This window comes from Nocardioides marinus, assembly GCF_013408145.1.
Taxonomy (GTDB): domain Bacteria; phylum Actinomycetota; class Actinomycetes; order Propionibacteriales; family Nocardioidaceae; genus Nocardioides; species Nocardioides marinus.
In genome coordinates this window covers 3,027,754-3,083,696 of sequence record NZ_JACBZI010000001.1, presented here as the reverse complement: position 1 = coordinate 3,083,696, position 55,943 = coordinate 3,027,754, and the positions used below count along the sequence as shown (strand labels likewise).

55 protein-coding genes and 1 riboswitch (1 of these 56 running past the window's edge) are annotated in these 55,943 nt (G+C 73.4%); of the genes, 31 read left to right on the top strand and 24 right to left on the bottom strand.

The window, feature by feature from the left end:
• Positions 1–134: 134 nt before the first annotated feature.
• Positions 135–986 carry a pyridoxal kinase PdxY gene (gene pdxY, locus BKA05_RS14640; RefSeq protein WP_179532080.1) on the bottom strand — a complete coding sequence of 284 codons (852 nt, stop codon included), beginning with the start codon at positions 984–986 and terminating at the stop codon, positions 135–137.
• A 210-nt stretch (positions 987–1,196) separates the two neighbouring features.
• On the opposite strand from pdxY, the gene BKA05_RS14635 reads away from it, so the two are divergent.
• Together BKA05_RS14635 and BKA05_RS14630 are read left to right on the top strand one after the other, a co-directional pair.
• Entirely contained in the window at positions 1,197–2,825 is a 1,629-nt protein-coding gene (locus BKA05_RS14635; protein WP_179532079.1) for a GMC family oxidoreductase, read from the top strand.
• Positions 2,826–2,850: 25 nt separating this feature from the next.
• A complete protein-coding gene (locus BKA05_RS14630; protein WP_179532078.1) occupies positions 2,851–4,434 on the top strand; it encodes a succinic semialdehyde dehydrogenase in 1,584 nt (527 codons plus the stop codon).
• Between the two features lie 69 nt (positions 4,435–4,503).
• Here BKA05_RS14630 and BKA05_RS14625 read toward each other — a convergent pair whose 3' ends face one another.
• From BKA05_RS14625 to BKA05_RS14610, 4 genes are all read right to left on the bottom strand, one after another.
• The gene (locus BKA05_RS14625) at positions 4,504–5,283 is read right to left on the bottom strand and encodes a dioxygenase family protein (protein WP_179532077.1); all 780 of its coding nucleotides are present in this window, start codon (positions 5,281–5,283) and stop codon (positions 4,504–4,506) included.
• Positions 5,284–5,312: 29 nt separating this feature from the next.
• Positions 5,313–6,020 carry a uracil-DNA glycosylase gene (locus BKA05_RS14620; protein ID WP_179532076.1) on the bottom strand — a complete coding sequence of 236 codons (708 nt, stop codon included), beginning with the start codon at positions 6,018–6,020 and terminating at the stop codon, positions 5,313–5,315.
• Positions 6,021–6,159: 139 nt separating this feature from the next.
• Positions 6,160–7,209 carry an NHL repeat-containing protein gene (locus BKA05_RS14615; RefSeq protein WP_179532075.1) on the bottom strand — a complete coding sequence of 350 codons (1,050 nt, stop codon included), beginning with the start codon at positions 7,207–7,209 and terminating at the stop codon, positions 6,160–6,162.
• A complete protein-coding gene (locus tag BKA05_RS14610) occupies positions 7,206–8,768 on the bottom strand; it encodes a flavin monoamine oxidase family protein (protein ID WP_179532074.1) in 1,563 nt (520 codons plus the stop codon). The genes BKA05_RS14615 and BKA05_RS14610 overlap by 4 nt, the downstream gene beginning before the upstream one ends.
• A 65-nt stretch (positions 8,769–8,833) precedes the next feature.
• Here BKA05_RS14610 and BKA05_RS14605 point away from each other — a divergent pair, with 65 nt between their 5' ends.
• The 3 genes from BKA05_RS14605 to BKA05_RS14595 are packed head-to-tail and all read left to right on the top strand — an operon-like array spanning position 8,834 to position 11,122.
• The gene (locus tag BKA05_RS14605) at positions 8,834–9,550 is read left to right on the top strand and encodes a TetR/AcrR family transcriptional regulator (protein ID WP_179532073.1); all 717 of its coding nucleotides are present in this window, start codon (positions 8,834–8,836) and stop codon (positions 9,548–9,550) included.
• A complete protein-coding gene (locus BKA05_RS14600; RefSeq protein WP_179532072.1) occupies positions 9,547–10,182 on the top strand; it encodes a class II aldolase/adducin family protein in 636 nt (211 codons plus the stop codon). Before BKA05_RS14605 ends, BKA05_RS14600 begins: the two co-directional genes overlap by 4 nt.
• 10 nt (positions 10,183–10,192) lie before the next feature.
• Complete coding sequence (locus BKA05_RS14595) at positions 10,193–11,122, top strand: carbohydrate kinase family protein (protein ID WP_179532071.1); 930 nt, start codon at positions 10,193–10,195, stop codon at positions 11,120–11,122.
• A gap of 93 nt (positions 11,123–11,215) precedes the next feature.
• Here BKA05_RS14595 and BKA05_RS14590 read toward each other — a convergent pair whose 3' ends face one another.
• From BKA05_RS14590 to BKA05_RS14575, 4 genes are all read right to left on the bottom strand, one after another.
• The gene (locus BKA05_RS14590; RefSeq protein ID WP_179532070.1) at positions 11,216–12,637 is read right to left on the bottom strand and encodes a pyridoxal phosphate-dependent decarboxylase family protein; all 1,422 of its coding nucleotides are present in this window, start codon (positions 12,635–12,637) and stop codon (positions 11,216–11,218) included.
• A gap of 159 nt (positions 12,638–12,796) precedes the next feature.
• Positions 12,797–14,089, bottom strand: a complete 1,293-nt coding sequence (locus tag BKA05_RS14585) for an alpha/beta fold hydrolase (protein ID WP_343045694.1) — start codon at positions 14,087–14,089, stop codon at positions 12,797–12,799.
• 102 nt (positions 14,090–14,191) lie between these two features.
• Complete coding sequence (locus tag BKA05_RS14580; protein ID WP_415836658.1) at positions 14,192–15,619, bottom strand: alpha,alpha-trehalose-phosphate synthase (UDP-forming); 1,428 nt, start codon at positions 15,617–15,619, stop codon at positions 14,192–14,194.
• Between the two features lie 515 nt (positions 15,620–16,134).
• Positions 16,135–17,199, bottom strand: a complete 1,065-nt coding sequence (locus BKA05_RS14575; protein ID WP_179532068.1) for a Gfo/Idh/MocA family oxidoreductase — start codon at positions 17,197–17,199, stop codon at positions 16,135–16,137.
• 145 nt (positions 17,200–17,344) lie between these two features.
• On the opposite strand from BKA05_RS14575, the gene napA reads away from it, so the two are divergent.
• From napA to BKA05_RS14550, 5 genes are all read left to right on the top strand, one after another.
• Positions 17,345–17,641, top strand: coding sequence for a nucleoid-associated protein NapA (napA, locus tag BKA05_RS14570; RefSeq protein WP_179532067.1), 297 nt, complete (start codon positions 17,345–17,347; stop codon positions 17,639–17,641).
• Between the two features lie 7 nt (positions 17,642–17,648).
• Entirely contained in the window at positions 17,649–18,137 is a 489-nt protein-coding gene (locus tag BKA05_RS14565) for a LytR C-terminal domain-containing protein (protein WP_343045693.1), read from the top strand.
• A gap of 99 nt (positions 18,138–18,236) precedes the next feature.
• Positions 18,237–19,082: a trehalose-phosphatase gene (otsB, locus tag BKA05_RS14560; RefSeq protein WP_179532065.1), complete on the top strand. Its 846-nt coding sequence runs from the start codon at positions 18,237–18,239 to the stop codon at positions 19,080–19,082.
• Between the two features lie 211 nt (positions 19,083–19,293).
• Positions 19,294–19,438, top strand: a riboswitch (SAM riboswitch).
• A gap of 94 nt (positions 19,439–19,532) precedes the next feature.
• A complete protein-coding gene (thrC, locus tag BKA05_RS14555; RefSeq protein ID WP_179533236.1) occupies positions 19,533–20,768 on the top strand; it encodes a threonine synthase in 1,236 nt (411 codons plus the stop codon).
• A gap of 27 nt (positions 20,769–20,795) precedes the next feature.
• The gene (locus BKA05_RS14550) at positions 20,796–21,071 is read left to right on the top strand and encodes a MoaD/ThiS family protein (protein WP_179532064.1); all 276 of its coding nucleotides are present in this window, start codon (positions 20,796–20,798) and stop codon (positions 21,069–21,071) included.
• A gap of 161 nt (positions 21,072–21,232) precedes the next feature.
• Here the strand turns inward: BKA05_RS14550 and BKA05_RS14545 are convergent, their stop codons facing one another.
• The 4 genes from BKA05_RS14545 to BKA05_RS14530 form a co-directional block, all read right to left on the bottom strand.
• Positions 21,233–21,706 (bottom strand): GDYXXLXY domain-containing protein, encoded by a 474-nt coding sequence (locus tag BKA05_RS14545; RefSeq protein WP_179532063.1) that lies wholly within the window; start codon positions 21,704–21,706, stop codon positions 21,233–21,235.
• A 26-nt stretch (positions 21,707–21,732) separates the two neighbouring features.
• Positions 21,733–22,884 carry a DUF2157 domain-containing protein gene (locus BKA05_RS14540; RefSeq protein WP_179532062.1) on the bottom strand — a complete coding sequence of 384 codons (1,152 nt, stop codon included), beginning with the start codon at positions 22,882–22,884 and terminating at the stop codon, positions 21,733–21,735.
• Between the two features lie 77 nt (positions 22,885–22,961).
• Entirely contained in the window at positions 22,962–24,041 is a 1,080-nt protein-coding gene (locus BKA05_RS14535; RefSeq protein WP_343045692.1) for an RNA polymerase sigma factor, read from the bottom strand.
• Positions 24,042–24,199: 158 nt separating this feature from the next.
• On the bottom strand, positions 24,200–24,574 hold the full coding sequence (locus tag BKA05_RS14530; RefSeq protein WP_179532061.1) for a YciI family protein: 375 nt from the start codon (positions 24,572–24,574) through the stop codon (positions 24,200–24,202).
• A 125-nt stretch (positions 24,575–24,699) separates the two neighbouring features.
• Here BKA05_RS14530 and BKA05_RS14525 point away from each other — a divergent pair, with 125 nt between their 5' ends.
• From BKA05_RS14525 to groL, 3 genes are all read left to right on the top strand, one after another.
• Positions 24,700–25,539 (top strand): SGNH/GDSL hydrolase family protein, encoded by an 840-nt coding sequence (locus BKA05_RS14525; protein ID WP_179532060.1) that lies wholly within the window; start codon positions 24,700–24,702, stop codon positions 25,537–25,539.
• A gap of 9 nt (positions 25,540–25,548) precedes the next feature.
• The gene (locus tag BKA05_RS14520; RefSeq protein ID WP_179532059.1) at positions 25,549–26,406 is read left to right on the top strand and encodes an ATP-grasp domain-containing protein; all 858 of its coding nucleotides are present in this window, start codon (positions 25,549–25,551) and stop codon (positions 26,404–26,406) included.
• Between the two features lie 195 nt (positions 26,407–26,601).
• Positions 26,602–28,230, top strand: a complete 1,629-nt coding sequence (gene groL / locus BKA05_RS14515; RefSeq protein WP_179532058.1) for a chaperonin GroEL — start codon at positions 26,602–26,604, stop codon at positions 28,228–28,230.
• 130 nt (positions 28,231–28,360) lie between these two features.
• On the opposite strand, the gene BKA05_RS14510 is transcribed toward groL, so the two are convergent.
• From BKA05_RS14510 to BKA05_RS14495, 4 genes are read right to left on the bottom strand one after another with little or no spacing between them, the layout of a single operon-like run.
• Entirely contained in the window at positions 28,361–29,329 is a 969-nt protein-coding gene (locus tag BKA05_RS14510; protein ID WP_179532057.1) for an NAD-dependent epimerase/dehydratase family protein, read from the bottom strand.
• Positions 29,326–30,276, bottom strand: a complete 951-nt coding sequence (locus BKA05_RS14505; protein ID WP_179532056.1) for a bile acid:sodium symporter family protein — start codon at positions 30,274–30,276, stop codon at positions 29,326–29,328. The genes BKA05_RS14510 and BKA05_RS14505 overlap by 4 nt, the downstream gene beginning before the upstream one ends.
• A complete protein-coding gene (locus tag BKA05_RS14500) occupies positions 30,273–31,655 on the bottom strand; it encodes an NAD(P)-binding domain-containing protein (RefSeq protein ID WP_218842421.1) in 1,383 nt (460 codons plus the stop codon). Before BKA05_RS14500 ends, BKA05_RS14505 begins: the two co-directional genes overlap by 4 nt.
• Complete coding sequence (locus BKA05_RS14495; RefSeq protein WP_179532055.1) at positions 31,648–32,418, bottom strand: SDR family NAD(P)-dependent oxidoreductase; 771 nt, start codon at positions 32,416–32,418, stop codon at positions 31,648–31,650. Before BKA05_RS14495 ends, BKA05_RS14500 begins: the two co-directional genes overlap by 8 nt.
• Positions 32,419–32,504: 86 nt before the next feature.
• Between BKA05_RS14495 and BKA05_RS14490 the strand changes: the two genes are divergently transcribed.
• Both BKA05_RS14490 and BKA05_RS14485 read left to right on the top strand, forming a co-directional pair.
• Positions 32,505–33,089 (top strand): nucleotidyltransferase family protein, encoded by a 585-nt coding sequence (locus tag BKA05_RS14490; protein WP_343045691.1) that lies wholly within the window; start codon positions 32,505–32,507, stop codon positions 33,087–33,089.
• A gap of 45 nt (positions 33,090–33,134) precedes the next feature.
• Positions 33,135–34,007 (top strand): mechanosensitive ion channel domain-containing protein, encoded by an 873-nt coding sequence (locus BKA05_RS14485; RefSeq protein ID WP_218842420.1) that lies wholly within the window; start codon positions 33,135–33,137, stop codon positions 34,005–34,007.
• Here BKA05_RS14485 and BKA05_RS14480 read toward each other — a convergent pair.
• A complete protein-coding gene (locus BKA05_RS14480; protein ID WP_179532054.1) occupies positions 34,004–34,375 on the bottom strand; it encodes a DUF3253 domain-containing protein in 372 nt (123 codons plus the stop codon). The genes BKA05_RS14485 and BKA05_RS14480 overlap by 4 nt on opposite strands.
• 60 nt (positions 34,376–34,435) lie before the next feature.
• Here BKA05_RS14480 and BKA05_RS14475 point away from each other — a divergent pair, with 60 nt between their 5' ends.
• The 11 genes from BKA05_RS14475 (at position 34,436) to BKA05_RS14425 (ending at position 47,169) form a co-directional block, all read left to right on the top strand.
• Positions 34,436–35,308 carry an AAA family ATPase gene (locus BKA05_RS14475; RefSeq protein ID WP_179532053.1) on the top strand — a complete coding sequence of 291 codons (873 nt, stop codon included), beginning with the start codon at positions 34,436–34,438 and terminating at the stop codon, positions 35,306–35,308.
• Entirely contained in the window at positions 35,305–36,420 is a 1,116-nt protein-coding gene (locus BKA05_RS14470) for a vWA domain-containing protein (RefSeq protein ID WP_179532052.1), read from the top strand. Before BKA05_RS14475 ends, BKA05_RS14470 begins: the two co-directional genes overlap by 4 nt.
• On the top strand, positions 36,413–37,534 hold the full coding sequence (locus tag BKA05_RS14465; protein WP_179532051.1) for an XdhC family protein: 1,122 nt from the start codon (positions 36,413–36,415) through the stop codon (positions 37,532–37,534). The genes BKA05_RS14470 and BKA05_RS14465 overlap by 8 nt, the downstream gene beginning before the upstream one ends.
• 189 nt (positions 37,535–37,723) lie before the next feature.
• A complete protein-coding gene (locus tag BKA05_RS14460; RefSeq protein ID WP_179532050.1) occupies positions 37,724–38,845 on the top strand; it encodes an alpha/beta fold hydrolase in 1,122 nt (373 codons plus the stop codon).
• A 33-nt stretch (positions 38,846–38,878) separates the two neighbouring features.
• Positions 38,879–40,111 carry a sigma-54-dependent transcriptional regulator family protein gene (locus BKA05_RS14455; protein ID WP_179532049.1) on the top strand — a complete coding sequence of 411 codons (1,233 nt, stop codon included), beginning with the start codon at positions 38,879–38,881 and terminating at the stop codon, positions 40,109–40,111.
• Between the two features lie 98 nt (positions 40,112–40,209).
• Positions 40,210–40,716: a (2Fe-2S)-binding protein gene (locus BKA05_RS14450; protein ID WP_179532048.1), complete on the top strand. Its 507-nt coding sequence runs from the start codon at positions 40,210–40,212 to the stop codon at positions 40,714–40,716.
• A complete protein-coding gene (locus BKA05_RS14445) occupies positions 40,713–43,202 on the top strand; it encodes a xanthine dehydrogenase family protein molybdopterin-binding subunit (RefSeq protein ID WP_179532047.1) in 2,490 nt (829 codons plus the stop codon). The genes BKA05_RS14450 and BKA05_RS14445 overlap by 4 nt, the downstream gene beginning before the upstream one ends.
• A complete protein-coding gene (locus BKA05_RS14440; protein WP_179532046.1) occupies positions 43,199–44,053 on the top strand; it encodes an FAD binding domain-containing protein in 855 nt (284 codons plus the stop codon). The genes BKA05_RS14445 and BKA05_RS14440 overlap by 4 nt, the downstream gene beginning before the upstream one ends.
• Before the next feature lie 7 nt (positions 44,054–44,060).
• Positions 44,061–44,783, top strand: coding sequence for an SRPBCC domain-containing protein (locus BKA05_RS14435; RefSeq protein WP_179532045.1), 723 nt, complete (start codon positions 44,061–44,063; stop codon positions 44,781–44,783).
• Between the two features lie 57 nt (positions 44,784–44,840).
• Entirely contained in the window at positions 44,841–46,577 is a 1,737-nt protein-coding gene (locus tag BKA05_RS14430; RefSeq protein ID WP_179532044.1) for a DUF2207 domain-containing protein, read from the top strand.
• 31 nt (positions 46,578–46,608) lie between these two features.
• Positions 46,609–47,169: a LemA family protein gene (locus BKA05_RS14425; RefSeq protein WP_179532043.1), complete on the top strand. Its 561-nt coding sequence runs from the start codon at positions 46,609–46,611 to the stop codon at positions 47,167–47,169.
• A gap of 60 nt (positions 47,170–47,229) precedes the next feature.
• Here the strand turns inward: BKA05_RS14425 and BKA05_RS14420 are convergent, their stop codons facing one another.
• Both BKA05_RS14420 and BKA05_RS14415 read right to left on the bottom strand, forming a co-directional pair.
• Positions 47,230–47,373 carry a hypothetical protein gene (locus BKA05_RS14420; protein WP_179532042.1) on the bottom strand — a complete coding sequence of 48 codons (144 nt, stop codon included), beginning with the start codon at positions 47,371–47,373 and terminating at the stop codon, positions 47,230–47,232.
• A gap of 143 nt (positions 47,374–47,516) precedes the next feature.
• Entirely contained in the window at positions 47,517–48,143 is a 627-nt protein-coding gene (locus BKA05_RS14415; RefSeq protein WP_179532041.1) for an alpha-ketoglutarate-dependent dioxygenase AlkB, read from the bottom strand.
• A 185-nt stretch (positions 48,144–48,328) separates the two neighbouring features.
• Between BKA05_RS14415 and BKA05_RS14410 the strand changes: the two genes are divergently transcribed.
• The 3 genes from BKA05_RS14410 to BKA05_RS14400 all read left to right on the top strand — a co-directional run bounded on the left by BKA05_RS14410 (position 48,329) and on the right by BKA05_RS14400 (position 52,541).
• The gene (locus BKA05_RS14410; protein WP_179532040.1) at positions 48,329–49,093 is read left to right on the top strand and encodes an ABC transporter ATP-binding protein; all 765 of its coding nucleotides are present in this window, start codon (positions 48,329–48,331) and stop codon (positions 49,091–49,093) included.
• Positions 49,094–49,096: 3 nt separating this feature from the next.
• The gene (locus BKA05_RS14405) at positions 49,097–51,634 is read left to right on the top strand and encodes an FtsX-like permease family protein (protein WP_179532039.1); all 2,538 of its coding nucleotides are present in this window, start codon (positions 49,097–49,099) and stop codon (positions 51,632–51,634) included.
• A gap of 187 nt (positions 51,635–51,821) precedes the next feature.
• Positions 51,822–52,541 (top strand): GntR family transcriptional regulator, encoded by a 720-nt coding sequence (locus tag BKA05_RS14400; protein WP_179532038.1) that lies wholly within the window; start codon positions 51,822–51,824, stop codon positions 52,539–52,541.
• A gap of 78 nt (positions 52,542–52,619) precedes the next feature.
• On the opposite strand, the gene BKA05_RS14395 is transcribed toward BKA05_RS14400, so the two are convergent.
• Positions 52,620–52,976 carry a hypothetical protein gene (locus BKA05_RS14395; RefSeq protein ID WP_298755216.1) on the bottom strand — a complete coding sequence of 119 codons (357 nt, stop codon included), beginning with the start codon at positions 52,974–52,976 and terminating at the stop codon, positions 52,620–52,622.
• Positions 52,977–53,013: 37 nt separating this feature from the next.
• Here BKA05_RS14395 and BKA05_RS14390 point away from each other — a divergent pair, with 37 nt between their 5' ends.
• A complete protein-coding gene (locus BKA05_RS14390; RefSeq protein ID WP_179532036.1) occupies positions 53,014–53,295 on the top strand; it encodes a DUF4031 domain-containing protein in 282 nt (93 codons plus the stop codon).
• Here the strand turns inward: BKA05_RS14390 and BKA05_RS14385 are convergent.
• Positions 53,292–53,918: an HD domain-containing protein gene (locus BKA05_RS14385; protein ID WP_246289806.1), complete on the bottom strand. Its 627-nt coding sequence runs from the start codon at positions 53,916–53,918 to the stop codon at positions 53,292–53,294. The genes BKA05_RS14390 and BKA05_RS14385 overlap by 4 nt on opposite strands.
• Before the next feature lie 113 nt (positions 53,919–54,031).
• Here BKA05_RS14385 and BKA05_RS14380 point away from each other — a divergent pair, with 113 nt between their 5' ends.
• Entirely contained in the window at positions 54,032–54,409 is a 378-nt protein-coding gene (locus BKA05_RS14380) for a nuclear transport factor 2 family protein (RefSeq protein WP_179532035.1), read from the top strand.
• Positions 54,410–54,417: 8 nt separating this feature from the next.
• Here BKA05_RS14380 and BKA05_RS14375 read toward each other — a convergent pair whose 3' ends face one another.
• Entirely contained in the window at positions 54,418–55,347 is a 930-nt protein-coding gene (locus BKA05_RS14375) for a carboxypeptidase-like regulatory domain-containing protein (RefSeq protein WP_179532034.1), read from the bottom strand.
• Positions 55,348–55,516: 169 nt separating this feature from the next.
• Positions 55,517–55,943, bottom strand: the final stretch of a protein-coding gene (locus BKA05_RS14370; protein WP_179532033.1) for an MSCRAMM family protein. Its footprint extends 857 nt past the window's final position; only the last 427 of its 1,284 coding nucleotides appear in the window; its start codon lies off the right edge, out of view; it ends in the stop codon at positions 55,517–55,519.

Sequence of the window (55,943 nt, the reverse complement as noted above, 5' to 3'; positions counted from 1 at the left end):
CTGTCCCTTCTTTCAGGCGACTGGAGGGTGTGGCGTGAGAGGGGTTCACGGCAGACCCTCCGGTCGACTCCTGCGCCCGCCGGTCTGCCGCACGCGACCGACCGTCCGGCCGTGCGCGAGCGACGGGTCGGCGGTCAGCGCAGGCGGCGGGCGGCGAAGGTCGTCGGGGGAGCGGCGATGGCGTCCTGGGCGTCGACGAGACGGATCTCCCGGTGGCCTGAGGCCAGGGTCGCCTCGAGGACGGCGAAGACCGTGCCGGTGGTGCGTGAGAGCGCCTCGGCCGGGGAGCCGGTCTCGTGCAGGTGCGCGAGGTAGAGCGCGGCGGTGACGTCGCCGCAGCCGTTGGGCGTGATCGGCAGCAGCGGCGTGGTGACCGCCCAGGCGCCCTCGTCGGAGACCGCGACCACCTCCAGGTGTCCCTCGGGGACCTCGTCGTGCAGCACCGAGGTGACCAGCACGTGCCGCGGGCCCTTCGCGCGGACGACGTCGACCGCGGCGAGCACCTCGTCGAGGGTGCGGGTGGTGGTGCCGGCGAGGAAGTCCAGCTCGAAGTGGTTGGGGGTCACCACGTCGGCGGCGGGTACGACGGTGTCCCGCATGAACTCGGGGATGCCCGGCCGCACGAACATGCCCCGCCCCACGTCGCCCATCACCGGGTCGCAGCAGTAGAGCGCCCCGGGGTTGAGCTCCTTGACCTTCGCCACCGCGTCCAGCACGACCCCGCCCACGGCCGGGTCGCCCTGGTAGCCCGAGAGCACCGCGTCGGCGGTGCCGAGCACCCCGCGGTCCTCGATGCCCGCGATCACCTCGGCCACGTCGGCCGGGTCCAGGAGCGGCCCGCGCCAGGCGCCGTACCCGGTGTGGTTGGAGAAGTGCACCGTGAGCACGGGCCACACCTCGTGGCCGAGCCGCTGCAGCGGGAAGGCCGCCGCGGAGTTGCCGACGTGGCCGTAGGCCACCGAGGACTGGATGGAGAGCACGCGCATACGGCCAGTATCGGGGGTCTCGACGCCCGCCTCGTCGCTGGCGCTCCTCGGCTGCTCGACCACCGGGGTGGCCGGCCCTCGTCGCTGGCGCTCCGGCTGCCCGACCATCCTGTGGGCCAGACCGACTAGAACAGGTTCCAGTTCTGGCGTAGGGTGAGCGCCGACACATTCCGTCGGTATGTCGGCCCAGCAAGCGCGAGGTGCACACCCATGGCCAAGAAGGCTCCCCACTCGAACGAGGCCGACTACGTCGTCGTCGGCTCCGGCTCCTCCGGCGCCACGATCGCCGGCCGCCTGGCCCAGTCCGGGGCGAAGGTCATCGTGCTCGAGGCGGGCAAGACCGACCAGAAGTTCCTGACCAAGAAGCCGGGCATGATCGGCCCGATGCACGCGGTGCCGGAGATCAAGCGCACCGTCGACTGGGGCTACTACTCGGTGCCGCAGAAGCACATCCTCGACCGCAAGATGCCGGTCCCGCGCGGCAAGGTCCTGGGTGGGTCGAGCTCGATCAACGGGATGGTCTACGTGCGCGGCAACCGCGCCAACTACGACTCCTGGGCCGCCGAGGGCTGCACCGGCTGGGACGCCGACAGCGTGAACGCGGCGTACAAGCGCATGGAGGACTACGAGGGCGGGGCCGACCAGTTCCGCGGCGAGGGCGGCCCGATCCGCGTCACCGTCAACAAGACGCCCCAGGAGGGGTCGCTGCAGTTCCTGCAGGCCACCGCCGACGCCACCGGCTGCGAGATCCTCGACGACTACAACGGCGCCTCGCAGGAGGGTGTCGGCCGGATGCAGCAGAACGCCGCCGACGGCCTGCGCTACTCCGCCTCCCGCGGCTACATCCACCACCTCGCGCCGCCGACCCTCGAGGTCCAGACCCAGGTGCTGGTCACCAAGGTGATCATCGAGAACGGCCGCGCCACCGGCGTCCGCGTCCGTGACAAGGACGGCTCCGAACGCACCATCCGCGCCGGCAAGGAGGTCATCCTGGCGGCCGGCTTCGTCGGCTCGGCGCAGATCCTCATGCTCTCCGGCGTCGGGCACGCCCAGCACCTCAAGGACCACGGCATCGAGGTCGTCTCCGACCTCCCCGTCGGCGACAACCTGCACGACCACATGTTCCACGCCATGACCTTCCACGCGACCACCTCGAAGATGCGCGGCAACGCACGCTTCTTCGCCAAGGGCGTGGCCAAGGAGGTCCTGCGACCCGGGTCGACGTTCCTGGCCAACTCCGTCTTCGAGGTGCTCGCCTTCCTCAAGACCAGCCAGGCCACCACCATCCCCGACCTGCAGCTGCACCTGCTGCCGTGGTCCTACGTCTCGCCCAACCAGGACGAGCCGATCCGCCACGACGTCGACCCGCGCCCGGCGCTGACGGTCCTCACGACGCTGATCTACCCCAAGTCCCGCGGCACCCTGCGCCTGGCGTCGGCCGACCCGACGGCCACGCCGCTCATCGACCCGGCCTACCTCGCCGAGTCCGCCGACCTCGACCTGCTCACCGAGGGCTCCGAGCTGGTGCGCGAGATCTTCAGCGGCAAGGCCTTCGGCGGTGCGATCAAGGACGAGATCCACCCCGGCCGGGCACTGCAGGGCTCCGACCTGCGGCAGGCGATCCTCAACCGGGCGACGTCGGTCTACCACGGCGTCGGCACCTGCAAGATGGGCGTCGACGAGACCGCCGTGGTCAACCCCGACCTCACCGTGCGCGGCGTCGAGGGGCTGCGCGTGTGCGACGCCTCGATCATGCCGAGCATCACCGGCGGCAACACCAACGCCCCGGCCATCATGATCGGCGAGCGCGGGGCCGACCTGGTCCTCGGTCGCGGCTGAGCACGCACCGGAGGACGACGTACCCATGACCACCACGCCCGCACCCACCCGCCTGGACCGCCCGGCCTCCGTGACCGACGAGCTGCTGGCCCGCCTGGCCGGCCGCGTCTCCTCCGACGGCTCGATGGCGCCCTGGCAGCTCACCGAGGTCTACACCGGCGAGAAGCTCGTCGAGCTCCCGCAGTCCAGCCCGGCCGACATCGAGCGGGCCTTCGCGGCCGCCCGGGTCGCCCAGGCCGCGTGGGCGCGGCGCAGCGTGGAGGACCGGCTGAGGGTCTTCAAGCGGGCGCACACCCTCTTCCTCGACCACGCCCAGCAGACGGCCGACCTGATCCAGGTCGAGTCCGGCAAGAACCGCCGGATGGCCATCGAGGAGACCTGCGACCCGCCCATGGTCATGGGCCACTACCTCAAGCGGGCCAAGAAGCTGTTGGCCCCGACCACCCGCGGCGGCCCGGTGCCGTTCCTCACCACCTCCACCGAGGTGCGCGTCCCCAAGGGGGTCGTCGGCATCATCGGGCCCTGGAACTTCCCGTTCGCCACGGGGATCTCCGACGCGATCTCGGCGCTGATGGCGGGCAACGGCATCGTGCTCAAGCCCGACAACAAGACCGCGCTCTCCCCGCTGTGGGGCATCGAGATGCTCGAGCAGGCCGGCCTGCCGAAGGGGCTGTTCCAGGTCGTGTGCGGCGAGGGTGGCGACGTCGGCCCGACCTTCATCGACAACGCCAACTACGTGATGTTCACCGGCTCCACCGCCACCGGCCGCGTCATCGGTGAGCGCTGCGGCCGCAACCTCATCGGCTGCTGCCTCGAGCTCGGCGGCAAGAACCCGATGATCGTCCTGGAGGACGCCGACCTCGACGAGGTCGTGCAGGGCGCGATCTTCGGGGCCTTCGGCAACACCGGCCAGATCTGCATGCACATCGAGCGGATGTACCTCCCGCGCTCGCGCTACGAGGAGTTCAAGGCGAAGTTCGTCCGCGTCACCGAGGCGCTCGACGTCCGCGCGGCCTACGACTTCGGCCCCGACCTCGGCTCGCTGGTCTCGGTCGACCACATGGAGCGGGTGAAGAGCCACGTCGACGACGCGGTCGCCAAGGGCGCCACGGTGCTGACCGGTGGTCGACCGCGACCCGACCTCGGCCCGGCGTTCTTCGAGCCGACCATCCTCGAGAACACCCCGCCGGACGCGATCCACGCGACGATCGAGACCTTCGGCCCGGTCGTGAGCCTGTACGCCTACGACACCGTCGACGAGGCCGTGGCCCTGGCCAACGACACCGACTACGGCCTCAACGCCTCGGTCTGGGGCACCGATCTGGACCGCGCGACCGAGGTCGCCCGGCGCATCGAGTCCGGCAACGTCAACATCAACGACATCCTCGCCACCGCCTTCGCCTCCAAGGGCACGCCCTCCGGCGGCGTGAAGGCCTCCGGTGTCGGCGCCCGGCACGGTGACCAGGGCCTGTTGAAGTACACCGACGTGCAGCAGCTGGCGGTGCTGAAGAAGCAGGTCATGGGCGCGCGCCCCGGCCAGGACTACGACGAGTACGTCAAGGGGATGCTCAGCGGCCTGAAGATGATGCGCAAGCTGCGCGTCAGGTAGGCGAGAGCGTCACCGGGTCTCGACGCCCGCTCGTCGCTGGCGCTCCTCGCTGCTCGACCAGCGAGTGGGCTAGGCGACGGCGAAGGATCGCTTCGACAGCCCCATCCAGAACTCGCCGTCGGCCCCGATCACCTGCTCCGGCGGGAGACCGGGGTCGCTGGCCGCGCCGAGGGTGACGAACAGCGGCGCGTAGTGCTCGACGGTCGGGTGGGCGTACGGCATGCCGGGCGCCCGGGAGGAGTACGCCGCGAGCTCGTCGACGTCGCCGCGGGTGAGTGCCTCCCCGGCCCACGCGTCGAAGTCGCGGGACCAGCCCGGGGCCTCGGCGTCGATGCGGAACTCGCGCAGGAACGGCAGGCCGTGGGTGAGGAAGCCCGATCCGACCACCAGCACGCCCTCGTCGCGCAGGTCGCGCAGCCGTGCGCCGAGCGCGAGCAGCCGCGCCGGGTCGTGGGTGGGCAGCGACATCTGCAGCACCGGGACGTCGGCCTCGGGATACATGATCCGCAGCGGCACCCAGGCGCCGTGGTCGAGGCCGCGCGAGGAGTGCTGGTGCACGGGCTCCGTGCTCGGCATCATCGCCGCGACCCGGGCGGCCAGCGCCGAGGCGTCGGGCGTCGCGTAGGTCATCTGGTGGTACTTCGGGTCGAAGCCGCCGAAGTCGTAGACCAGGGGGACGCCGCTCGCCGACAGCGACAGCGGGGCCGACTCCCAGTGCGCGCTCACGATGAGGATCGCGCTGGGTCGGGGCAGGTCGGCGGCCAGCGCGCGCAGCTGGCCGGACCAGATGGGGTCGTCGAGGAGCGGGGGTGCTCCGTGGCCGATGAAGAGCGCGGGCATGCGGGTCATGGTCACCTCAAGGTAGTTGAGGCTTCAATCTATTCCGCGGTGGTGTCCAGGGTCCAGCCGACCGGGGTGCCGCCCTGCTCGCGCAGCAGCGCGTCGGCCCGCGAGAAGGGACGTGACCCGAAGAAGCCACGTCGCGCCGAGAGCGGGGAAGGATGCGCCGACTCGATGCACGGGACGTCGCCGAGCGCCGGCCGCAACGACTGCGCGTCGCGCCCCCAGAGCACGGCCACGAGCGGGTGGCCCGCCTCGTGGCGGCGTACGAGCGCGGCGATGGCGGCCGAGGTGATCGGCTCCCACCCCTTGCCGCGGTGCGACGCCGGTGCGCCCGGCGCGACGGTCAGGGCGCGGTTGAGGAGCATGACGCCGCTGTCGGCCCAGCCGCTGAGGTCGCCGTGCCGCGGCGGCACGACACCGAGGTCGTCGCGCAGCTCGACGTAGATGTTGACCAGGCTGCGCGGGAGCGGCCACACGTCGCGCTCGACCGCGAAGGACAGGCCGATCGGGTGGCCGGGAGTGGGGTAGGGGTCCTGCCCCACGACGAGGACCTTGACCTCGGCCAGCGGGCGCCGGAAGGCGCGGAAGACGTGCTCCCCGGCCGGGAGGTAGCTGCGACCGGCGGCGATCTCCGCGCGCAGGAACGCCCCCATCGCCGCCACCTGCTCATCCACCGGCGCCAGGGCCTCGGCCCAGTCCGGTGCCATCAGGCCCTTGTCCACCAGTCCGGCCAGCGCGCTCATGGCGGGGAGGCTATCGATCTGGTGGTCTCGACGCCCGCTCGCTGGCGCTCGCTGCTCGACCACCCGATGGCCGCCGGCCCGGTGGTCGAGCAGCCGAGGAGCGCCAGCGACGAGGCGGGCGTCGAGACCAGCGGGCCCCTCAGCGGAAGGTCGCCCTCCTCGGCAGGTACGGCGCCAGGCCCCGCTCGCCCACGTGGACCCGCAGCACGGCGTGGTGGGAGGCGTCGCCCTGGACGGCCGACTGGTTGGCGACCAGCACGTCCTTGCCGAGGAACGTCGCGTTGCACGGGGAGTCGAAGGGGATCTCCGAGCCGTTCTCGCCGACGAGCGGGAGGGCGGGGAAGGAGTCGACCTCCTCGCCGGTGGTCGGGTCGATCTCGGCGATCCGGTTGGTGGGGCCGACCATCGCGACGTACACGTGACCGGTGCGCCGGCCGATGCCGAAGCCGTCGGGCAGGTCGGTCGGCTGGCTGGTCCACAGGACCTCGACCTCGCCGGGGGCGCGGCCCTGGAGGGGGACCCGCAGCAGGGCGCCGTTGGTCGGGAGGCTGGCGCCGGTGGACAGGGTCTGCTGGGTGAGCAGGAAGGCGCGCTCGTCGGGCAGGTAGCGGATGCCGGTGGTGCCGAAGCCCAGGACGCCGTCGAGCGCGGGGTCGCGCAGCCACTCGGTGACCTTGCCGCGCCGGGTGACGCGGTGGACGACGCCGTCGCCGTAGTCGGTGACGTAGAGGCCGCCGGGGGCCCAGGTCGCGTAGTTGGGCACCGACCCCTCGGGCAGCGTGGCGACGGTGCGCCAGCGGCCGGTCCGCACGTCCAGCGTCAGCACCCGCGAGGTGGTGGTGTCGAGGACGACCAGTCGCCCGGTGCGGGTCTGGGCGGCCACCTGGACGCCGTGCGCGCCGTCGAGGTCCTGGCCGGGGACGCGCCACGACCGCACGAGCGTGCCGCCGCGGGTCCACTCGAAGACCTTGGACGCCTGGCCGTCCGGCGCCGCGTACGTGCCGGCGTAGACCCGCTTGTTGGTGTGCGCGTGCACGTACGCCGGGGCGCCCGGGGAGGGGACCCGCGCGAAGACGCTGGTGGTCCACTTCTCCGGGGCCTCCGCGCCGGTGGCCGCGGCCGGCGGCAGCAGCAGCGCGAGCGCTCCGACCAGCAGCGCGGCCAGTCCGCGCCCTGCCGGCCGCCTCACAGCCGCTCCCCGACCTCGAGGGCCGCGCGCCGGCCGGCGCGGACGGCGCCGTCCATGTAGCCCGACCAGTACGTCGAGGTCTCGGTGCCCGCCCAGTGCACGCGGCCGAACACCTGGCGGATCGCCGGGCCGAAGTCGGTCAGCGTCCCGGGGGCGTGGAAGGCGGTCGGACCGCCGCCGGTCCACCGCTCCTTGGTCCAGTCCTGCTCGGTGTACTCGATGGGCTTGAGCGCCTTCTCGCCGAACATCGCCGCGAAGCCCTCGAGGACGGCGGCGCGCCGCTCCTTCCTCGACAGCGGTCCGAACTTGCGCCAGGTGGAGCCGCCCACGAACGCCAGCAGCACACCGGGGTCGCCGGAGGCGGGGGAGTTGTCGAAGACGGCGCGGGCGGCACCGGCGTCGTTGATGCCGAACCCGTTGAGGCCGTCCTCGCGCCAGAACGGCGTCTCGTACACGGCGTCGCACTTCATCAGCTGGCCCATGTCCATGTGGCGCAGCAGCTGGGTGCGGCGCACCGGCAGCCGGGGGAACCAGTCGATGTCGAGGACCATCGGCGGCGGGCAGGCGACGACGACGCGCTTGGCACGCACCGTGCCCCGCGACGTACGCACGACCACCCGTCCGTCCTTCTGCTCGACGCGCTGCACGGCGGCGTCGAGCGCCACCGCGTCCCCGAGCTTCCTGGCCAGGCGCAGCGGGATGAGCTGCGAGCCACCGATCAGGCGGCTCTCCTGGGCGCCGTTCGCGGTGTCGGAGTTGCGGGAGAAGGTCCCGACGGTGGTCTCGTTGCCGGAGCAGGCGACGTACCAGAGCACGAACAGCAGCGACAGCTCGTCGGGGTCGGCGCCGAAGCCGGGCTGGGTCCAGGACTTGATGAGGTTGCCGACGCCGCTGGAGTTGAGCGCGTTGCGGCGGATGAACTCGCCCAGGCTCATCGCGTCCCACTCCAGGGCGCTGGGGTGCGACCACGGGGCGCTGACGTCGATCTCGGCGGCCATCGAGTCCAGGCGCGTCAGCAGGATCGCGGCGTCGGGGAGGATCGTGGGGTCCGGGGGGACGGTCCCGGAGTACTCCTGGCGGCCGGTCAGCGAGGAGATGTAGACGCTGTTGCCCTCGTTGTACTCCAGGAACGTGCGGACCTTGAGCTCCTTCGCGAGCGCCAGGATGTGGTCCTGGGTGGGGCCGACGAACGCGCCGCCGGCCTCGATCACGCCGCCGGAGCGCAGGTGGTGGTTGAGGACGCGGCCACCGACCCGGTCGCGGGCCTCGACGCACAGGACGTCCAGCCCCTGACGGAGCAGGTCGCGCGTCGCGACGAGCCCGGAGATGCCGGCGCCCACGACGACGACGTCGACCTTCCGGGGGAGCCGGCCCTGCCGCCCGCCGCCGCCACCGGAGCGGGCCTCGGCCGCCCCGGTCGACAGCAGCAGCCCGCCCGACGCGGCGGCGGTCCCGAGGGCGCCGGAGGTGAGCAGGTGCCGACGCGACAGCGCGGCACCCCGCGCGGGGGGCAGGGGTGAGTCGTGCGAGGGTGTGGGGGAGTGCTGGGCCTGGGTCATGGCGCTCCGATCGTGGAAACGTGAACATGTGTCAGTTTCAGGATCGGTACCCTACACTCCGACACATGCCCGTGGAACGTGCTGAGACGCAGGTCGCGGTGCCGTCTGCGCGCTCGGCTGCCCCGTCCAACGAGGCCGCCCCCGACGCGGTCACGGGCGCCGTACGCCGCGTGCCCAGCCAGCAGCGCAGCCGCAAGCGCGTCGAGGCGATCCTCGACGCCGCCGAGCGGCTGGTCCTGGCCGACGGGGTGGAGGCCCTCACCACCCGCGCCATCGCGACCGAGGCCGCGGTGCCGGTGGCCTCGCTGTACCAGTACTTCGGGGACAAGGAGGCGGTCCTCCTCGCGCTCGCCGGGCGCGACATGGAGGAGATGGACGCCCAGGTCGCCGAGGACCTCGCCGCGCTGGAGGTGCTCAGCGTCGCCGGTGTCGTGCGCGCGGCGATGCAGGCGTTCGTGACCGTCTACCGCCGCCGCCCCGCCTTCGTGGAGATCTACCTGCGGGGCCGCACCAACGTCGCCGTGGCGCGCTTCGGCCGCGCCCACAACGTGCGGGTCGCCGAGGCGCTGCGCAGCTTCGGCATCGAGCGAGGCCTGTGCCGCGAGGACCTCACCCTCGACGCGGCGACGCTGGCCGTCGAGGTCGGCGACCGCGTCTTCCAGCTCGCCTACGAGGACCGGCCCGAGGGCGACCCCGCGCTGGTCGAGGAGGGCATCACCATGATGACGGCCTACCTCGAGCGCTACGCCACCGACGCAGGGCTCGAGGGGGTGCCCGCGTGAGCGGCCGCGAGCAGCTCGCCGCCGCCGCGCGCCGTGTCGCCGCCGAGGGGCTCGTCGTCGGCACCGGGGGCAACCTCTCGGTGCGCGAGGGTGCCGACGTGCTCGTGACCGCCTCGGGCGTGGACCTGTCCCGCTGCACCGCCGACGACGTCGTCGCCGTCGCCCCCGACGGCACGCCGCGGGACCCGGAAGCAGCGGCGCCCACGTCCGAGCTCCCGCTCCACCTCGGGGTGTACGCCGACACCGACGCCCTGGCCGTCGTGCACGTGCACGCGCCGTGGTCGACCGCGATCGCCTGCGTCCTCGACGAGCTGCCGGTCGCCCACTACCAGCAGCTGCTGCTCGGCGGCCCGATCCGGGTCGCGCCGTACGCCACGTTCGGCACCCCGGAGCTGGCCGCGGGCGTCCGGTCCGCGCTCGAGGGCCGCAGCGCGGCCCTGATGGCCAACCACGGGGCGGTCGCCCACGGCAGCAGCCTGGAGCAGGCACTCGAGCGGGCGCTGCTCCTGGAGTGGCTGTCCGCCCTGCACCACCGGGCCAGCGCACTGGGCCCGGTCCGCACGCTCACCGAGGAGCAGCAGCACGAGGTCGTCCTCGCTGCGCTCGCCCGCCACTACGGATCACCGGCATGAGGGGTCAGCCATGAGCACCACCATCAGCGTCGTCGGGGTGCACGTCCTCGACACCCACGTCATCGGGGTCGAGTCGATCCCCTCCGGTTCCGACGGGCAGCTCGTCGAGACCATCCGGATGTCGGCCGCGGGCACCGCCGGCGGCACGGGGCTCGTGCTGGCCCGGCTCGGCGCCGACGTGTCCTCCTTCGGCGCCGTGGGGGACGACATGACCGCCGTGACCCTGCTCGCGCTGCTGGCCGAGGAGGGCGTCGACGTCACCGGGCTGGTCCGCAAGGGCGAGCACCAGACGTCGTCGTCGGTCATCCCCGTGCGGCCCTCGGGCGAGCGCCCGGCCTGGCACTGCATCGGCGCCAACGGTGCCTTCACCCTCGAGGACCTCGACCCGGCCGCGCACCTCGCCGACCACGTCCACCTCGGGGGCCCGGAGTTCCTCGGTGGCGCCGCGGCCGGCGAGCTGCTGGCGGCCGCCCGCTCGGCGGGTGCCACGACGTCGGTCGACCTGCTGGCCCCCGGTGACCCCGACATGCTGGCGTGGATCGCCGACGCGCTGCCCCACACCGACTACCTGCTCCCCAACGACGAGCAGGTCCTCGGCTTCACCGGCGCCGCGGACCTCGCCGACGGCGCCCGGGCCCTGGTCGACGCCGGGGCCGGGTGCGTCGCGGTCACCCGGGGCGCCCGCGGTGCCCTGGTCGTCACCCGCGACGAGGTGATCGAGGTCCCCGCCTACGCCGTCGACGTGGTCGACACCACCGGCTGCGGCGACGCCTTCTCGGCCGGCTTCCTGCTCGGCCGGGCGCAAGGCCGCTCGCTGGCCGACTCCGCCGCGCTCGGCTGCGCCACCGCCGCTCAGGTGGCCGGCGGGCTCGGCACCGATGCCGGGGTCTACGACCTCGCGTCGGTCGAGGCGTTCATGGCGGTCACGCCGACGCGCTGAGGCGGCGGGCGGTTTCACCACCCGGGTGGTGAAACCGGCGCTGGTCTGCTGGAACTCCGGTCGACAAGCGGCAGTTTCGTGGGACCAGCTCGCTCAGCCACGGACCGGAGCCGTGCGCAGGTCGGCCAGCCGAGCCACCAGGGCGGCGCGCAGCCGGCTCGGCGCGGCGTCGACCAGCGCGTCGAGCAGGGGCACGGTCGCGCCCAGCGGATCGATCCCCAGGGTCTCCAGCAGCGTGCGCACGTCGTGCACCTCGAGGTGGCCGGGGTCCAGCCGGCGCAGGTGGTCCACCACGCGCCCGGGCAGTCGCACCGCGCCGGTGACCTCGGCCGCGGCGACCGACTCACGCAGCGCGTCGAGCAGCTCGTCGACGTGGGCCCGCGTGCCGGCGCTGACGGTGAGCCGCAGCGTGGCCGGCTCGCCCCGCCAGGACGGCTGGCACTCGGCGTACCACCCCCGCGAGCGGAGCTCGGCGGCCACCGTGAACACGTCGGCGTCGCCGTCGACGCGCAGCAGCAGCAGCGAGGCCTCGGGCTCGTGGGCCAGGGACAGGCCGGGGACGGAGGGTACGCCGGCGACCAGCGCCTCCACGGCGCCCAGCGTCTGCGCGGCGAGGTGGAGGTACCCGTCGGGGCCGATCCCGGAGACCACGCGGGCCGCGGCGGCGACCGGCCCGCCCGGTCGGCTGAACCCCGTCGTGGTGGTGAGGGCCGGTCGTCCCGGGCCGTCCGCGCTCCCGAAGCCGGTGAGCCGCCGCGTGGCGGCGTCGCGGAACAGCAGGACCGACGCGCCGCGCGGTGCGTAGGCGTCGGTGTGCAGGTCGAGGGAGATCGTCGTGACCCCGGCGACCGTGAAGGTCCACGGCGCGATGATCCGCCCCAGCCGCTCGCCGAGGGCCAGCAGCCAGCCCCCGGCGCCGGCGTCCACGTGCAGCGGGACCCGCTTGGCCGTGGCGGCGGTGCCGATCCAGGCCACCGGGTCGATGACGCCGTGGGCCGCCGACGGCGCGGAGACCACCGCGAGCACGGTCCGCTCGTCCAGCGCGTGGGCCATCGGCCCCACCTGGGCGCGGTGCGCGGCATCGGTCGGCACGACGACCGGCTCGACGCCGAGCAGCTGGGCGGCCCGGAGGAACGACGGGTGGGCGGTGTCGGGCAGCACGATCGTGGGGTGTCGCACGTCGGGGCGTGCCTCACGGGCGGCCAGGACCGCGAGCAGGGCGGACTCGCTGCCGCTGCCGGTCACCGTGCCGGCGGCGTCCTCAGGGGCCTCGACCAGGTCGAGCGCGAAGCCCACCAGCTCGGCCTCCCGACGCGCCAGCTCGGGGAACGCCTCAGCGTGCGCGGCGTCGCTGCGGGCGTGCGCGGACAGCGCCTGGGCCGCCAGGGCGTCGACGTCCGGGAGGCCCGGGTCGTGGACGTGGGCCAGCATCCGCCGCGTGGAGCGCGGGAGGTCCGGCCCGGTCTCGTGCTGCGTCGCGGTCAGGGCCCCCGGCCCGATCAACGGCGTGCTCATGCGGGCCCTCCCCGGGTGCTCACGGGGAGCGGCCTGGCGGCCTCCCCGGAGCACCAACCTAGGCGCGCGCAGGCCGACCCGGCGCCGGGTGAGCGGCCTCGCCGGCATGGCCCGATCGGGCCACGGGAGTGCGCCTCGCGGTCGTCTGGACCGCTGGCGTCAGCGCGCCAGGCTGCGTGAGCCCTGGGACGGGTAGCGGCGGCTCGGGTTGGAGCCGATCGCCTCCTTGCTGGCGGCCTTCTTCGCCGCCGGCTTGGCGGCGGGATTCGTGGCGGCCTTCTTCGTGGCCGGCTTCTTGGCGGCGGGCTTCTTGGCGGCGGGCTTCTTGGCGGCGGCCTTCCTCGCCGGCCGCTTCGGGGTGGCCGGTTCCCGGTCGGTCGACCACTGGTCGATCCACTCGTCGAGCACGCGCCAGGTCGAGCCGCGGGCGGCCCGACCGGTCAGCATGCCCAGGTGGCCGCCGGGGACGATCTCGAAGCGCACCTCCGGCGAGCCCTTGAGCAGAGGCACGACCGCCTTCACGGCCTGCACCGGCGCGATGCCGTCGGTGGCCCCGGCGAAGACCAGCACCGGCACCTTGATGGCGCCGATGTCGATGGTGCGGTCCTCCAGCTCGAAGGTGCCGCCCTTGAGCGCGTTGGCCTTCACGAACCGGTGGTAGAGCTGCCCGAACGTCCGGCCCGGGTAGGCGATCATGTTGTCGGTGAACCGGTCGACGGCCTCGATCTGGGCCAGGAAGTCGGCGTCGTCGAGGTGGGTGGCCAGGGCGATCGGCTTGGTGACCAGCTTCTGGAACGAGGAGAGCTGGAAGGCCCAGCGCACGAGCGGCTTCGGTGCGCCGCCCATCAGCTGGTAGGTCCGGGTGATCGCACCCCTGCCGCCGCCGAGGGTCAGGCCCAGGTTCAGCAACGGTCGCAGCGGCGCGACCAGCGGGACGAGGGACACGTCGAACGGCGAGCCGACGATGGTCAGCGAGGCGATCGGCAGGTCGGCGTTGTCGGCGGTCGCCAGCAGGCTGAAGATCCCCCCGAGGCTCCAGCCGACCACGTGCACCGGGCGTCCGCCGGCGTGCGCGGAGACCTCGCGGATCGCGGTCGGGACGACCTCCTCGATCCAGTGCTCCATGCCCAGGTTGCGGTTCTTGAACGACACCTCGCCGTACTCCACGAGGTACGTCGGCCGCCCGCTGGTCACGAGGTGCTCGACGACCGAGCAGCCACGACGCAGGTCGTAGCAGATCGACGGTGCGGCCAGCGGCGTCACCAGCAGCACCGGGTCGCCCTGCACCTGCGTCGATGCGGCAGGTCGGTAGTGGTAGACCTCGCGCAGCTCACCCTCGTCGATCAGCGTGCGGGGCATGGGTCGCAGGTCGGCGAGTCCGCCGTAGAGCATCTTCTGCGCCACGTTGCTCGCCGCCGCGACCACCTGGTCGGGCTTGGGGATCCGATCCACCACTTCCACCTCCACCGGTGAAAACTACCCCCGGCCCCCGGGGTTACGCGTGGTCACCGCCACGCCCGAGCCGCGGGGCCCGCGCCGTCGTACGCCGTCGGCTCACTCGCCGCCGGGGGCCCGGACGTCCTTGACGTGCCCGCCCCCGACGTCGGAGAGCCCGGTCATGAAGGAGGCCGCCCACGCCTTGACGTCGTGCTGGGTCACCTGCTTGCGCATCGCCCGCATCCGGCGCGACACCTCCTTGTCGTCGGCCCGGTAGGCCTCCAGGAGGGCGGACTTCATGCCGTTGATGTCGTAGGGGTTGACCAGCCACGCCTGGCGCAGCTCGTCGGCCGCTCCGGCGAACTCCGAGAGGACCAGGGCGCCGTCGTCGTCGTAGCGACAGGCGACGTACTCCTTGGCGACGAGGTTCATGCCGTCGCGGTACGGGGTCACGACCATCACGTCGGCCGCGCGGTACATCGCGGCCATCTCCTCGCGCGGGTAGGAGGAGTGCAGGTAGTGGACGGCCGGGCGGCCGATGCGGCCGTGGTCGCCGTTGATGCGGCCGACGAGACGCTCGATCTCGTCGCGCAGGATGCGGTACTGCTCGACCTGCTCGCGGCTGGGGACCGCGACCTGGATGAACACCGCGTCCTCGACGTCGATGTGCCCCTCGCCCATCAGCTCGGCGAAGGCGCGCAGCCGGGCGTAGATGCCCTTGGTGTAGTCGAGGCGGTCCACCCCGAGGAACACCTTGCGCGGCCGCCCCAGCGCCTCACGGATCTCCTCGACCCGCTCCACGACGCTCGCCGAGCGGGCCATCTCCTCGAAGCCCGCCGCGTCGATGGAGATCGGGAACGCCGCCGCGCGGACGGTGCGCCCGTCGGGGAGGTAGATCAGGTCGCGGTGGGTCTTGTGCCCGACGCGCTGGCGCACGAGGCGCACGAAGTTCTGCGCGGCACCCGGCAGCTGGAAGCCGACCAGGTCGGCCCCGAGGAGGCCCTCCAGGATCTGGCGACGCCACGGCAGCTGCTGGAACAGCTCGGCCGGGGGGAAGGGGATGTGCAGGTAGAAGCCGATGCGCAGGTCCGGGCGCAGGTCGCGCAGCATCTGGGGGACCAGCTGCAGCTGGTAGTCGTGCACCCAGACCGTGGCGTTCTCGGCGGCCAGCGAGGCGGCCTTCTCGGCGAAGCGCCGGTTGACCCGGACGTAGGCGTCCCACCACTCGCGGTGGAACTCCGGCTTCGCCACCAGGTCGTGGTAGAGCGGCCACAGGGTGCCGTTGGAGAAGCCCTCGTAGAACTCCGTGATGTCCTCGGCCGACATCGACATCGGTGCGAGCTCCAGGCCGTCGCTCTCGAACGGCTCGAGCTCCTCGTCGATGCCTCCCGGCCAGCCGATCCAGATGCCGTGGTTGGCGCGCATCACCGGCTCGATGGCCGTGACGAGCCCGCCGGGGGAGGTCCGCCAGCCCTTGGTGCCGTCGGGGAGCTCGACCCGGTCCACCGGCAGGCGGTTGGCGACGATCACGAGGTCGTAGGACACGCCACCCACCCTAGTGATCGATGCCAGACCCTCGTCGGGGTGAGGCCGCAGCCTGGGCCGGCGTCGGGTGTGGCCCCTTGTGAGGGCCTCCCGTCGGGGCCTCCCGTCGGGGCCTCCCGTCGGGGCCTCCCGATGGGGCCTCCCGCCGCGGCCTCCCGCCGCGGCCTCCCGCCGCGGCCTCCCGCCGGGGCCTCCCGACGTGCCGTGGCCCCCCGGCGGAGGGGAACCAGTCCTCCGCTCCTTCGTCGCTCCGGACGGCCAGGCCCATCCACCCTCCGCCGGGGGGCACGCCCCGTCGTCCGGCCTCGTCGTCCGGCCTCGTCGTCCGGCCTCGTCGTCCGCCTCGTCGTCCGGCCTCGTCGTCCGGCCTCGTCGTCCGGCCTCGTCGTCCGGCCCCGTCGTCCGGCCCCGTCGTCCGGCCCCGTCGTCCGGCCCCGTCGTCCGGCCCCGTCGTCCGGCCCCGTCGTCCGGCCCCGTCGTCCGGCCCCGTCGTCCGGCCCCGTCGTCCGGCCCCGTCAGGCGTCGGCGGGGTAGGAGACGCCGACCTGGCGGCGTACGTCGTCGAGCTGGCGCATGATCGCGAGCGTCTGGTCGTGGGGGACCAGGGGGCTCTCGCGCAGGCCGGCGCGCACGCACCGGTCGACCTCGGCGATCTCGTGGGCGTAGCCGCGGCCGATGACGGGCTCGCGCCCGAGGATCTGCACGGGCTCGGCCTGTCCGCTGACGTCGTTGGTGGAGCCGGGGTCGAAGGGGTGGAAGACGGCCCTGTCGGGGTGGTGGAACTGTCCGTGCAGCTCGATGCGTCCGGTGTCGGTGGCGATCGCGGCGGAGCGGTCCGACCAGCTGGTCATGGAGGCGCTCATGGTGGCCAGCGCGCCGCCCGGGTAGCGGCCGGCGAGTGCGACGTCGAGGTCGATGCCGCCCTCGGACAGGGCGGCCGTGGCGGTGAGCTGCTCGGGCGCACCGAGCAGGAGGTGGGCGAAGGTCAGGGGGTAGATCCCCATGTCGAGCAGGGCGCTGGCCCCCAGGGAGGGGTCCAGCAGGCGGTCGTCGGGGTCGGCGGAGACGACGAAGCCGAGCTCGGCGCGCAGCTGGCGCGGCGTGCCGAAGTGGCCCGCGTGCAGGCGCTCGCGCAGCTCGCGGACCACCGGGTGGCAGGCGGTCCACATCGCCTCCATGAGGAAGACGTCGTGCTCGCGGGCCAGTCCCACCATCTCCTCGGCCTCGCGGGCGTTGAGGGTCAGCGGCTTCTCGCACATCACGTGCTTGCCGGCCTCGATGGCCATCCGGGCGTGCTCGAGGTGCAGGGCGTGGGGGGAGGCGACGTAGACGACCTCGACGTCGGGGTCGGCGACCACGGCGGCGTACGACGCGTGCGCCCGGGCCCCCGGCGCGTGCTCGGTCACGAAGGCATCGGCCGACTCCTGCCGGCGTGCGCCCACGGCGACGAGTCGGGCGGAGGGGACCAGGGCGAGGTCGGCGGCCACCGAGCGGGCGATCTTGCCGGTGGTGAGGAAGCCCCACCGCACGGGCTCGGTGGCGGGGCTGGGATCGTGGGCGGCGGTCTCCGAGGCGGGCACCCGTCCACCCTACGAACGACCCCGGGGGGCCGGTCCACCCCGCGCGGACTTGCCAGCGACGCGGCCGAGGGACTAATGACACTCGTGTAGTTCCGTGCACTACAGTGGGGCCGGACCACCAGACCACACGTGCGGAGAGATCGCCATGGAGCCACAGGCCCACGCCAGCCTCGAGACGCCGACCGGCGCCGACGCGCTGTCGGAGCGGGACCGGGACATCCTGGAGTTCGAGCGTCAGTGGTGGAAGTACGCCGGCGCCAAGGAGACCGCGGTCCGCGAGAAGTTCGACATGAGCTCGACGCGCTACTACCAGGTGCTCAACGCCCTCATCGACCGTCCCGAGGCGCTCGAGGCCGACCCGCTGCTGGTGCGCCGGCTGCGTCGGCTGCGCGCCGCCCGCCAGCGTCAGCGCTCCGCGCGCCGACTCGGCTTCGAGGTCTGAGGTGCGCGTGCGCGACCAGCGCGGGGTGGTCCTGCCCTCGCCGCTGGTGATGCTCTCGGTCATCGCGGTCGCCATGGCCGCGATCGCCTTCGTGGCCACCCGCGGCGGCGAGCCGACCGAGCGCGAGATCACCCCCGCCGCCCGTGAGTCGGCCGAGCCGAGCGCCACCGCCGAGCCGACCAAGAAGCCGAAGCCGACCAAGGCGCCCGCTCCGGCCATCCAGCGCGGCAAGGTCTACGTCGAGGTCTACAACAACTCCGCGGTCACCGGCCTGGCCGGCCGCGTGGCGCAGCGGGCCGGCGACGCCGGCTGGCAGGTGGTGGGTGCCGACAACTGGTACGGCACGATCCCCAGCACCACCGTCTACTACCCGGCCAAGCTCGAGCGGGCGGCCAAGCTGCTGGCCCTCGACCTCGGCGTCGAGCGAACCGCTCCCGCCGTGGCGCCGATGCGGATGGACCGGCTCACGCTGATCCTCACCGGCGAGTTGGACTGATCCCACCCGCGGCCCCGGCCGCCCAGCGGCGTACCGCTGGTGTGGGTCGTGGCTCACATCCACCGCGGGGTGGGTCCTGCCCGTGGTGGACTAGGGGACATGGACTTCACCTCCGGGCAGGGTGAGCAGCGCTACGAGGCGTTCGTGCGGGCTGCGGCGAGCAGCGTCGTCGGGCTCGACTTCGACGGCACGCTCTCCCCGATCGTCGACGACCCGGAGCAGGCGCACATCCACCCCGACGCCCGCGACGTGCTCGTCGCGCTGGCCGCGGAGGTGCGCGCGGTCGCCGTCATCACCGGACGCCCGGCACGCCAGGCCCTCGACCTCGGAGGGCTGGAGGAGGTCGGTGCGGCCGTCGGGGAGGCGGGCAGCGAGCTGTACCTCTTCGGGCAGTACGGCAACGAGCGGTGGTCCTCCTCGCGTCGCCGCATCGTCTCCCCGCGCCCGCCCAAGGGGCTGGCGACCTTCGAGCGCGAGCTGCCCCGGCTGCTGCGCACCCACGGGGCGGGGGAGGCCTTCATCGAGGACAAGGGGCTGGCCGTGGCCGTGCACACGCGCCGACTCCCCGACCCCGAGCGCTCCTTCGAGGCGTTGCTGCCGGCGCTGCGTGGGCTCGCGGCCGCCCACGACCTGGTCGTCGAGCCCGGACGCCACGTGGTGGAGATCCGCTCCCCGGGCATGCACAAGGGGGTCGCGGTGCGGACCCTGGTCGAGGAGCTCGACGCCGGCGGGTTCCTCTTCGCCGGTGACGACCTCGGCGACGTGGAGGCCTTCGAGGCACTCGGCGAGCTGGCGGAGGGTGGCCTCCCGACGCTGCGGGTCTGCTCCGCCTCGCACGAGGAGTCGGCGCTCGTGCCGATGTCCGACATCGTGGTCAAGGGTCCCGAGGGCGTGCTCCAGCTGCTGGCCCAGCTGACCTCGGACGCGCGCGACCTGCGCTCCTGACTCCTCGCGGGGCGGCGTACCGGGTGGGCGAAGGTCTGACTGATGTCAGTCGAACCTGTGCGTGGGCGGTCGAACCTTCGACCGCGACCCGCCAGGTCTGACCGACATCAGTCAGACCTCGCACCTCCAGCCGGTCCACATCCCGAGACTCCCGTCCGCATGTCGGACTCCAGTTCGCGATCGGCTCGGGGCCGCCCGTACAGTTCTGGTCAGCTCATCGAGAGGGACTGAGGGAACGGCCCGTCGAAGTCCCGGCAACCGCCACGAGCCTCCGCGCCGGCACCCGCTGGTCGTGCGTTCGTGGAAACGGTGCTAATTCCGGCCCGGCGCGAGAGACGCGGTGGGGAAGATGAGGAGGAGGACTCAGTGAGCGCTGCGACCATCACCCAGCCCGACACCACCGCGACCGAGGCGGCACCGACCACGACGTCGGGGGACACCGCGCCCGGCCTGCGCGAGGGCGCCTTCGGCAACGCCCGCTGCCTGTCGTGTCGCGAGTGCGGCCACGAGGTCGAGCTCGGCCCCCACTACGCCTGTCCGGAGTGCTTCGGCCCGCTCGAGGTGGCCTACGACTTCCCGGCCGTGACGCGCGAGGAGATCGAGGCCGGCCCGCGCAACATCTGGCGCTACAAGGCGCTGCTGCCGGTGCCCACCGACATCGAGCAGAGCCCCAACACCGAGCCCGGCTTCACCCGCCTGCTCCAGGCCCACAACCTCGGTCGCGAGCTCGGCCTGGACAAGCTGTGGGTCAAGGACGACTCCACCAACCCCACCAACTCCTTCAAGGACCGCGTCGTGGCCTGCGCCCTCAGCGCCGCCACCGAGCTGCACGCCAAGGTCTTCGCCTGCCCCTCGACCGGCAACCTCGCCAACGCCGTGGCCGCGGCCGGCGCCCGCGCCGGGATCAAGACGGTCGTCTTCATCCCGAGCAACCTCGAGAAGCCCAAGCAGGTCAACTCCGCGGTCTACACCGACCGCCTGGTCGCCGTCGACGGCAACTACGACGACGTCAACAAGCTCGCCTCGGAGATCGCCGGCGAGGAGGAGGGCTGGGCGTTCGTCAACGTCAACGTCCGCCCCTTCTACGCCGAGGGCTCCAAGACCCTGGGCTACGAGATCGCCGAGCAGCTCGGCTGGCGGCTGCCCGACCAGGTGGTCATCCCCGTCGCCTCCGGCTCCCAGCTGACCAAGGTCCACAAGGCCTTCCGCGAGCTGGTGGACCTCGGCCTGGTCGAGGACAAGCCGGTGAAGATCTTCGGTGCCCAGGCCACCGGCTGCTCGCCGGTGTCCTCGGCCTACAAGTCCGGCACCGACGCGATCCGCCCGGTCAAGCCGGACACCATCGCCAAGTCCCTGGCCATCGGCAACCCCGCCGACGGCATCTACGTGCTCGACATCTGCCGGGAGACCGGCGGCGCGGTCGAGGACATCACCGACGACGAGGTCCGCCAGGGCATCCTGCTGCTGGCGCGCACCGAGGGGATCTTCACCGAGACCGCCGGCGGCACCACCGTCGGCGTCCTGAAGAAGCTGGTCGAGACCGGCCAGCTCGACACCTCGCTGGAGACCGTCGTCATCAACACCGGCATGGGTCTGAAGACCCTCGACGCCGTGGCCGACGAGGTCGGCCCCGCAGCGACCATCAAGCCGACGTACGCCGCGTTCACCGACGCCGGCATCGTCTGACCCCCCCACCACCAGGAGCCCTGCGAAGTGAGCGTGTCCGTCCGCGTCCCCACCATCCTGCGCACCTACACCGGGGGTGAGTCCGAGGTGACCGCCACCGGCGCCACCCTCGCGGAGGTCATCGACGACCTCGACGCGTCGTACGCCGGCATCAAGGCGCGCATCCTCGACGACAACGGTGCGCTGCGGCGCTTCGTCAACGTCTACGTCGGCGACGAGGACGTGCGCTTCCTCGACGAGCTGGCCACCCCCACCCCGGCCGGCACCAAGGTCTCGGTCATCCCCGCCGTCGCCGGCGGCTGACCCTCCCCGCCTCTCACGCCGAGCCGGCGCGTCCTTCCGGAAGGACGCGCCGGCTCGGCGTGCGTGGTGGGTCGAACCGGCGTATTGATGCGCCGGCTCGGCGTGCGTGGTGGGTCGAACCGGCGTATTGATGCGCCGGCTCGGCGTGGGCTGGGGGTCGGTCAGGGGAGTCGCAGGTCGACCAGGGCCGCGTGGCCGCGGGAGTCGACCCTGACCACGGCCATCCCGCTGCCTGAACGCAGTGCGTCCTCGACGGCGAGCGCCTCCTCGTCGTGGGCGAACCACGAGCCGATCCCGCAGTCCAGGCCCCACCCGTCGCCCTTGCAGGCCAGGTAGGGGCCTTCGGCCGGCCGCTCGGTGAGCACCCGGTCGGCGACCCACACCTCGCCGTCACGGACGAGGGGCAGGTAGGCCGCCCCGTCGGGGACCCTGCGGCCCGACGGCAGCCCGGGGTAGGCCAGCGAGGCGTAGGCGCCGCGGAAGGGGTCGTGGGGGTCGTAGCCGGTGACCTCCAGCAGGTACTCCTCCCCGGTCGCCCAGGCCGAGAGGCGCGGGGCGACGGCGACCCCGACCACCAGCAGCTGGGCGAGCGCGACGACGGCGAGGCGGACGGGGGTGCGGGAGAGCAGTCGCATCGGGGGCTCCTGGAGGTCGGAAGGGGTCAGAGGGCGGTGGCGACCTGGCGGCGCAACCGGTCGAAGCCGAGACCGACGCCCACCAGCAGGGCGCCGAGCAGCAGGAACAGCCAGGCGCCGGTGAGGACCGGGGCGAAGACGGTGAAGGCCTGCAGCGCCGTGGTGGTGACGAGGGCGAGCGTGGCGAGCGCGACCAGAGCCGTCGACTCCCGCCAGGTGCCGACCACGGCCACGGCCACCGCGGCGGTCGCGCACACGGCCAGACCGGCGATCGCGCGCACGACGTCGGTGGCGGTCGGGTCGCTGGCGGCGTACTCCCCGACCTGCCAGACGACCAGGCCCGCGCCCAGGGCGACCGCGAGGGTGCCGCCGGCCAGCTCGGCCCGGGCGAGCCGGTCGCCGACCAGCAGCCCCGCCCCCACGAGCAGGGCCGTCGCGACCAGCCCGACGACCAGGTCGAGCGGCAGCGGGTCGGCGCCGAGGTCGAGGCCGGGGACCGCGGCGACGACCAGCGAAAGCAGCAGCAGGCCGGTGCCGGACAGCCGCCAGACCCGCGCGAAGCCCGGGCTCCCCGTGTCGTGCACCGCCGCCAGCGCAGTGGCCGCGAGACCCACCGCGGCGAGGGTGAGGCCCAGTGCGAGCCCGGACGGTGCACTGCCGAGGACGGCCCACAGCGTGTACCCGGTGCCGGCGACGACACCGACGACCAGCGGCGCGACGGCCCGCACGACGTAGGCGTGCACCAGTGCCGCCGCGGCCCAGCAGCCGATGAGGAAGGGCTCGTACGCCGGCACCTGCAGGCTCTGCGCGGCCTGGAGGACCAGGGCGCCGATGAGCAGCGCCGCGAGCAGCCGTGCGGCCCCGACCACCGGCGTGGGGGCGGACCGGGCGTGCAGGACCTCGCCGCCCACCAGGGCAGCGAGCCACACCGCGCCCACCAGCAGGACCCGGGCGGAGGGCGAGAGCGACTCCAGGTTGGCCGCGACCAGCCACAGCACGCCGATGCCGACGAAGCAGGCGCCCACGGCGAGCAGGAGGCGGACGAGCGAGAGCCGGTGACCCGCGGAGTACCCCGCGAGGATCGTGTCGGCCTGGTCCTCGCCGATCAGGCCGGCGGCCTGCCAGGAGCGGACCTCGCCGGTCAACCAGGAGAGCCGGGCGGGCGTGGTGGTGGTCATGCCCTCAGCATGGGGCCGCGCCGCGGCGTCGGGCGTGAGTCGACGTACTCAGATCTCGGGGACCTCCGTCCCCAGGATCACAGGTCGGCCAGCCGCCCCGCGAGGTGCTCGGCCTCCGCGGCGTTGCCGCACAGTGCCAGGGCCTCCTCGAAGGCGTCGCGCGCGGCGTCGGTGCGCCCCAGCCGGGCCAGCAGCGCGGCGCGGACGCTCGGCAGCCGGTGCCCGGGCAGCACCACCCCGGCCAGGGCGTCGAGGCCGGCCTCGGGTCCCTTCGCCTCGGCCACGGCGACCGCGCGGTGCAGCCGCACGACGGGGGAGTCGGTGAGCCCGAGCAGCGCGTCGTAGTGCCCCACGATGCGTGGCCAGGCGGTCTGGGCCGGCGTGGCCGCGAGGGCGTGCTCGGCGGCGACCAGCGCCTGGAGGAGGTACGGCGCGGGCGGGGCGTGGACCCAGGGCGAGAGCAGGTCCAGCGCCTCGTCGATCGCCGCCCGGTCCCACCGGGAGCGGTCCTGGTCGGGCAGCAGCACCAGCGTCCCGGCCGCGGAGACCCGCGCGTGCCGGCGCGAGTGCTGCAGCAGCACGAGCGCCAGCAGTGCGTCGAGCTCCGACCTGCCGGCGTACGACGTCGGCAGCGCGTCGCGGAGCACGCACACCAGCCGGATCGCCTCGGCGGCCACGTCGGCGCGCAGCACGTCGGCACCGGAGCCGGGCGCGTACCCCGCGGTGAAGGCGAGGTAGGCCACCTCGGCGACCACGGCCACCCGCTCCTCGAGCTCGGCCCCGGTGGGCACGTCGAAGGAGGCGTCGGAGAGGCGCTTGCGCGCCCGGGTCAGCCGGGCGGCCATCGTGGGGGTGGGCACCAGGAAGAGCCGCGCGATCTCCTCGGTCGGCACGCCGAGCACCAGCCGCAGCGTCAGGGCCGCCGCGTGCTCGCGGGCCAGCGAGGGGTGGGCGCACAGCAGCACCAGGCGCAGCCGCTCGTCGGCGACCTCGCCGTGGACCCACTGGGCCGGGTCCATCTGCGTCACCTCCTCGGTCAGGGCGCGGTCGACCGCCAGCTCGGGCAGCCGTCGGGAGAGCACGTCCTCCGAGCGCAGCCGGTCCACGACGCGGCGGCGGGCGGTGGTCAGCAGCCAGGCGGCGGGGACGCTCGGCACCCCGGTCGCCGGCCAGGTGCGCGCCGCCGCCTCGACGGCGTCGCCGAGGCCGTCCTCGGCCAGGTCGAGCCGGCGGAACTGTGCGACCAGCAGCGCCAGCAGCCGCCCCCAGTCCTCGGTGACGGCGGCCGCCAGCGCCGCGTGCGGGTCGGGCTCGGTCAGGACTCGCCGCCGCTGTGGTCCACGCAGGCGCGGATCTCGATGGTGTCGCCCCCGACCGCGAGCACCTTGCAGACCTCGACGAGGTCGTCGAGGTCGCTCGTGCGGACGGTGTAGAAGCCGCCGAGCTGCTCGGCCCCCTCGGCGAAGGGGCCGTCGGTGACGGTGTGCCCGGCACCGGTGTCCCGCAGCACACGGGCGGTCGTGGAGGCGGTGAGCTCCGCCCCGGCGGTCACGGTGTGCCCGCGCTCGGCCAGCAGCCGGGCGAACTCCATGTGCCGCTGCATCACCTCGGCGTGCTCCTCGGGGGTGGCGGTCTGGTAGCTCGCCTCGTCGCCGACGATCAGGACGGCGTACTCGGTGCTCGTGCTCATGGTGGGTCCCTTCGGTGGTGGGGTGAGTCTGTCACCGAGATGACGGGCGTGCGGGGCCCCGATCGACACGTGCGGTGAACTTTCTCCTCGCCTGTCGTTCAGGTGCCCGCGGTAGCCATGTCGGCATGGACAGATCTGCCCGGGGACGACTCCTCGCCGTGGCCGCCGTCGCGGGAGCCGTGGGCGCGGCCGGTGGCGGGCTGGGGTACGCCGCCCGCGAGCTGCTGCACCGCCAGGCCGAGGCGGCGCGGCGGGTCATCGGCAAGCCGTTGGGGGAGGAGGCCCCGCACGCGGACCGGGTCTGGAAGCCGTCGTACGGGAACCCCGTCGACCTGCTGCTGCTCGGCGACTCGATCGCCGCGGGGCTCGGTGCGGACATCCGCAAGGAGACCCTCGGGGGCCGGCTGAGCAAGGCGCTGGCCACGACCCTGCACCGCTCGGTGCGGCTGCGCACGGGGGCCGTGGTCGGCTCGGAGTCCTCGATGCTGGCCGGCCAGATCGACGCACTGCCTGCCGACTACGCCGCCGACGTCGCGGTCGTCGTGGTCGGCGGCAACGACGTCACCCACCGGGTGCCGGTGGCCGACTCGGTCAAGCACCTCGAGGAGGCCATCGCGCGGCTGCGGGAGCGGGGCACCGCCGTCGTCGTCGGCACCTGCCCCGACCTCGGGGCGCTGCGCCCGGTGCCGCAGCCGCTCCGGGCGCTCGGCTCCCGCGCTTCCCGCCAGCTCGCCGCCGCCCAGGCCGCCGCGGCCGTGCGCGCGGGCGCGCACGCGGTGTCGCTGGCCGAGGTGGTCGGCCCGTTCTTCATCACCAACCCCGACGAGATGTTCAGCCTGGACCGCTTCCACCCCAGTGCGCTGGGCTACAAGCGCACCGCCAAGGCGATGCTGCCCTCGGTCCTCGCCGCCCTGGGTGAGCACGACGACCTCCCGTTCGGACACCTGCCGCCGGTGGTCTCCTAGCCTGCTGCCATGCCCACCGTCCTGCTGGCCACGATGTCCCTGCTCCCCGAGGGCGAGTACGGCGGTGAGCACCTGCTCTCCGCCTTCGCCGAGCGCGACGTGACGGCCCGGTGGGTGGCCTGGGACGACCCGGCCGTGGACTGGTCGGCCGCCGACCTGGTGGCCGTCCGCTCGACCTGGGACTACCACCGGCGGCTGCCGGAGTTCCTCGAGTGGGCGCGCGCCACCGAGGCGGTCGTGCCGGTCCTCAACGGCGCCGAGGTCTTCGCCTGGAACGCCGACAAGTCCTACCTGCTCGACCTGGCCGACGTGCCGGTCGTGCCCACCCGGCTGCTCGAGGACCGCGGGCTGGTCCCCACGCTGCAGGCGGCGATCGACGAGCTCGGCACCGTGCTGGTCAAGCCGCGCACCGGGGCCGGCGGGCTCGGCGTCGTGCTGGCCGACTCGGTGCGCGACCCGCGACTCGAGGGCCTCACCGCCGGCCCCTGGGTCGTCCAGCCGGTGGTGGAGTCGGTGCGCACGGAGGGGGAGCGGTCGGTCTTCGTGCTCGGTGGCGAGGTCGTCAGCCAGGTCGACAAGCAGCCGGCCGGCGACGAGGTCCGCGTGCACGAGCACTTCGGCGGGGTCTCGCGGCCGGTGCCGGTCGAGCCGGAGTGCGCCGAGCTGGCGACGGCCGCGGTCGCTGCCGCCGTACGACTGCGGGGGCGGGAGCTGCCCTACGCCCGGGTGGACATGATGCGGCTGGCCGACGGCCGGTTGGCGGTCAGCGAGCTGGAGCTGATCGAGCCCGGTCTCTACCTCGACGTGCACCCCGCGAACGCCGGGCTCTTCGCCGACGTGGTCACTGGGCTGCTGCCGGGGACCTGACGTTTGCACTCGCCCTGTGCGAGTGCTAAACATGACGGTGGCACTCTCCTGGTGAGAGTGCCAAGACACCCCGGTCCGGGGAGTCGAGGTCGCACCCCATCGGCGGGAAGGGTCCGTCGGTGGAGCGGCCGTCCGTCGCGGGCGACGAGCCGGGCCGTCCACAACTCTTTTTCGTGCGAGGAGATCGCAGGAGTTATGCCGAAGCTGATTGCATTCGACGAGGAGGCCCGTCGCGGCCTCGAGCGGGGCATGAACACCCTCGCTGACGCCGTCAAGGTGACCCTCGGTCCCAAGGGCCGCAACGTCGTGCTGGAGAAGAAGTGGGGCGCCCCCACGATCACCAACGACGGTGTGAGCATCGCCAAGGAGATCGAGCTCGAGGACCCCTACGAGAAGATCGGTGCCGAGCTCGTCAAGGAGGTCGCCAAGAAGACCGACGACGTCGCTGGTGACGGCACCACCACCGCCACCGTGCTGGCCCAGGCCATGGTCCGCGAGGGCCTGCGCAACGTGGCCGCCGGCGCCAACCCGATGGGCCTCAAGCGCGGTATCGAGGCCGCCGTGTCCGCCGTCTCCGAGAAGCTCCTCGGGATGGCGACCGACATCGAGACCCGTGAGCAGATCGCGGCCACCGCGACCATCTCCGCCGGTGGCGACACCACCGTCGGCGACGCCATCGCCGAGGCGATGGACAAGGTCGGCAAGGAGGGCGTGATCACGGTCGAGGAGTCGAACACCTTCGGCATCGACCTCGAGCTCACCGAGGGCATGCGGTTCGACAAGGGCTACATCTCGGCGTACTTCGCGACCGACATGGAGCGCATGGAGGCCGTCCTCGAGGACCCCTACATCCTCATCGCCAACCAGAAGGTCTCCAACGTCAAGGACCTGCTGCCGATCCTCGAGAAGGTCATGCAGTCGGGCAAGCCGCTGCTGATCATCGCCGAGGACACCGACGGCGAGGCGCTGTCGACCCTGGTCGTCAACAAGATCCGCGGCACCTTCAAGTCCGTGGCCGTCAAGGCCCCCGGCTTCGGTGACCGCCGCAAGGCCATGCTGCAGGACATCGCGATCCTCACCGGTGGCCAGGTCATCTCCGAGGAGGTCGGCCTCAAGCTCGAGAGCACCGGCATCGAGCTGCTCGGCCAGGCCCGCAAGGTCGTCATCACCAAGGACGAGACCACCATCGTCGAGGGTGCCGGCGACGCCTCGCAGATCGAGGGCCGGGTCAACCAGATCCGTGCCGAGATCGAGAAGTCGGACTCCGACTACGACCGCGAGAAGCTCCAGGAGCGCCTCGCCAAGCTGGCCGGCGGCGTGGCCGTCATCAAGGTCGGCGCGGCCACCGAGGTCGAGCTCAAGGAGCGCAAGCACCGCATCGAGGACGCCGTGCGCAACGCCAAGGCAGCTGTCGAGGAGGGCATCGTCGCCGGCGGTGGCGTGGCCCTCATCCAGGCCGCCGCGGGCGCGTTCGAGAAGCTCGAGCTCGAGGGCGACGAGGCCACCGGCGCCAAGATCGTCCAGGTGGCCACCGAGGCCCCGCTGAAGCAGATCGCGATCAACGCCGGCCTCGAGGGCGGCGTCGTGGCGGAGAAGGTGCGCAACCTGACCCCCGGTCACGGCCTCAACGCGGCCACCGGCGAGTACGTCGACATGCTGGCTGCCGGCATCATCGACCCCGCCAAGGTGACCCGCAGCGCGCTGCAGAACGCCGCCTCCATCGCGGCGCTCTTCCTCACCACCGAGGCGGTCGTCGCGGACAAGCCCGAGAAGGCTGCCCCGATGCCCGGTGGCGACGGCGGCATGGGCGGCATGGACTTCTGAGTCCCACCGCTCCACAGCACCACTGAGGAGGGCCCCGGTCGCGAGAGCGACCGGGGCCCTTCCGCATCGTGTGGGGTCGTGCCCCTGAGCGGGCGCCATGGCGCCCGCTCAGGGGCACGACCCGGAACCGTCAGAGGCCCCGGGCGGTGCGCCAGGCCTCGAACGCCTCGCGCGAGGTCTTCGAGGGGCGGTAGCCGAAGACCTCGACCAACCGGTCGTTGGCCAGCACCGGGCGGTGCTTGAGGAAGATCGTCTGCTCGGGCCCGTACGCCGTCAGGCCGAGCCGCTTCCCGACCGCCAGCGCGACCCGCAGCAGCCCCTCGGGCAGCGCGAGGACCGGCTTCCCGAGCGACTCGGCGATCTCCGGGATGCTCATCGCGCCCGTGCCGGCCACGTTGAAGGCACCGGTGGCCTCGCTGGTGACCGCGCGCTCGATGATCGCGACCACGTCGGTGTCCCAGATGAAGACGAACGGGGAGTCCGAGCCGCGGATCTGCAGCATCCGCGGCCGCTCGAACAACGCGGTGATCTGGTTGTCCACGCTCTTGCCGAGGATCGTGCCGATCCGCAGCACCACCTGCTCCAGCTCCGGGTGGGTCCCGCGCAGGTCGGCGAGCATCTCCTCGACCAGTCGCTTGTGGTGGCTGTAGGCGAACGCCTCGTTGCCGCGCAGCGGGTCGTCCTCGTGCAGCCAGCCGTCGTGGGCCGCCCCGTTGTCGGGGTGGTACCCGTAGGCCGCACCCGACGACGACACGACCACGCGCTGCACCCCGTGGGCCAGGCACGCGTCGAGCACGTGCCGGGTGCCGTCCACGTCGACGGCGTACTCCTTGGCACGGGAGGAGTCCTTGCCCGGCGTGACGATCGAGGCGAGGTGGACGACCACCTCGGTGCCGTGCTCGCCGACGACCCGGTCGACCAGGGCCGCGTCGGTGACGTCCAGGACGACGTGCTCGACGCCGTCGACGGGGGAGTCGGGCAGTCGGAGGTCGCCGCTGACCACGCGGTGGCCGGCGGCGGCGAGGCCGCGCACGACCGAGGAACCGAGGAAGCCGCTGCCGCCGGTCACCAGCACCGTGCGCGGGCCGGGGCCGCTCACGCGACCGGCTCCGGCGTACGCCGTCCGGCCCGCATGCCCCACCACTGGGCCACGGCGAGGCCGGCGATGATGTCCCAGATGCCCCACCAGGCGGCGACCAGCGCCATCCCGCCGAGGCCGTCGAAGAAGGCGAAGACGAGCACGAGGCCGAGGCCGGAGTTGCGGATGCCGACCTCGAAGGTCATCGCCTTGCGGCTGCGCTCGGGCAGCCCGGTGGCGCGCGCGATGCCGTAGCCGAGCAGCAGCGCGAGGGCGTCGTGGAGGAACACGGCCACGAGCACGATGCCGATGTAGTTCACGAAGATCGACCAGTTGCCGGCGACGCCGACGACGATCACGGCACCGAGGGCGAGGAACGCGACGGGGCCGACCACCTTGCCGGCCCGCTCGGCGAAGCGCGGCCACTTCGTCGCGATCGCGATGCCGACGACGAAGGGGATGCCGATGACGGTGCCGATCTCGAGCAGCATGTCGACGGCGTCGAGCGAGATGTCCTCCAGCAGCTCCTTGCCGGTGGGGTGCAGCGAGCCCCAGAACGCGACGTTGAGCGGCATCGCCACGATGGCCAGCACGTTGCCGACCGCGGTCATCGACACCGAGAGCGCCACGTCGCCGCGGGCGCGGTGGGTGAGGATGTTGGAGACGTTGCCGGGCGGGCAGCAGGCCACCAGGATCATGCCGAGGGCCACCGAGCCGCGCACGTCGAGGAGCAGGGTCAGCACGAAGGTCAGGGCCGGGAGCACCAGGAACTGCGCGACGACCCCGATGGCGATCGACCCGGGGCGCTTGGCGGCGGCGAGGAAGTCCGAGGGGCGGGTCTCGAGCGCGACACCGAGCAGGATCGCGCCGATGACGATCTTCAGCGTCGTCAGCGACCCCTCCTCGAAGGCGATCCGGATGCTGTCGACGTCCGCGTCCGCTCCGACCAACAGGGCCAGCGGGATCATCGGACCTCCTCGTGGGTGCGGGGAGCCGACGGCTCGGGGGCGGGGAGCGGGTCGAGCAGCGCGAGGTGCTCGGCCAGCGACGCCTTGTAGGCGTCCTTGTTGACGTAGTAGGACATCCGCTCCAGCGCGAGGTAGCGGTACCCGCCGCTGAGGTCGGGCTTCGGCCCGGCGATGCGACGGTCCATCTCGGCGGCGGCCGCCGGGTCGTCGCGCCGCGCGCGGAGGTACGCCGCCACGAGCTCGGCCTGGGCGTACCTGCCCTGCCAGCCGATCCCGCTGGCCTCGAGCATCCCGAGCACGAAGAGCGTGCTCTGCGCGGGGGTGCGGCGCGGCGGGAAGATGTTGAGGAACAGCTGCGGCGACCAGCCGTCCCAGGCCAGCAGCTCGCGGTCGACGAAGGGGTAGTGCAGGCGGTAGCCGGTGGCCAGCACGACCAGGTCGTACTCGTGGCGCTGGCCGTCGACGAAGCGCACCCCGTCGCCGTCGAGCCGGTCGATGTCGGGCCGGACGGTCACGTCGCCGTGCCCGATGTGGTGCAGGACCAGGGTGTTCACGATCGGGTGCGACTCGTAGATCTTGTAGTCCGGCTTCGGGAACCCGAAGCGCACCGGGTCGCCGGTGAACGCCTTGAGCACCCGCGAGTCCACGGCCTGCTTGATCCGCGCGGGCAGCGGCTTGCCCTGGTTGAGGGTGTCGGCGGGCTTGCCGAAGAGGTACTTCGGGACGAAGTAGTAGCCGCGGCGCACGCTCAGGTCGACAGACGCCGCGCGGTGGGCGGCGTCGACGGCGATGTCGCAGCCGGAGTTGCCGGCGCCGATGATCAGCACCCGCTTGCCCGCGAAGACGTCGGCGTCGCGGTAGTCGCTGGTGTGCATCAGCTCGCCGTCGAAGGAGCCGGCGAACGTCGGCACCGACGGCTCGCTCAGCGTGCCGTTGCACAGCAGCACGGCGGAGTGGCGCTCGGTGCGGGTGCCGTCGGGCCCGGTGCTGGTCACCAGCCACTGCTCCGACCCTGGAGCGGGGTCGGGCTCCACAGCGGTCACCTCGGTGCCGAAGCGGATCTGCTCGCGCAGGCCGAAGGTGTCGGCGAAGTCGCGGAAGTAGCCGTGCAGCTCCCGGTGGCTGGGGTAGTCGGCCACCTCCTCGCGCATCGGGAACTCGGCGTACGCCGTGGTGGTCTTCGACGAGATCAGGTGCGCCGACTCGTACATCGTGCTGCGCGGCCCGTCGATGTGCCACAGCCCGCCGACGTCGTCGGCCAGCTCGTAGCCGACCGCCGGGACGCCGTAGCGCTGCAGGGTGCGCAGGGCGGCCAGCCCAGTGGGGCCGGCGCCGATCACGGCGCAGGTGAGGTCCTCGTCGCGGGGCAGGTCAGCCACGGTCGGCTCCTTCGGTGGCGGTCATCCGTCGGGTCATCAGGCGCTCGTAGAGCCCGGGCGCGAGGCGGCGCACGTGCCAGGCGACATGCGCGGTGCGGCCCACCAGCACCCGCGGGCGACGCTTCTGCACGCCCTCGAGCACGGCCCGCGCGACGTCGTCGGCGGTGACCGCCGAGCCGGTGGTGGTGCGCTCGGTGCCGCCCTCGGCCGTGCCGAGGTGGGTGGTGAGGAAGGTCGGGTGCACCAGCGTCACGCCGACGCCGTCGCGCGCCAGCTCGGGGCGCAGGGACTCGAACATCCCCGTGACGGCGTGCTTGGCGGCGACGTACGCCGGCCGGCCGACGACCGGGGCGAAGCCCGCGACCGAGCTGATCACCACGACGTGGCCGCGGCTCTCGCGCAGCGCCGGCAGCGCGGCCTGGGTGCAGGAGACCGAGCCGAGGTGGTTGACCGCCAGCACCTGCCGGTGGGTCTCGACGTCGTGGTCGTCGAAGGCACCGATCGCCGAGATGCCGGCGTTGTTGACCAGCAGGTCGATCCGCCCGTGGTCGGCGACGATGCGCTCGAACACCGCGCGGACCTCGGCGTCGTCGGTGATGTCGCAGCCGACCATCGTGCCGCTCGCCAGCCGGTCGGGCGGGCAGGCCGACGGCAGGTCGAGCCCGACGACGTCGTAGCCGGCGTCGGTCAGCGTGGCGGTCAGTGCGGTGCCGATCGCGCCGGCGGCGCCGGTGACGACGGCGACCTGTCGCGTGTGATCCACGTCTCTCCCCTCGGTCGGGAGCGACCCTAGGACATCTCCTACGCTCGCGCGCCCGATGGGGCGCGCGTCCCTGGCACGATCGACCCGTGACCACCGTCGATCCACCGGCCCCGGCCCGCTCGACCGCCGCCGGGCTGCTGCTCGCCGCGGGTGCCGGCTCGCGGATGGGGATGCCCAAGGCGCTGGTCCACGACGAGCGGGGCTCGTGGCTGCGCCGTGGTGTCGAGGTGCTGCGCGAGGGCGGCTGCGACCCGGTGGTCGTGGTGCTCGGTGCGGCCCCCGAGGCAGCCGACCTGCTGGACGACTCCGTGACGGTCGTGGTGGCGCAGGAGTGGGCCGAGGGGATGGGGGCCTCGCTGCGGGCCGGGTTGGCCGCCCTGGCCGGTCTCGGGCCGGACGTGACGTCGGTGGTGGTCAGCCTGGTCGACCTGCCCGACCTGGTGCCGGAGGTGGTCTCGCGGGTGGTCGGCGGTGCCGGTGCGGCCGCGCTGGCGCGAGCGGCGTACGACGGCGTGCCGGGGCACCCGGTGCTGCTCGGCCGTGACCACTGGGCCGGCGTGGCCACTGCGGCCACGGGGGACCGGGGGGCGCGCGACTACCTCGCGACCGCGGACGTCGTGCTCGTCGAGTGCGGCGATCTCGCGAGTGGCCGCGACGTCGACACCCGCTGAGTCGTGCCGGGGCGACCGGTCGGGGTCGCGTGGTAAGCCTGCCTCGTGCCCCGACCGCTCGCCGCCGACTCGACCGTCCTGCCCCCAGTGACCTGGGAGGGGGTCGCGCTCGGCCTCGCGGTGCTGGTCGTCGGCTACCTGGTCGGCCGGGCCCTGGGATGGGCCGTCGGGCACGTGCTGCTGTGGCGGGGTCGCTCGCCGAGTGCCAGCGCGATGTTCGCGACGCTGACCCGATGGGTGGTGCTGGTGGTCGCCTTCGCAGCGACCGTGACGGTCATCTTCCCCAGCGTGCAGCCCGTCAACGCGCTCGGTGGCATCGGGGTGCTCTCGATCGCGGCGGGCATCGCGTTCCAGACGGTGCTCGGCAACATGTTCGCCGGCATCGTGATCCTGGCGCGTGACACCTTCCGCGTCGACGACCAGGTCGCGATCCGTGACGTGGCCGGCACCGTCACGGCGGTCTCGCTGACCAGCACCTCGGTGCGGACCTTCGACGGTCGACTGGTGCACGTTCCCAACGCGGTCGTGCACTCGGAGGTGGTGACGGTGCAGACCGGCTACGAGCAGGTGCGTTCCACGGTGGCTGTGGACATCGACGACGCGGCCGACCTCGACCTCGCCGTCCGCGTGGCCGAGCGGTCGATGCTCACCGTGCCGGGCGTGCTCGCCGACCCACCGCCGCAGGCGTTGCTGCAGGAGGTCGGCACCGCCACCGTCCGGATGGACCTGCGGTTCTGGTCCGGGGCCCGACAGATGGAGACCCGGATCGCCCAGCACGAGGTGATCCGTGCGGTGCTGCGCGGGCTGTCCGACGCAGGGGTCAAGACGGGGTCCGACGTCGTCACCGTCACCGCGACGCCCGAGCTCCTCGCCGCCCTGGGGCAGCGCGAGCGGGGCGAGCAGAGCGAGAGGTCCTAGCCGCTCCGCCGCACCCGGATCGGCCCCTTGGCGGTGGAGGGGTCCACGACCTTCCCGCCCTGGGTGACCTCGACCTCGCCGGCCGCGACGAGCCGTCGCGCGGCGCGACGCGCGGGCTCCATCAGGTCGCGCCAGTCCTCGCCGCCGACCTCGCGGGCCGCCTCGCTGGGACAGATCGTGGCGCCGCCCTTCCGGGAGGCGAGCAGCGAGCGGATGCTGGCCTCCAGCGCGCTGTCGGTGTCGGTGACCTTGTGCCGGCGGCAGGCGTCGGAGCAGTACCTCACCTCGTCCCACGAGCGCGCCCACTTCTTCCGCCACTCGATGGTGCGGCCGCAGGAGGCGCAGGTCTTGGGCTCGGGGACGGGCACGTCCTCCAGTGTGGGCACGCTCCAACCGCCGACCAACACCCGGCTGTCTAGCCTGTGGCCATGCAGGTCGAGTCCAGCGCGCAGGTCGCCGAGCAGCTCGCCGCGACGGGCTACCTCTGCGACGAGTCGCTGGCGACCGTGGTCTTCCTGGCCGGGCGGATGCAGCGCCCGCTGCTGCTCGAGGGCGAGCCGGGCACCGGCAAGACCGCACTGGCCGAGGCGCTGGCGCAGGTCGCCGGGGTGCCGCTGCTGCGGCTGCAGTGCTACGAGGGGATCGATGCCTCGCAGGCGCTCTACGACTGGGACTTCCCGCGCCAGGTGCTGCACCTGCGGGCCCTGGAGGCCGCGGGCGGTGCCGACGCGGTCGAGGCCGAGAAGAGCCTGTACGACGAGCGGTTCCTGCTCGCGCGCCCCGTGCTCGCCGCCCTGCAGCAGGCCCCCGCGGTGCTGCTGGTCGACGAGGTCGACCGGGCCGACGACGAGTTCGAGGCGTTCCTGCTCGAGGTGCTGTCGACGTACCAGGTCTCGATCCCCGAGCTCGGCACCGTGCGCGCCGCCGAACCACCGCTGGTGGTGCTCACCTCCAACCGCACCCGCGAGCTGCACGACGCGCTGAAGCGGCGCTGCCTCTACCACTGGGTCGACCACCCGGGGCTGGAGCGGGAGGTCGAGATCGTCCGCACCCGGCTGCCGCAGGTGTCCGCGGCGCTGGCCCGGCAGGTGGTGGGCGTGGTGCAGCAGCTGCGCGGCGACACCGGGCTGCAGAAGCCGCCGGGCGTGGCGGAGACGCTGGACTGGGCGCAGGCGCTGCACCACCTCGGGTGCGCCGAGCTCGACCTGGAGACCGCCGCGCGGACGCTGGGGGCGCTGGTGAAGTACCGCGAGGACGCCGACCGCGTGAAGCACGCGCTCGACCGGCTGCTGACGTCATGAGTGGCGACCTGCACAGGGGTCCCGACGAGGTGCTGCTGGGCTTCACGACCGCCCTGCGCGCCGCCGGGGTGGCGGTGACGCACGACCGGGCGGCGGCGTTCCTCGAGGCCTGCACGCACGTGGGACTGGCCGACGCAGGGGCGGTGCGGACCGCCGGCCGCTCCACGCTGTGCGGCGGGCCGGCGGACCTGCACCGCTTCGACGGCGTCTTCGAGGCCTACTTCGACCACCGGGCAGGGCTGCCGCGCCCGCGCGCTGCGACGCCGGGCGCGCCGACGCTGACCTCGCTGCCGGAGACCGACGCCGACGGCGCTGGTCAGGGCGAGGAGTCCGATCCCGTGCGGGCGCGGGCCAGCGACGCCGAGGTGCTGCGGCACCGCGACGTCGCCACGCTGAGCGCGGGGGAGAAGCAGCGGCTCGCCGCCCAGCTCGCCCGGTTGCGCTTCCGCCCGCCGCGGCGGCGTACCGCCCGGCACGACCGCTGGCACCGCGGGCAGGTCGACGCCCGCGCCACGGTCCGCGCCTCGCTGCGCCGGCTGGGTGAGCCCGCCCCCATCGCCTACCGACGCCGCGGCACCCGCCCGCGCCGCGTGGTGCTGCTCGTCGACGTGTCCGGCTCGATGAGCGGGTACGCCGACGCCCTGCTGCGCGTGGCGCACCGGCTGACCCACGTGCCCGACGCGCGGGTCGAGACCTTCACCGTCGGCACCCGGCTCACCCACCTCACCCGGGCGCTGTCGGTCCGCGACCCCGAGCGGGCGCTGGTCGCGGCCGGCGAGACCGTGCCCGACTGGTCCGGCGGCACCCGGCTGGGGGAGTCGTTGCAGGTCTTCCTCGACCGCTGGGGTCGCCGGGGCCTGGCCCGCGGGGCGGTCGTGGTGGTGCTCAGCGACGGCTGGGAGCGCGGTGACCCGACGCTGCTGGCCGAGCAGGTGCGGCGGCTGCGACGGATCGCGCACCGGGTGGTGTGGGTCAACCCGCACCGCGGCAAGGCCGGCTACGAGCCGGTGCAGGGCGGCGTGGTGGCGGTGCTGCCCCACGTCGACGACTTCCTCGCCGGCCACTCGCTGGCGACCTACTCCGAGCTGTGCGAGGTGCTCTCCCGTGCGTGACGTGCTGCCCGAGCTGATGGCGTGGTGGGAGGCCGGCGAGACCGTCGGCGTCGCCACCGTCGTGGCGACCTTCCGCTCCGCCCCGCGACCGGCCGGTGCCTCGATGCTGGTCGGCCCCGACGCCACCGCGGTCGGGTCGGTGTCGGGCGGGTGCGTCGAGGGCGCGGTCTACGAGCAGGCGTCGACTGTCGTCGGCAGCGGCGAGCCGGTGCTGGAGCGCTACGGCGTCTCCGACGACGACGCCTTCGCGGTCGGACTGACGTGCGGCGGCATCCTCGACGTGTACGTCGAGAAGGTCTCCCGCGAGACCTTCCCCGAGCTCGGCGAGGTGGCCGCCGACGTCGAGGCCGGGCGGCCCGTCGCGCTGGCCACGGTGATCGAGCACCCCGACGCCGGTGTGCGGGGCCGGCGCGTCGTCGTACGGCCCGGGGAGGGGCTGGCGGGCTCGCTCGGCTCGCCGCGGATGGACGACGCCGTCCACGACGATGCCCTGGGGCTGCTGGCCAGCGGCTCGAACGCGACGCTGACCTACGGCCCCGACGGCGAGCGGCGCGGCGAGGGGATGCGGGTGTTCGTGTGGGGCTTCGCGCCGAAGCCCCGGATGCTGGTCTTCGGGGCGATCGACTTCGCGGCGGCGGTGGCGCGGGTCGGGTCGTTCCTCGGCTACCACGTGACCGTCTGCGACGCCCGGCCCGTCTTCGCGACCGCCTCGCGCTTCCCCGACGCCGACGAGGTCGTCGTGGACTGGCCGCACCGCTACCTCGCCGCCGAGGTCGAGGCCGGCCGGATCGACCCGCGCACCGTGCTCGCGGTGCTCACGCACGACCCGAAGTTCGACGTCCCGCTGCTCGAGGTGGCCCTGCGCCTCGACGTCGCCTACGTCGGCGCGATGGGCTCCCGGCGCACCCACGACGACCGGCTGGCGCGACTGCGGGAGGTCGGCCTCACCGCCGCCGAGATCGACCGGCTCTCCTCGCCCATCGGCCTCGACCTCGGCGCCCGCACCCCCGAGGAGACCGCCATCTCCATCGCCGCCGAGATCGTCGCCGGCCGCTGGGGTGGCTCCGGCGAGCGGCTCGCCACCACCTCGGGGCGGATCCACGGGGAGGAGTAGGAAGGTTTGACCGCGAGCCGGAAGGTCTGACCGCGCTGCCGAAGGTCTGACCGCGCTGCCGAAGGTCTGACTGACGTCAGTCCAACCTTCGCCGTCGCGGTCGAACCTTCGACCGCCATCCCGAAGGTCTGACTGACATCAGTCAGACCTTGCACCCCGCCGCTTGACCCCACCCGCCACAGTGGACCCATGAGGCTCCCGCGCGGGTGGATCCGGCCGGTCACGACGTACGCCGCCGGGCTGGCGCTGCTCGCACCGCTCGGCGCCTGCAGCAGCGACTCGGCGGGTCCATCGGCGGACCCGAGGCCGAGCACGACCGTGCCGACGGCGCCCGCCGACACCCCCACCAGCGAGCCCACGGACGAGCCGAGCGACCAGCCCACCGGCGACCCCACCGGCGACCCCACCGGAGAGCCCGAGCCCGAGGAGACCCTCCCGCCCGTGCGCGACCCGCAGAGCCTGCCGGCCCTCATGCGCGAGGACGTGCGCGGCGGCGGCCTGCGCACGACGGCGCAGCTGGCCGAGACCGACCGGTGGACCGGCTACGCGGCGGCGTACCGAGTCAACGGCGCCACCGTCACCGGCGAGCTGCTGGTGCCCAAGGGCGAGGGGCCGTTCCCGGCGCTGGTGCTCAGCCACGGCTACATCGACCCCGCGATCTACACGCTGGGCCGCGGGATGAGCCGCGAGCAGGAGTGGTTCGCGGCGGCCGGCTTCGTGGTGCTGCACACCGACTACCGCGGCCACGCCGGCTCCGACCCGGTCAGCCCGATGGGCAGGGAGACCCGACTGGTCTACACCCGCGACGCCATCGGGGCGGTGAAGGCGCTGAAGCGGATGGACTACGTCGACCCCGACCGCACCGCCTTCGTCGGCCGCTCCATGGGTGGCGGCGTCACCCTCAACGCCATCGTCGCCGAGCCCGACCTGGTCGACGCGGCGGTGGTCTTCGCCTCGGTGAGCAGCCGTTTCGTCGACAACCTGCGCCAGTTCACCGAGCCCAACCGGCCCGACGGGGCGCGGGCGTTCTACGACGAGCACGGCACGCCCGAGGAGTCGCCGCGCTTCTACCGCGACCTGTCCAGCCGCACCTTCTTCGACCGGGTCGAGGTGCCGGTCATGCTCCACCACGGCACCGCCGACGACACCTGCCCGCCCGCCTGGTCGCGGCAGACCGACCGGCTCCTGCGCGCGGCCGGCGCCCGCAGCACGCTGGTGGAGTGGCCGGGGGAGGGGCACGCGTTCGGCCCGCGGTTCGCCGACTCGATGCGGCGTACCGTCGCCTTCCTGCGGCGCCACCTCGAGGTGTGACCCGCGTCACCACCGCGGTGCTAGGTTCGCGCCATGGAAGCGGACCTGCGGGCTCGCCGGGTCGACGCGGTGCGCGCGTGGACCTCCTTCGTCGAGCACGGTGACGGCGCCGAGCACCTCGTGCGGCCCGAGATCTTGTCGAGCTGGGCGCGCTCGGAGCAGACGATCTCCCCGGAGGTCGCCTACGCGCCGCTCGACGACGAGCAGGAGACCGCGGCCTACTTCCGCGAGTCCCCGCTGCAGACCGCCGTCGAGCGGGTCGAGGAGGACCTGCGTCGCACCGCCGAGGACGGCGACCTCGTCGTCGCGGTGACCGACCCCCAGACCCGCATCCTGTGGACGTACGGCGGTCGCACCATGCGCCGCAAGGCCGAGAGCGTGAACTTCGTGGCCGGTGGTCGCTGGGACGACCGCTCGGCCGGCACCAACGCCCTGGACCTGGCCAACCGCCTGGACCGCGCGGCGATGGTCTTCAGTGCCGAGCACTACGCCTCGATGGTGCACAACTGGGTCTGCTGGGCCGCGCCGGTGCACGACCCGGTCACCGGCGTGCAGCTGGGCGTCCTGGACCTCTCCACCACCTGGGACCGCACCCACCCGATCGGTCTGGCCACCGCGCAGGTCATGGCGCGGCTCATCGAGCAGGCGATGCCGGCCAGCGCGACCCCGCTGGGGCGGGCCCCCGCCCCCGGCGAGGGCCAGCCGGGGCTGGTGCTGTCGGTGCTCGGCACCGCTGAGGCCCACCTCGACGGCCAGCGGCTGCTGCTCAACCGGCGCCAGACCGAGATCCTCGCGCTGCTGGCCCTGCACCCCGAGGGCCTGTCCCTGGACCGGCTGCACGCCGCGGTCTACGGCGACCACGCCGTCACGTTCTCCACCCTCAAGGCCGAGGTGTCGCACCTGCGTCATGCCCTGGGCGGTCAGCTCTCCTCGCGCCCCTACCGGCTGACGATGCCGGTGGCCACCGACGTCGACCACGTCCTGTCGATGCTGCGCCGGGGCCGGCTCGCGCGGGCGGTGGAGGCCTACGGCGGCGACCTGCTGCCCGGCACGGACTCACCCGCCCTGCAGGAGCTCGGCGAGTACGTCGCCGTGGCCGTCCGCGAGGCGCTGCTGGCCGACCCCGACCCCGAGGCGGTCGCGACCTACGGCGAGCGCGCCCCCTACGACACCGAGGTCGTCGAGGCGGCCCTGGCCCGGCTGGGCGGTCGGGCCCACCCGCTCGCCCCCCTGCTCAAGGCACGGCTGGCCGCTGCTCGCGCCTGAGTCACCGACGTCGACCGCCAACCCTCGTCCAACCTGGTGCTCCTAGCGTGAGCCGGGTCACACGACCCCGACCTCACTCACGCTCCAAGGGAGAGTCCATGACCCGGATCAGCCTCACCGTCGACGGCGCCAGGGTCGCCGACGACGTCGAGCCGCGGATGCTGCTGGTGCAGTACCTGCGCGAGCGCCTCGGCAAGACCGGCACCGTCATCGGGTGCGACACCAGCAACTGCGGCGCCTGCACCGTGCACCTCGACGGTGAGTCCGTGAAGTCCTGCAACGTCCTGGCCGTCCAGGCCGACGGCTGCGAGGTCACCACCATCGAGGGCCTGGCCCAGGACGGGCAGCTGCACCCGGTCCAGGAGGCCTTCCGCGAGTGCCACGGCCTGCAGTGCGGCTTCTGCACGCCGGGCATGGTCATGCAGAGCGTGGCACTGCTGAAGGAGAACCCCCAGCCCAGCGAGGAGGAGATCCGGCTCGGGCTCGAGGGCAACCTGTGCCGCTGCACCGGCTACCACAACATCGTCAGGGCGGTGCAGCACGCCGCCGGCGCCGGCTCGACCAGCACCAGCGACACGGGCGCGGAGCAGGGGGTGACGGCATGACCGCCGTCCAGGAGCCCGCAGCCGGCTCGGCAGCCACCGGGGGAGAGATCGGCCGCGAGCGCCGCCGCAAGGAGGACCAGCGGCTCATCACCGGTCGCACCCGCTGGACCGACAACCTCGCGCTCCCGGGGATGCTGCACCTGGCGATGGTCCGCAGCCCCTTCGCCCACGCGAAGATCGTCTCGATCGACACCAGCGAGGCCAAGAACGCCACCAACGTCGTCGACGTCCTCACCGGCGCCGACCTCGGCGAGGCGCAGGGCGCCTGCATCAACGCCTGGGCGATCACCGAGGACCAGGTCACCCCGCCGCACCTGCCGATGCCGACCGACCGGGTCGCCTTCGCCGGCGAGGTCGTGGCGGTCGTCGTGGCCCGCAGCGCCGCCGAGGCGCGCGACGCCGCCGAGCTCGTCGACGTGGAGTACGACGAGCTGCCGGCCGCCCTCGACCTCAAGCAGGCCGCCGAGGACACCGTGCTGGCCCACCCGGACCTCGGCACCAACAAGTCGGCGTTCTGGCGCTTCGACTCCGCCGACGCCGGCACCGGCGGCGACGTCGAGGCCGCCATCGACAAGGCGCGCGGCGACGGCATCGTCCTGGAGCGCGAGTACCGCCAGCAGCGGCTGATCCCCGCCTTCATGGAGCCCCGCTCCGTCGTCGTGGACCCCACCGGTGAGCAGATCACCGTCTGGTCGGCCACCCAGGTGCCGCACATCCTGCGCTTCGCCATCGCCGCCACCACGGGGGTGCCGGAGTCGAAGATCCGGGTCATCGCCCCCGACGTGGGTGGCGGCTTCGGCGGCAAGCTGCAGCAGACCCCGGAGGAGATGATCGCCTTCGCCGTCGCCCGCCGGCTCGGCCGCCCGGTGAAGTTCACCGAGACCCGCAGCGAGTCGCTGATGACCGCCCACCACGGCCGTGACCAGTGGCAGAAGCTGACGCTGGCCGCCGAAAAGGACGGCACCGTCACGGGCCTGAAGGTCGAGCTGCTCGCCGACCTCGGCGCCTACGTGGCGATCGTCGGCGGTGGCGTGCCGGTGCTCGGCGCCTTCATGTTCAACTCGATCTACAAGTTCCCGAGCTACCGCTTCGACTGCCAGACGGTGCTGACCAACAAGACCTGGACCGACGCCTACCGCGGCGCCGGCCGTCCCGAGGCCACCTTCGCCATCGAGCGGCTGATGGACGAGCTGGCCGCCGAGCTCGGCGAGGACCCGATCGAGGTCCGCCGGCGCAACTGGATCGACGCCGACGAGTTCCCTTTCACCACCGTCGCGGGGCTGGAGTACGACTCCGGGGACTACGAGAAGGCCACCCAGCGGGCGATGGAGATGCTCGGCTACGACGAGCTGCGCGCCGAGCAGAAGCAGCGCCGCGAGGCCGGTGACCGGGTCCAGCTCGGCATCGGGGTCTCGACCTTCACCGAGATGTGCGGCCTCGCGCCGTCGCGGGTGCTGGGCCAGCTCAACTACGGCGCCGGCGGCTGGGAGCACGCCAGCGTCCGGATGCTCGCCACCGGCACGGTCGAGGTCGTCACCGGCGCCTCCGCGCACGGGCAGGGCCACGAGACGGCGTTCAGCCAGATCGTCGCCGACCGGCTCGGCGTCCCGTTCGAGGACGTCGAGGTCCTGCACGGCGACACCCAGGTCGCGCCCAAGGGCCTGGACACCTACGGCTCGCGCTCCCTCGTCGTCGGCGGCGAGGCGCTGGTCAAGGCCGTCGACAAGGTCATCGAGAAGGCCCGGCCGCTCGCCGCCCACCTGCTCGAGGCATCCGCCGACGACCTCGAGTACGCCGGTGGGCGGTTCGGTGTGCGCGGCACGGACCAGGGCATCACCATCCAGGAGCTGGCCACGGCCGCCTTCGCCGCGCACTCCTACCCCGAGGACATGGAGCCCTCGCTGGACGCCGAGGCCACCTACGACCCGGTGAACTTCAACTTCCCGCACGGGACCCACCTGTGCGCGGTCGAGGTGGACACCGAGACCGGGCAGGTGTCGATGCGCAAGTACGCCTGCTGCGACGACATCGGCAACATCATCAACCCGATGATCGTCGCCGGGCAGGTGCACGGCGGGCTGGTCCAGGGCATCGCGCAGGCGCTGTGGGAGGAGGCGGTCTTCGACGACTCCGGCACCTTGGTCTCCGGGTCGTTCACCGACTACCTGCTGCCCACCGCGGCCGACACGATCTCCTTCGACATCGACCACACGACCTCGCCGTCGCTGACCAACACGCTCGGCACCAAGGGCGTGGGCGAGGCCGGGACGATCGCCTCGACCCCGGCGGTCGTGAACGCGGTCGTCGACGCCGTACGTCACCTCGGCATCGACGACATCGCCATGCCCTGCACGCCCGAGCGCGTGTGGAGGGCCATCCAGGGCGTCGCCAAGGGCGGCGCCACCGAGGGTGCGGCGATGCCGCACTTCGACGCCTCGACGGGCATGGACGGCACCGTCGACCGGACCACCGGAGGTGCGCAGTGATCCCCGCCCAGTTCGACTACCTGGCCCCGACCACGGTCGACGAGGCCCTGGCCGCGCTCGCCGAGCACGGCGACGAGGCCAAGATCCTCGCCGGCGGGCAGTCGCTGCTGCCGGTGCTGCGGATGCGGCTCAACGCCCCGGAGGTCGTCATCGACCTCGGGCGGATCCCCGAGCTGCGGGGGGTCCGCGACGACGGCGACCACCTGGTCATCGGGGCGATGACCCGGCACGCCGACGTGCTCCGGGACCCGATGGTCGCCGAGCACGCCGCGCTGCTGCAGCGGGCGGTCACCCACCTCGCCGACGAGCAGATCCGGCACCGGGGGACCTTCGGCGGCGCGTTGGCGCACGCCGACCCGGCCGGCGACGTCGGGGCGCCGGCGCTGGCGCTGGCCTGCGAGATGGTGATCGCCGGCCGCGACGGCACCCGCACGGTCGCGGCCGACGACTTCTTCGTCGACCTGTTCGAGACCGCCGTCGGCGAGGACGAGATCCTCACCGCCGTCCGGGTCCCGAAGCACACCGGCTGGGGCGCGCACTACGAGAAGTTCGTGCGCGTCGCCCACCAGTGGCCGATCGTCGCCGTCGCTGCGGCTGTCCGGGTCGAGGGCGGCACCATCGCCGAGGCGCGGGTCGGGCTGACCAACATGGGCTCGACGCCGCTGCGCGCCCGGGCCGTGGAGGACGCGCTGCGCGGGCAGCCGGCCACCGAGGACGCCGTGCGTGAGGCGGCATCGCGTGCCGCCGAGGGCACCAACCCGCCCTCGGACCTCAACGGTGACTCCGACTACCGCAGCCACCTCGCGACCGTCCTGACCCGGCGCGCGGTCCTCGCGGCGGCAGGGGGCTGAGGCAGGCGTGGAGCTCAGGCACAGCTTCACCGTCCCCCTCGACATCGAGGCGACGTGGGCGCACTTCGGGGACATCGCGGCCCTGGCCGCGTGCTTCCCGGGCGCCGTCGTCACCGACGTCGAGGGGGACACCTTCCGCGGCACCGTCAAGGTCAAGCTCGGGCCGATCGCCCTGCAGTACGCCGGGTCCGGCACCTTCGTGGAGAAGGACGACGACGCGCACCGCTTCGTGGTCGAGGCCAAGGGCAAGGACAAGCGCGGCAACGGCACCGCCGGCGCGACCGTCACCCTGGCGATGACCGCCGCCGGGGAGTCGACCGACGTGCAGGTCGACACCGACCTGGCCATCACCGGCAAGCCGGCGCAGTTCGGCCGCGGGGTGATGCAGGACGTCTCCGACAAGCTGCTCGGACAGTTCGTCAGCTGCCTCGAGCAGCGGCTCGGTGCGCCCGAGCCCGCTGCCCCCGAGGGCTCGACGGAGCCGGAGGAGCCGGCGTCGTCGGGCTCCTCGGCACCCGACGGGCCACCCCCGGCGCCGGCGGCGGCGCGCCCGGCCCCCCCGCCGTCGTCGCCGGCCCCCCGTCCCGCGCCCGCGGCGACGGGAGCCGACGACTCGCTGGACCTCGGGGCGACCGTGCTGCCGGTCCTGCTGCGGACCTACGGTCCTCGGCTCGCGGCGGTGCTGGGCCTGGTGGCGCTGCTCGTCGTCGTACGCCGGATCCTGCGGTAGCCGGTCGTCGGGTCACGCCCCGTCCTGCCCCGCGCGCGCGGCACTAGGCTCCGGGGCGTGACTCGCCTCCTCGGCCTGCTCCTGGGTCTGGTCCTGCTGTGCGGCCTCGTCCTCGCACCCGCCGCCTTCTACGGTCTGGAGGACTCCGGCGGCGGCAGCGAGCCGACCTCGATCAGCAGGTACGACGTCGACATGGTCGTCCGCGCCGACGGCTCGGCGCGCGTGCGCGAGACGATCGTGCTGGAGGTCTCGACCTACGACCGGCACGGCATCTTCCGCTTCTTCGACCGCGCCGACTCCGCGGTCGACGGTGGCCGGGTGCGGCCCCGCGACGTCGAGGTGCTGCGCGACGGCGCACGGGAGGACTGGGTGACCGAGTCCTCCGGCGCGGGGCGCTACCTCGTGTGGCGCATCGGCGACGCCGAGGTGACGCTGACCCCCGGCTCCCACACCTACCGGCTGACCTACGAGCTGGCCGACGTGCTCACCGAGGGCGAGGACGGGCGCGCCGAGCTGCGCTGGGACGTCGTGCCCGGCGGCTGGGCGCAGCGCATCGACGAGGCCGAGGTGTCGCTCAGGCTGCCGGCGGCGACGCTGGGGGAGGTGCGCTGCGACCAGGGCCAGGGGGTGCGCGGCGGCTGCACCGCCGTCGGCGGGGGCACGGACCGGGTCGTCGTGGTGACCGGCCCGCTGGCCCCACGCACCCCCGTCACGGTGACGGCCACGCTCGACCTGCCCGCCCCGCCTGCGCAGGAGACCCTGCCGTGGGCGCCGCGTCTCGACCCGGTGCTCGGCACCCGGGTCTGGCTGCTGGTCGTCGTCGTCCTGCTCGGACTGCTCGCCCTGGCCTACGGCGCCCTGCTCGCGCACCGGGCCCGCGAGCGACAGCCCGGGCTCCCGCTGACCTACGCGCCGCCGGCGGGGCTGGGCCCCGCCCAGGGCTACTACGTGGCCAGGGAGCGGGTCGGCCGCGAGCGTTACGTGGCCTCGCTGCTGCACGCCGCGGAGCGGGGGGCGCTGACCCTCGTCCCGCACGATGACGGGTGGACCATCCAGCGCCACGGGGACCCACGGGTCGAGGCCGACCTCGACGACGTCACCCGTCAGGTCATCGGCGTGGCCCGGCGCGGCGGCAGCTTCACCTTCACCCGCAAGAGCGTCGAGGCGGGCAAGAGGCTCAAGCGGGAGACCGACGAGTTCGAGGCTGCGGTGCGGCAGTGGGGCCGGGACTCCGGCACCGTGGTGCGGGCGGGGCTGGGCGGTTTCGGTGGCGTGCTGGTCCTGCTCGCTGCAGCGCTCGCGGTCGTCGCGGTCGTGGTCAACCCGTTCGGGATGAGTGCCTGGGCGCTGCTGCCCGGTGGCCTCGCCGTGGGCGCGGCGCCGCTGCTGGTGCCCGGGGCGGGCACCCGGCGTACCTCCCTGGGGCGTCGGCTGTGGTCGGAGGTGGGGGGCTTCGAGCGGGTGCTGTCGACCCCGTCGAGCAAGCAGCGCTTCGACTTCGGCGATCGCCACGACCTCTACACCGCCTACGTGCCGTGGGCCGTCGCCTTCGACTGCGCCAAGGAGTGGGCGGCCAAGTACCGCTTCGAGGTCGGCGAGGACCCGCCGGCCCCGCACTGGGCCGCGTGGTACGCCGGCAGCTCGGGCTCGGCCTGGACCGACCGGATCGCCCACGACCTCGAGCAGAGCGTGGACTCGGCCATCTCGGCGTACAACGCGACGCAGTCCTCCTCCTCGAGCGGGGGCGGTGGCGGTGGCGGCGGTGGCGGCGGAGGTGGCGGCGGGTCCTGGTGACAGCCGTGACGGGGCCCGCCAGGATGGGCCCATGATCCCCCTGCTGATCGTCCTGGCCGTCGTCGTGCTCCTCGTGGGCTTCGTCGTCGTCGGCTTCAACAAGCTGCGCACCGCCGACATCGCCGCGCAGGAGGCGCTGGGCGGCATCGACGTCCAGCTGACCCGCCGCGCCGACCTCGTGCCCAACCTCGTCGAGACGGTCAAGGGGTACGCCGCGCACGAGAGCGGGGTCCTCGAGGAGGTGACCCGGGCGCGGGCCGGGGTCGCGCAGGCCGCCGGGGGGAACGATGTGGCCGCCCGGGCCGCCGCCGACGCCGCGCTGCAGCAGGCCCTGGTGCGACTCAACGCCGTGGCCGAGGCCTACCCCGACCTCAAGGCCGACCAGACCTTCCTCGAGCTCCAGCGCCAGCTGGCGCAAACCGAGGACCAGATCGCCTTCTCCCGGCAGTACTACAACGACGCCACCCGCACCCTCAACACGCTGGTCGCGACCATCCCGTGGATGTTCCTGTCCGGCGTCGCCGGTGTCGGGCGGCGGGAGTTCTACGACGCCCCGCAGGGGCACGACGCTCCGCCGCAGGTGTCCTTCTGAGGCTGCCGGGTCGGGTGCTGCACCGGCTCGGCACCGCTCGGGTCAGCCGATGAGTGCCGGTCAGCCGATGAGCGCCATGAGCGCGACGACGAGCACCGCGAGGGCGATGGCCACGATGCCCACGAGGAAGAGCTGACCCCGACCCTCCGGCGTGGGTGTGCGAGCGGCACCGGGTGGCACCGGCGTCGGCCGGGGCTGGTCCATGCTCGCCTCCTGGTGGTCGACCTGGGGGGCTGGTCGGCCGCCGTCATCCTTTACCTTGACCTTTACCTTGCGCTACCCCCGACGGGGATGCGGACCGGTCCGGTCCCTGAGGGATCCTCGATGGGGCCGCGGCGGGCGCGGCCTCAGAACACGCCGAAGGGTCGGAACTGCACCGAGAGTCGCGGGCCGGCCGAGGCGACCTTCGGGACCGCGTGCTCCCACGTGCGTTGGCAGCTGCCGCCCATGACCAGGAGGTCCCCGTGCCCGAGCTCGAAGGCCAGGCTCTCGCCCCCGCCGCGCGGGCGCAGCATCAGTCGGCGCGGGTCGCCCACCGAGACGATGGCGACCATGGTGTCGTGGCTGGAGCCGCGGCCGATGGTGTCGCCGTGCCAGGCCACGCTGTCGCGGCCGTCGCGGTAGTAGCAGCAGCCCGCCGTGCGGAACGGCTCACCGAGCTCGTCGGCGTAGTGCTCGCTGAGGGCGTCGCGGGCCTCGGTCAGCACGGGGTGGGGCAGCTCCTGGTCGATCATGTAGGTGTAGACCAGTCGCGGCACGTCGACCAGCCGGTCGTACATCTGGCGCCTCTCCGCGCGCCACGGGACGCGTGCGACCAGGGCGTCGAACACCTCGTCGGGGTCCGGCAGCCAGGTCCGGCGCACGTCGACCCACGCGCCGTGGGCCAGCGGGTGGCGCTCGGCGGCGGCCAGCGCCCCGACCAGTGACTCCCGACCCTGCGGCTGGTCGGCGAAGAGCGTGCCCTGGAAGTCCATGGCCCCCAGGATACGTCGCAGGTCGAACAGGTGTTCGACGCAGTCCCGGGCGTGTCGTGACCCGCCGACGTGCCGAGCCGGCGTATTGATACGCCGGCTCGGCGGGAGCGGGGGGGTGACGGGGTCGGGGTCCTCTCAGGGGGAACCCGGTGGCGCGGGTCCCCGGGGTCGGCGAGAGTGGACCCATGACCGTGGCGGCCAGCGTGCGTGACCTGACGAAGACCTACGGCTCGGGCCAGACGGAGGTGCGCGCGCTCGACGGCGTGACCCTCGACATCGGGGCGGGGGAGTTCACCGCCGTCATGGGCCCCAGCGGCTCGGGCAAGTCGACCCTCATGCACTGCTGTGCGGCCCTGGACACCGCCGACTCCGGCTCGGTGCGCATCGGCGAGGTGGAGCTGACCGGCCTGAAGGACAAGGCGCTGACCGCGCTGCGGCGCGACGAGATCGGCTTCGTCTTCCAGTCCTTCAACCTCGTGCCGACCCTGACCGCGAAGGAGAACATCCTGCTCCCGCTGGCGATCGCCGGGCGCCGTCCGGACTCCGCGTGGTTCGACCAGGTGGTCGCGACGGTGGGCCTCGACGACCGGTTGGGCCACCGTCCGAACCAGCTCTCCGGGGGGCAGCAGCAGCGGGTCGCGGTGGCCCGCGCGCTGGCCAGCCGGCCGCGGATCGTCTTCGCCGACGAGCCGACCGGCAACCTCGACAGCCGGTCGGGTGCCGAGGTGCTCAGCCTGCTGCGCCGCAGCGTCGACGAGCACCAGCAGACCATCGTCATGGTCACCCACGACCCGGTCGCGGCGGCGTACACCGACCGCGTGGTCTTCCTCGCCGACGGCCGGGTCGTCGACGAGCTGCGCTCTCCCGACCGCGAGGCCGTGCTCGAGGTCATGGCGCGCATGACCGAGGCCGCCGCCCCGCGCGACGACGCCGCGGCCCAGGAGGCCTGAGCCGTGCTCCGCGTCTCCCTGCGCAGCCTGCTCGGCCGCAAGGTGCGGCTGTTGATGAGCACCTTCGCGATCGTGCTCGGCGTCTCCTTCGTCGTCGGCACGTTGGTCTTCTCCGACACGCTGCAACGCTCCTTCGACTCGATCTTCGCCTCCTCCGCCGGCGACGTGGTCGTGCGGCCGGACGGCCAGGGCGGCGGTCCCCCCGGCTCGCGCACCGTCCCGGGCGACGTCGTGGCCGAGCTCGCGGCCCTCCCCGGCGCGGCGCGTGCCGACGGGCAGGTGGCCTCGATCGGCGTCTACGTCATCGACACCGACGACCGGCCGGTCGGTGGCTTCGGCCCGCCGGCCCTGGGCCAGGGGTGGAGCGACGCCCCCGCCGTCGACGGCCGCGAGGGCCTGGTGATCGTCGAGGGACGCGCACCCCAGGGGCCCCAGGACGTCGTGGTCGACACCCGGACCGCCGAGCGTGCGGGGTACGCCGTCGGCGACACGGTCCCGATCCAGACCCCCGGGGAGCAGGCGCGGGTCGAGCCGACGCTGGTCGGCCTGGCCGACTTCGCCGACGGAGGATCGCTCAACGGCGCCACCCTCGCCGCCTTCGACGCCGCCACCGCACAGGAGCTGTTCCTCGGCGGGCAGGACGCCTGGACCGAGGTGTGGGTGACCGCCGCCGAGGGCGTGAGCCAGGAGGAGCTGGCCGAGCAGGTGCGCGAGGTGCTCGGTGGGGACCTCGAGGCCGTCACCGGCGACGAGGCTGCCGAGTCCAACGCGGCCGACCTGCAGGAGGCGATCGGCTTCCTCGAGACCTTCCTGCTGGTCTTCGCCGGCGTCGCCCTGGTCGTGGGGGCCTTCCTCATCGTCAACACCTTCTCGATCCTGGTGGCCCAGCGCTCCCGCGAGCTGGCGCTGCTGCGCGCCCTGGGGGCCAGCCGCCGCCAGGTCACGGGCTCGGTGCTGGTCGAGGCGCTCGTCCTCGGGCTGCTCGGCGGGACCCTCGGCCTGGGGCTGGGCATCGTGCTGGCCCAGGCCCTCGCCGCGCTCTTCGCGCAGGTCGGCCTCGACCTGTCCGGCCAGCCGCTCGTGATCGCCGCACGCACGCCCGTCGCGGCGTACTCCGTCGCCGTGCTGGTCACCGTCGTCGCCGCGCTCGTGCCGGCGCTGCGCACCGGGCGCATCGCGCCGGTGCAGGCGCTGCGCGACGACGTGGCGCTGCCGGAGTCCTCGCTGCGCCGACGCATGGTGGTCGGGCTGGTGCTCGCGGTGCTCGGCGGGATCGCGCTCGCGGTGGGTCTGTTCGCCGACCCCGACCACGCGGGCTGGGTCGTCGGGGCGGGAGTGCTGGCGATCCTGCTCGGCGTCACGGCCGCCTCGCCGCTGCTGTCGATGCCGCTGCTGGCCGGCGCCGCCGCCCTGTTCCGCCGCGTCTTCGGCACCGTCGGGGTGCTCGCGGGCCAGAACACCCTGCGCAACCCCCGCCGCACCGCGGCCACCGCCTCGGCGCTGATGATCGGCCTGGCGCTGGCCGGCACGATGTCGATCGCCGGGGCCTCGGCCTCGGCGTCGGTGGACCAGCAGATCGAGGAGAGCTTCGTCGGCGACTACGTCGTCACGAACCTCTTCGGCGGCCCGTTCTCACCCTCGGTCGCCGACGCGCTCGCCGAGGTCGACGGTGTGGACCGGGTGGCGGTCGAGCGCTACGACGTGGCCCGGGTCGAGGGCGACTTCGCCTTCATCGGTGCCGTCAGCGCCGACGACCTCGACCTGCTGGGCCTGGAGCTGCTGGACGGGTCGCAGCCGCCCACCGGGGAGCAGGAGCTGCTCCTGGCCGACCAGGTCGCGGACGGCCTGGACGCGGCGGTGGGCGACACGGTGGTGCTCGAGGTCCCGGGAGGTGAGCAGGAGTGGACCGTGGCCGGCACCTACGCCGCCAACCCGGTCGTCCCGGCGACCGCGCTGGTCTCCCCGGAGGCGTTCAGCGGGCGGGCTGGCTTCGCCGACCAGGACCGGATGCTCGTGGTCTTCGGTGACGGCACCCCCGCCGACGTGCTGGGCGAGCGCATCGACGAGGTGCTGGCCGACCAGCCGACGCTGGCCGCCCAGGACCAGCAGGAGTACGCCGAGGTGCAGCGCGAGCCGATCGAGCAGCTGGTCCTCATGGTCTTCGCCCTGCTGGGCCTGGCGCTGGTCATCGCGGTGCTCGGCATCGTCAACACCCTGGCGCTGTCGGTCATCGAGCGCACCCGCGAGGTGGGCCTGCTGCGGGCCGTGGGCCTGGGTCGCCGGCAGCTGCGGCGGATGGTCACCCTCGAGTCGGTGGCCATCTCGGTGCTCGGCGCCGTGTTCGGGGTCGTCCTCGGGGTGCTGTTCGGCGTGGTGATGATGACCGCCCTGCGCGACGAGGGCCTCGAGGTCATCGCGGTGCCGTGGGGTCAGCTGGGCGTCTACCTCGTCCTCGCGGTCGTCGTCGGCGTCCTCGCCGCCGTCCTCCCCGCCCGCCGCGCCGCCCGCCTCGACGTGCTGCGCGCCATCGCCACCGAGTAGCGCGGACGGCGGGTCCGGCGCCGCCGCTGCGCTGCCGCTGCGCCGTCCGGCGAGTGTTGCCAGGTCGCGACGGCCGCTTTGGCAACTCGTGCCCGCGTGCGTGGTGCGGTGCGGCTCGGCTGCGTGGTAGAGGACGGATTTCTCGGTTCCGGCCCCTGTCCGGAGGAGGTTGTCTAGTCTGCTGAGCGTGGAAGAGGTTCTCGTGACGGACGGGCGGGCGCTCAAGCACGTCCAGGTCCGTGAGTACGTCCGCAACCTCGTCACCGGAGCGGCGCCCGGCTCCCCGGCGCCGTCCGAGCGCGAGCTCGTCCAGCACTTCGGGGTGGCGCGGATGACGGTCCGTCAGGCGATGGACGCGCTCGTCGTCGAGGGCCTCCTCGAGCGGATCCCCGGCCGCGGCACCTTCGTGGCGCGCCCGCGACGGACCGCCTCCCGGATCACCGGCTACACCGAGGAGATGACCCGCCGCGGCATGCTCGCCGAGAGCCAGACGCTGCTCGCGCGACGCGAGCAGGCCGGCCCCGGCGTCGCCCGGGCCCTGGCGCTCACCGAGGGCGACGCCGTCATCCACTGGCGCCGGCTGCGCCGCGCCGACGGCGTGCCGATGTGCATCGAGGACGCCTACCTCAACGAGGTGCTGCTGCCCGGCTTCCTGCAGAGCGGCATGCCGACGAGCCTCTACGACTCCTTGGAGTCCCGCGGCCTGCGCCCCACCTGGGCCGAGGACTCCGTCAACGCCGACAAGGCCACCAGCGAGGAGTCCTCGCTGCTGGAGGTCGACCCCATGAGCGCCGTCCTGCGGCACTCCCGCCGGGCCGTCTCCGGGGAGAAGGTCGTCGAGGTCTCGCGGTCGGTCTACCGAGCCGACCGCTACACCCTGTGGGTCCAGCTCGGCCACGACGGCTAGCGGAGACGCGTCAGCGGATCCGCTGATCGGTGGTCGAGCGAGCGGGCGTCACCCCGGTGGTCGAGCAGCGAGCGGGCGTCAGTCGCCCCTGCGCGGCAGCTGACCCAGCGGCGCCACGGGGTTCCCGCTCTCCTCGCACACCCACGTCGGGTCCGGACCGCCGAGGTCGGGCTGGATGTGCACCATGTGCTCGGCGTCCTCGTCGCACCAGTCGCACACCGGCCAGCGACCGGTCGAGTCGAACAGGGCGTCCTGGACGTCCTGGGCGATCAGCCCGGCGACGTACTGCACACCCTCGGGCCACTGCTCGGCCCACCACGAGCGCGCCGAGACGGCCTCCTCCAGCGCCGACACCGCGACGGGGGTCGCCTGCTGACGTGCCTCGAGGTCCGCGAGGACCCGGGACCTGGCCTCGAAGAGCAGTGCGACGTCCACCGTCCCATTAGTAGCACTGCTGCCTAGGGTGGCGGGCGTGGTGATCCTCATCGACCCTCCGAACGCCGCCGGGCACGGCCGGCTGTGGTCGCACCTGGCCAGCGACTCCTCGGTGGCCGAGCTGCACGCGTTCGCCGAGGGCCTGGGGTTCTCGCGGCGCGGCTTCGACCGGGACCACTACGACGTGCCCGCCGAGTGGTACGACGACGTGGTGGCCGCCGGTGCCGTCCCGGTCACCAGCCGCGAGCTCGTGCGTCGTCTCGTCGCGGCCGGCCTGCGGGTGCGCAAGCCCCGCCCCGACCCGCTGGGCGAGCCCTAGCTGGCGACCCGGCGCAGGTCGCTGAGCTCGTCGGCGAGGTTGGCCCGCGCGGCCGACTCCCAGGCGGCGCGTGCCGGCTCGGTGTGGAACAACGTGGGCTTCTCGGCGAGGTGCTCGAGGACCTGGGCGCGGCCCAGGGCGAAGGCGTCCTCGTCGAGGTGGGCGTACTCCTCCCGCACGCTGCGGACGTACGCCGCGTAGCGGGTCGCCGGTGCGGCGAGGATGGCCAGGTCGGCGTCGGAGAGGGCACAGCCGGCCACGTCGTCCTCGGCCGGCTCGTGGGTCTCGGTCATCCGCACCAGCCGGGCGACCTCGGCGGCGGTCTCCTCGCCGACCGTGAGCGGCAGGACGTCCTCGGCCCAGGTCGCCGAGCGCTCCTCGGCGTCGCGCTCGCCGTCGTACACGGCGTCGTGGAACCAGGCGGCCAGCCACACCGGGAGGTGGGGGTAGTCGACACCGGCCTCGGCGAGCTCGGCGAGACGGGCCAGCACGTCGGCGAGGTGCTGCAGGTCGTGGTAGCCCGGGCGGTCCCAGGCGTCGAGCAGGTCCTCGCGCAGCGCCTCGTCACCCGAGAGCGGCCAGTGGGCGCGCAGCTGGACCCGGAGGTCGTTCGCGGCAGGCATCGCCCCATTGAACCCCATGGCGCCGACGGAGGTGACCCGACGCACGCTAGGGTCGGCCGCACTAGAACCTGTTCTCGTTCCCGCGGGGGAGCGATCCGAGGAGGAGAGTGGCCGTGGCCGCGAGCACCGAGAAGATCCGCGAGGTCGTGGAGTCCTACATCGCCCTGGTGGCGACCGGCACGGCGGTGGAGATCGCCGACCTCTACGCCGAGGACGCGACCGTCGAGGACCCGGTCGGCACCGAGGTGCGCCGGGGCCGGGAGTCGATCCTGGAGTTCTACCGCGGTCTGGAGGGCATGGAGGCACGCACCAGCCTGGGCGTCGTCCGGATCGCCGGCGGCGAGGCGGTCTTCCACTTCGAGCTCGTCACGACCGTGGGCGAGCAGAGCTACACCGTCGCCCCGATCGACCACATGGTCTTCGACGAGGACGGCAGGATCACGGCGATGCGCGCGTTCTGGGACCCCACCACGGACATGTCCGTCAGCTGACGCCGGGCTCAGACCCGGGTCGCCGGGAGTGACATCGCGGCCGCGGTCGCGCGGGGCAGGCTGGCCCGCGCAGGGCGGGGGTCGTGCAGCACCCGGGGGAGGCTGACCTCCCCGAGGTCGACCAGCTGGGCCTCTCGGCAGCCGAGGCCGCGCAGCCGGCGCTCGTCGACGGCGATGCGGTCGGGGCCGGACTTGACCACGACGGTCAGGCCGCTGGAGGCGGGCAGGTCGCCGCCCACCACGAAACGGCCGCGGTGGTCGGTGCGGGTGCGGCCCAGCAGCACGCCGCGGGAGTCGCGCACCTCCACGATCGCCGCGTACGACGCCGTGCCCGTGCCCTCGTCGAGCACCCGGCCCGCGAACGCAGCGCCGACCCGTGGCTCGGGAGCGCCCGCGCGGGAGGTCGCCGCGGACGTCTCGGTGAGGACCAGGTCGAGCTCCCGGGGCTCGCCGCCGGGAGGCTCGACCACCACGGGCGCCGAGCGCAGCGTGCCCTTGGCGGCGCGCACGAGGCAGGTGGTCCCGGGCAGGCCGGCCAGGGTGTAGGCGCCGAGGCCGTCGGCGCGCACCGAGAAGGTCCGGCCGTCGGCGGTCGTCGCCGTGACCGTGGCGAACCGGGCCAGACGTGGCGCGGCGTCGGCGACGAAGCCCGTCAGGACCGCCCCCCGGGCCAGGACGGCGTCCACGGGGGTCGACCAGCCGGCGCGGACCTGCACGTCGAGCCGGGTGGGCGCCAGGCGGGCGGGGTCGTGGGCGGAGCGCTCGTCGGTGACCTCGAGGGTCCAGTGGCCCTCGGGGAGGACCAGGTCGGTCTCCCGGCGCCACAGCCGGCGCTCCCCGACGAGCCGGTCACTGGCGTACCACGCGACGCGGGCGACGCAGGGGGTCGCGGCGAGCAGACGCAGGCGGATCGTGCCGTGGTCGGTGCGGTGCTGCATGGTGCCTCCTCGGGTGCGATCGGTCGTCGTGCGCTGCGGTCGTCGTGCGGTGTGTGGTCGTGTCTCGAACCTAGGGCCGCCCGGGGCACCGGTGGTCCACCGTTCGGGCACCATCAGGACACAGTCGGGTGACATCGGATGACCGATCGGTCATCGCCTGCGCGTGCCGTCAGGACTCAGCGGGCACGCAGTTCGGGTCGTTGTTCGGGTAGCTCTCCTGCTCCTCGACCGGGAGGTAGGGCAGAAGCAGGTCCCCGGTCTGCAGGGTGGTGCCGGCCTGCAGGTCGAGACCGTCGAGCTCGGTGGTGCCGAACTGACAGCGGTACGGCGCCTTCCCCAGGTACGTCGAACCTTGGCCGGGGTCGGGGTCCACGACCAACGTGACTCCGCCCTGCGTGGCCAGCTGTCCACCGATGAAGAACTGACCCGACGCGTCGGAGACGGCCGCCCCGATCAGGGATCCGTCCCTGGCGAACAGCCTCACTCGAGCGTGCTGTAGGTCGAGCTCGGGGTGCTCGGCGTTGACGACGTACCCCTGCACCGAGGCAGCCCGCTTCTTCCAGGTGAACGTGCTGGCCAGGTCGGCGCGGCCGGCC

Excerpts from the sequence above, each read along its gene's own strand:
- BKA05_RS14410 (WP_179532040.1), top strand. The coding sequence starts at position 48,329 with ATGACCGTGGCGGCCAGCGTGCGTGACCTGACGAAGACCTACGGCTCG.
- BKA05_RS14420 (WP_179532042.1), bottom strand. The coding sequence starts at position 47,373 with ATGGACCAGCCCCGGCCGACGCCGGTGCCACCCGGTGCCGCTCGCACA.
- BKA05_RS14610 (WP_179532074.1), bottom strand. The coding sequence starts at position 8,768 with ATGACCCAGGCCCAGCACTCCCCCACACCCTCGCACGACTCACCCCTG.
- BKA05_RS14415 (WP_179532041.1), bottom strand. The coding sequence starts at position 48,143 with ATGGACTTCCAGGGCACGCTCTTCGCCGACCAGCCGCAGGGTCGGGAG.
- BKA05_RS14445 (WP_179532047.1), top strand. The coding sequence starts at position 40,713 with ATGACCGCCGTCCAGGAGCCCGCAGCCGGCTCGGCAGCCACCGGGGGA.
- BKA05_RS14385 (WP_246289806.1), bottom strand. The coding sequence starts at position 53,918 with ATGCCTGCCGCGAACGACCTCCGGGTCCAGCTGCGCGCCCACTGGCCG.
- BKA05_RS14620 (WP_179532076.1), bottom strand. The coding sequence starts at position 6,020 with ATGAGCGCGCTGGCCGGACTGGTGGACAAGGGCCTGATGGCACCGGAC.
- BKA05_RS14375 (WP_179532034.1), bottom strand. The coding sequence starts at position 55,347 with ATGCAGCACCGCACCGACCACGGCACGATCCGCCTGCGTCTGCTCGCC.
- BKA05_RS14545 (WP_179532063.1), bottom strand. The coding sequence starts at position 21,706 with ATGCGACTGCTCTCCCGCACCCCCGTCCGCCTCGCCGTCGTCGCGCTC.
- BKA05_RS14460 (WP_179532050.1), top strand. The coding sequence starts at position 37,724 with ATGAGGCTCCCGCGCGGGTGGATCCGGCCGGTCACGACGTACGCCGCC.
- BKA05_RS14425 (WP_179532043.1), top strand. The coding sequence starts at position 46,609 with ATGATCCCCCTGCTGATCGTCCTGGCCGTCGTCGTGCTCCTCGTGGGC.
- groL (WP_179532058.1), top strand. The coding sequence starts at position 26,602 with ATGCCGAAGCTGATTGCATTCGACGAGGAGGCCCGTCGCGGCCTCGAG.
- BKA05_RS14605 (WP_179532073.1), top strand. The coding sequence starts at position 8,834 with ATGCCCGTGGAACGTGCTGAGACGCAGGTCGCGGTGCCGTCTGCGCGC.
- BKA05_RS14625 (WP_179532077.1), bottom strand. The coding sequence starts at position 5,283 with ATGACCCGCATGCCCGCGCTCTTCATCGGCCACGGAGCACCCCCGCTC.
- BKA05_RS14475 (WP_179532053.1), top strand. The coding sequence starts at position 34,436 with ATGCAGGTCGAGTCCAGCGCGCAGGTCGCCGAGCAGCTCGCCGCGACG.
- napA (WP_179532067.1), top strand. The coding sequence starts at position 17,345 with ATGGAGCCACAGGCCCACGCCAGCCTCGAGACGCCGACCGGCGCCGAC.
- otsB (WP_179532065.1), top strand. The coding sequence starts at position 18,237 with ATGGACTTCACCTCCGGGCAGGGTGAGCAGCGCTACGAGGCGTTCGTG.
- BKA05_RS14595 (WP_179532071.1), top strand. The coding sequence starts at position 10,193 with ATGAGCACCACCATCAGCGTCGTCGGGGTGCACGTCCTCGACACCCAC.
- BKA05_RS14525 (WP_179532060.1), top strand. The coding sequence starts at position 24,700 with ATGGACAGATCTGCCCGGGGACGACTCCTCGCCGTGGCCGCCGTCGCG.
- BKA05_RS14450 (WP_179532048.1), top strand. The coding sequence starts at position 40,210 with ATGACCCGGATCAGCCTCACCGTCGACGGCGCCAGGGTCGCCGACGAC.
- BKA05_RS14630 (WP_179532078.1), top strand. The coding sequence starts at position 2,851 with ATGACCACCACGCCCGCACCCACCCGCCTGGACCGCCCGGCCTCCGTG.
- pdxY (WP_179532080.1), bottom strand. The coding sequence starts at position 986 with ATGCGCGTGCTCTCCATCCAGTCCTCGGTGGCCTACGGCCACGTCGGC.
- BKA05_RS14505 (WP_179532056.1), bottom strand. The coding sequence starts at position 30,276 with ATGATCCCGCTGGCCCTGTTGGTCGGAGCGGACGCGGACGTCGACAGC.
- BKA05_RS14455 (WP_179532049.1), top strand. The coding sequence starts at position 38,879 with ATGGAAGCGGACCTGCGGGCTCGCCGGGTCGACGCGGTGCGCGCGTGG.
- BKA05_RS14590 (WP_179532070.1), bottom strand. The coding sequence starts at position 12,637 with ATGAGCACGCCGTTGATCGGGCCGGGGGCCCTGACCGCGACGCAGCAC.
- BKA05_RS14520 (WP_179532059.1), top strand. The coding sequence starts at position 25,549 with ATGCCCACCGTCCTGCTGGCCACGATGTCCCTGCTCCCCGAGGGCGAG.
- BKA05_RS14470 (WP_179532052.1), top strand. The coding sequence starts at position 35,305 with ATGAGTGGCGACCTGCACAGGGGTCCCGACGAGGTGCTGCTGGGCTTC.
- BKA05_RS14635 (WP_179532079.1), top strand. The coding sequence starts at position 1,197 with ATGGCCAAGAAGGCTCCCCACTCGAACGAGGCCGACTACGTCGTCGTC.
- BKA05_RS14540 (WP_179532062.1), bottom strand. The coding sequence starts at position 22,884 with ATGACCACCACCACGCCCGCCCGGCTCTCCTGGTTGACCGGCGAGGTC.
- BKA05_RS14530 (WP_179532061.1), bottom strand. The coding sequence starts at position 24,574 with ATGAGCACGAGCACCGAGTACGCCGTCCTGATCGTCGGCGACGAGGCG.